This is a genomic window from Sabulicella glaciei, assembly GCF_026183895.1.
In the GTDB taxonomy this organism is placed as follows: domain Bacteria; phylum Pseudomonadota; class Alphaproteobacteria; order Acetobacterales; family Acetobacteraceae; genus Roseococcus; species Roseococcus glaciei.
Window position 1 is genome coordinate 1 of sequence record NZ_JAPFQI010000003.1, and the last position, 54588, is coordinate 54588.

The following is a 54588-nucleotide window of genomic DNA, read 5'->3' on the forward strand; positions in this document are numbered from 1 at the left end:
CGAGCAGGGCAGCGAGCCGGTCGGCAGCACACCGGAGGAGTTCTCCCGCTTCATCGCGGCCGAATTGCCGAAATGGGCCGAGATGGTGCGGATCTCCGGCGCCAGCGTCGATTGAGGCAGCGGCCGCTTTCCAAGGACCTAGTCCGGCGGCGCCCCCGCCGCGACCCAGGCGACGAGGCGCGCGCGCTCCTCCTCCGTCATCTCCGTCAGGTTGCCAGGCGGCATCGCCTTGCTCGCCACTTGCTCGCGCATCGCCTGCGCCCAGCGGCGCAAATTCGCCGGGCGTTCCAGCGTCACGCCCTTGGGCGGGGTGGCGATGCCCTCGAAGGTGGGGCGCGCGGCGTGGCAGGCGGCGCAGCGCGTGGCAGTGATGGCCTGCACCTCGGCAAAGGACGGCGCCTCCACCCCCACGAAGCGCGCATCGTGGCGCGGCGCGACGACAAAGGCGGTCGCGGCCAGGGCGGCGGCCCCGCCCAGCACCATCGTGGCGCTGGTGCGGCCGGCATGGCGCAGCACGAAGAACTGTCGGATCAGCGCGCCTGCCACCACCAGCAACAGCAGCGCCACCCAGCTCCAGCGCCCATGCGTGAGCATCGGGTAGTGCGGTGACAGCATCATCACCAGCACCGGCAGCGTCAGGTAGGTGTTGTGGACGCTGCGCTGCTTGCCGCGTGCGCCATGCACCGGGTCGGGCTCCTGCCCCGCGGCGATGGCGGCGACGGTCTTGCGCTGCCCCGGGATGATGATGTGCGCCACGTTGGCGACCATGATCGTCCCGAGCGCCACTCCGACCACCAGAAAGGCGCCGCGCCCGGAAAACAGATGCGTCGCGGCCAGCGCCAGCGCCGCGAGCAGCAGGAACCCCGCGCCGAGCAGCACCGCCTCGCGCCCCTCCAGGGCCCGGCAAAGCCCCTCATAGGCGATCTGCGCGCCGACGATCAGCGCGAGCGAGAGGAGGATGGCGCCCCAGACGGGCAGGTCCGCCACCTGCGGGTCGATGAGGAAGGTGCTGGCTTGGCCCCAGTAGATCAGCGCGAAGAGGGCGAAGCCACTGATCCAGGTCCAGTAGGCTTCCCACTTGAACCAGTGCAGCCGCTCCGGTAGGGCGGGCGGCGCGCCCTTGTACTTGCGCTTGTAGTAGAAGCCGCCGCCATGCACCGACCATTGCTCGCCCGCGACCCGCGCGTCGCCGTCCTTTGGCGCCTCCAGCGAGTTGTCGAGGGCGATGAAGTAGAAGCTCGCGCCGATCCAGGCGATGGCGGTAATGACGTGCAGCCAGCGCAGGCCGAGATTGGCCCACTCCCACAGGAAGGCAGCGTCCACGCGCTCAGCTTCCCCGGTAGGTGGTGTAGCCGAAGGGCGAGACGAGCAGCGGCACGTGGCAATGGCGGTCCTCGCCCAGGCCGAAGCTCAGCGTCACCTCGTCCAGGAAAGGCGGATCCGGCAGGGCAACGCCCTGGGCGCGGAAATAGGCGGCGACCTGAAAAACAAGCTGGTAGCGGCCGGCCTGGAAGCCGTCGCCTTCCAGCAGCGGCCCGGGCGCGCGGCCATCCTCGTTCGTCTCGCCTTCCGCCAGCTTCACGCGGGCATCGCCCGCCAGCCGGAACAGGGTGAAGCGCATCCCGGCGCCCGGCCGGCCATGCGTGGTGTCGAGCACGTGCGTGGAAAGGCGGCCCATCGGAGTCCCCTGCTTCGCCACAACCCTGCCGCGCCGCAGCGCGCGGTGACAAGGCCGGCCCGGCATCCCCCGATGGGAGCCATGCCGGGCATGGCCTTGATCGCCGCCCCCCCTCCCCGTAATCCCCAGAGGGAGGAGAGCCTCCATGCCCGAGACCGCTGCCCCGAACCTCGTCGCTGCCGTCAGCGAGGCGCGCCACTGGGACCAGGTGATGGCGATGGCGCGGATCGGCGCCTTCACCGACGCGGATGGGAACGAGGGCGTGAACCGCCCCTGCCTGTCCGCGCTGGACCGCGAGGCACGGCGCGTGCTGATTCGGGAAGCGCAGGGCATCGGCCTCGGCGTTTCCGTGGATTCCTGGGGCAACCTGTTCCTGCGTCACGAGGGTACGGATGCGACGCTCGCCCCGGTGCTGACCGGCAGCCACATGGACAGCCAGCCCAATGGCGGCCGCTTCGACGGCATCTGGGGCGTCATGGCGGGGCTGGAAGCGGTGCGCGCCATCCGCGAGGCCGGCATCGCCACGCGCCGCCCGATCGAGGTCGTTGCCTGGACCAACGAGGAAGGCGGCCGGTTCGCCCCCGGCTGCATGGGCTCCATGGCCTTCACCGGCTTCGCCCGCCCCGACACCTGGGATGCGGTCGCAGACAAGGACGGCATCACGGTGAAGGACGCCCTGGCCGAGCATCTGGCGGCGGAGGCCGACCTCCCGCGCCGCCCCCTCGGCACCGTCGAGGGACCCGCCCCGCACGCCTATGTGGAGGCGCATATCGAACAGGGCCCGATGCTGGAGCGCGAGGGGCAGGATGTCGGCATCGTTTCCGGCATCCAGGGCAGCCGGTGGTTCCTGGTGGAGATCCAGGGCCGCACTGACCATGCCGGCACCTCCCCCGTTTCGCTGCGGCAGGACGCGGTACAGGACGCGGTGCGCGCCATCACGGCGCTGAACGCGCTGATGCACGACCCCACGGACGTGCTGCGCTTCACCGTGGCGTCCATCGAGGTGTCGCCCAACACCTCCAACACCGTGGCGGACCGGGTGCGCTTCACCATCGACTTCCGCCATCCGGACAACGTGGTGCTGCAGGCGCGCGGCAACGCCATCGAAGGCGTCATCCAGTCGGCGCTGCGCCATTGCCGCTTTTCCCTGACCGAGCGCTTCCACGCCGCCCCGGTGGAGTTCCAGCCCCCCGTGCCGGACGCGCTGGAGCGGGCGGCCCGCGCCCAGGGGCTGAAGGCGAAGCGCATGCCCTCCGGCGCGTTCCACGACGCGCAATTCCTGGTCCCGCATTGCCCGACCGGGATGCTGTTCATCCCCTGCCGCAACGGCGTGTCCCACCACCCCGCCGAGTACGCGTCGCCCGAGGCGCTGGCCGCCGGCACCCGCGTCCTCGCCCAAGCCCTCCTTGAACTGGCGAACGACTGATGTCCCTCTCCGAAATGCCCGAGCGCCTGTCCCTCGCCAAGGGACGCATCCGCGCCCTCCTGCTCGAGAACATCTCCCTCACCGCCTCCGCCCTGCTGGCGGAGGAGGGCTACACCAACGTCCAGCATGAAAAGAAGGCGCTGGAGGGGGCGGTGCTGGCCGATGCGCTGCGCGGGGTGCACATGCTGGGCATCCGCTCCCGCACCACTATCACGGAGGAGGCGCTGCGCTCGGCCGACCGGCTGATGTCCATCGGCTGCTTCTGCATCGGCACCAACCAGGTGGATCTGGAGGCGGCGCGGCAGCGCGGCATCCCGGTCTTCAACGCGCCCTTCAGCAATACCCGCTCCGTCGCCGAGCTGACGCTGGGCGAGATCGTGATGCTGCTGCGCGGCATCTTCCCCAAATCCGTCGCCGCCCATGCCGGCGACTGGGACAAGTCGGCCGATGGCTCCCGGGAGGTGCGCGGCCGGACGCTGGGCATCGTCGGCTACGGCAATATCGGCTCCCAGCTTTCCGTGCTGGCCGAGGCCTTCGGCATGCGGGTGATCTACTACGACCGCACGGCCAAGCTGCCCCTGGGCAACGCCTCGCGCTGCGCCTCCCTGGCCGAGCTTCTGCACTGGTCGGACATCGTCACCCTGCACGTTCCCGAGACGGCGGACACGATGGGCATGATCGGCGCCGAGCAGATCGCCGCCATGAAGCCGGGCGCAGTACTGGTCAACAACGCCCGCGGCACGCTGGTGGACCTCGACGCGCTGGCAAGGGCGCTGCGCTCCGGACACCTCGCGGGCGCGGCGCTGGACGTGTTCCCGGAGGAGCCGAAGCGCAACGGCGACCCCTTCATCTCGCCCGTCCAGGGCCTGCCCAACGTCATCCTGACCCCGCATATCGGCGGCTCGACGGAGGAGGCCCAGTCCCGCATCGGCGAGGAGGTGGCGCGCAAGCTGGCCGACTACTCCGACACGGGCAGCACGGTGGGCGCCGTGAACTTCCCGCAGGTGGCCCTCCCTGCCCGGCCCACCGGCACGCGCTTCATGCACGTCCACCGCAACGCCCCGGGCGTGCTGGGCAACGTCAACCAGGTCTTCGCCAAGCGGGGCGTGAACATCGCCGGCCAGTACCTGCAGACGGATGGGGAGATCGGCTACGTGGTGGTGGATGCCGGCGCCACGCGCGACGGCGAGGCCATCCTGGAGGAGCTGCGCGCCCTGCCCCACACCATCCGCGCCCGCCTGCTCTACGAGCGCGAGTAGCTTCCCCTACCGGCGCACCCGGCGTCCGCGCCGGTGGCGCCACCAATCCTGCGCCGGGCCCAGCAGGGGCAGCGGCGCGGCCAGCAGCGTCAGCAGCCCCAGCACCGCCGCCGCGCCCTGCGCGCCGGAGGCGAAGGCGGCCACCGCCGCGCCACCCAGCGCGGCCACCAGTGCCGCGCCCACGAAGGTGATGGCCAGCACGAGGCGATGGCGCGGCGAGAGCCAGGGCGCCGGGCCCTCGTCGCCTTCCCGCGCATGGCCGCCCCGTCCGATGTCGAAGGTGCGGCCGCGCTCGAGGCCGAACGGCAGCCGTTCCGTCAGCGGCGCACCACGAAGACGCGCATCCCCTGCGGCTCGATCCCCATGCGGCGCAGCCGGCGACGGCGCCACCAGATCATCAGCGTGGCGAAGAGCGCCGCGCCGATCACCACGGGCAGGAGCAGCGCGGCGAAGAACAGCGCCGCGGCGGCCAGGACGAGGCCGCCCGCCACCACCGTGACCAGCACGGCGATGCCGCCGGCGCGCGCCAGGAACCGGTCCAGCCCGGACGGGCGCGGCGGTTCGCGGAACTCTCCTTCCGGCGTCATGTCCAGGACGGGCGGGTGGCGGTGGTCGCTCATGCCGGGCATGTTGCCCGGCCTGCCCCGCGCTTCAAGGGAGAAAAGCGGACATGCCCCTGCTCGGCTGCATCGCCGATGATTTCACCGGCGCCACCGACCTTGCCTCGATGCTGGTCCGCAACGGGATGACCGCCGTCCAGGCCATCGGCGTACCCGAAGGGCCATTGCCCGAGGCCGACGCGGTGGTGGTGGCGCTGAAGTCGCGCACCATCCCGGCGGAGGAGGCGGTGGCCCAGTCCCTCGCCGCCTGCGACGCGCTGCTGGCGGCCGGGGCGAAGCAGATCCTGTTCAAGTATTGCTCCACCTTCGACAGCACGGATGCGGGCAATATCGGCCCGGTGGCGGAGGCGCTGCTGCGCCGCCTCCAATCCGGCTTCGCCATCGCCTGCCCCGCCTTCCCGGCCAATGGGCGCAGCGTCTTCCAGGGGCACCTCTTCGTCGGCGCGGCGCTGCTGAGCGAGAGCGGGATGCAGGACCACCCGCTGACGCCCATGACCGACCCCAACCTGGTGCGCGTGCTGGCGCGGCAGTGCCAGGGCGCGGTGGGGCTGATCCCCTTCGCCGTCGTGGAGGCGGGCGAGGCCGCCATCCGGCGCGAGGCGACGCGGCTGTCGGAATCCGGCCGGCGCCTCGCTATCGCCGACGCGGTGACGGACGGGCACCTCATGGCGCTCGGCGCCGCCTGCGCGGGGCACGCGCTGATCACGGGCGGCAGCGGCATCGCCATGGGCCTGCCGGAGAATTTCCGCCGCGCTGGCCTGCTGCCGGAGCGCGAGGATGCGGGCGCGCTGCCGGATGTCGCAGGCGCCTGCGCGGTGGTGGCGGGGTCCTGCTCGCGCGCCACGCTGGGGCAGATCGGGCTCGCGCGCGACCACGCGCCCACGCTGGAGCTGGACGCGCTCGCGACGCCCGATGCCGACGCCCTTGCCGCGCAGGCGGAGGCCTGGATGGAGGGCAAGCTATCCGCGGATCGCCCGGTGGTGATCGCCGCCTCCGCGCCGCCGGAGCGCGTGGCGGCGCTGCAGGCACGGCTGGGACGTGACGCGGCGGGCGCGCTGGTGGAGGAGACGCTGGCGCGGGTAGCAGCGGCGCTGGTGGAGCGCGGGGTGCGGCGCGTCGTCGTCGCCGGGGGCGAGACCTCGGGCGCGGTGGTGCAGCGCCTCGGCGTGCGGTCGCTGCGCATCGGCGGGGAGATCGATCCGGGCGTGCCCTGGTGCTGGACGGAGGCGGCGGGCGGCATGCGCCTCGCGCTCAAGAGCGGCAATTTCGGTGCGCGCGACTTCTTCCTGAAGGCCTTCGCGCATGGATGAGTCGGCGCTGCGCGACCTGTTGGTGGAGATGGGCGCCAGCCTGTTCCGGCGCGGCTTCAGCGTCGGCAGCGCGGGCAACATCTCCGTGCGCCTGCCGGACGGCTACCTGATGACGCCCACCAACTCCTCGCTCGGGCGGCTGGAGGCGGCGCGCATCAGCCGCCTGGACGCCGGCTGGAACCACGTGGGCGGCGACCGGCCGAGCAAGGAGGTGTTCCTGCACCGCGCGGTGCTGGAGGCACGTCCGGAGGTGGGCGCGGTGGTGCACCTGCACTCCACGGCGGCCACCGCCATCTCCTGCCTCGCTGCGCCGGGCGACGAGGCGCCCATCCCGCCGCTGACCCCTTACTTCGTGATGCGCGTCGGCCGGCGCCTGCCGGTCATTCCCTATTACCGCCCCGGTGACCCGGCGATGGAGCCGGCCATCCACGCGGCGGCGAAGGGGGCGAAGGCGCTGCTGCTGGCCAATCACGGTCCGGTCGCGACGGGCGCGACGCTCGCCGACGCGGTCTATGCGGCAGAGGAGCTGGAGGAGGCGGCGAAGCTGGCGCTGATGCTGCGCGGCGCGTCGCCCCGCCTGCTGACACCGGCCCAGGTGGACGACCTGCTCGGCACCTTCGGATAAGGAAAGGGCGCCGCCCCCCTCGCGGGGAGCGGCGCCCGGCTGGGCGCTCGGCGCGCCCAGGACTCAGGAGGCGGAGGTCTCGCCGCCCGCCGACGCGGTCGAGGACTGACCGGAATTGGCGGCCGCGGCCTTCTTGGCGGCGCGCGTCGCGGCAGCCTTCTTCGCCCGCTCGACCAGCGCCGGGTTCTTCTTCGGCGCGGCGGCCTTGCGGGTGGTGGTCGCCTTCTTCGCAGTCGCGGCCTTCTTCGGGGCAGCGGCCTTGCGCGTGGTCGCGGCCTTCTTGGCAGCGGTCGCGCGCTTCGGCGCGGCAGCGGCCTTGCGCGTCGTCGCAGCCTTCTTGGCGGCAGTCGCGCGCTTCGGCGCGGCAGCAGCCTTGCCGCGCGTGCTGGCGGTGGTCCTCTTCGCCGCAGTCGCCTTCTTCGGGGCAGCGGCCTTGCGCGTGGTCGCGGCCTTCTTGGCAGCGGTCGCGCGCTTCGGCGCGGCAGCGGCCTTGCGCGTGGTCGCGGCCTTCTTGGCGGGGGCGGCCTTCTTCGCCGTGCCAGCCTTCTTCGCGGGCGCCGCCTTCTTGGTGGCGACGCGGCCGCGCGCAGTCGCGGGCTTCTTCGCCGTGCGGCGGGTCGTGCTCGCCATCGCCATGGCCTGGGCCCGCGGGGCGGTCTCGTTGGTGTCGGTCACTGTGCGGTCTCCTTCTCGCGCCTTAAACGCGCGGCTTGTTCGCCCCTTGCGGGGCTGGCCGCGACGCAGGCGCGCCGCAGCCCGGTTGGGGAAAGATGGCGCAGGCCATCGGACGTCGAAGGCGGAGCGTGTAGTCGCTTCGCATGGTCCGTCGCGATGTCTGATCCGGTCCGAGAGGCAAGGATCGTCCTTCCTGCAGCGCGTTCGCATCGCTCGCTTCGCCTCGGGCCGCCTCTGCTCCGCGCGTTGCGCGCGCCGCTTCGGCGTGAACGAATCGACGTGCGATGCGTACACGCGCAACGCTATCGGAATCAGCGAGTTGCGTGTCAAACACATTCTGCGCGCGAACGCGCATTTTCCTCGCAAGTGAGTCGTCCGAGCAGCAGAAGGGCCGCGTGACTCGCGTCACGCGGCCCTTCGTGAATCAAACGTGAGCGGTCAGCGCTGGTCGATCGGCACCACGTTGCGCTGCTCCGGCCCGGTGTAGAGCGAGAGCGGGCGGATGAGCCGGTTGTCCGCGCCCTGCTCGATCACGTGAGCCGCCCAGCCGGTGATGCGCGAGCAGACGAAGATCGGCGTGAAGAGCGGGATGTCGAAGCCCATCAGGTAGTAGGCGGGCCCGGCCGGGAAATCGAGGTTCGGGTGGATGTTCTTCTGCCTGAGCATGATGTCGGCCAGCACGGCGGAGGTGATCATCCACCGCTTGTCGCCCACCACCTCGGCCATCAGCTCGGCGTATTTCTTCATGGTCGGCACGCGGCTGTCGCCGTTCTTGTAGACGCGGTGGCCGAAGCCCATGACCAGCGCCTTGTGCTCGAACTTGTCCTTGATCCATTCCCCCGCAGCCTCGGGCGAGGGAATCTCCTTCAGCATGTGCATCACCGCCTCATTGGCGCCACCGTGCAGCGGGCCCTTCAGCGCGGCGATGCCGCCCGTGATGGCCCCGTGCATGTCCGCCATGGTCGAGGTGATGGTCCGGGCGGTGAAGGTGGAGGCGTTGAAGGTGTGCTCGGCGTAGAGGATCATGCTCACGTCGAAGGCGCGGATGACCTCCTTCTGCGGCACCTTGCCGAAGACCATGTGGAAGAAGTTCTCGCAGAAGGGCAGGCTCGCGTCGGGGGCGATGGGCTCCTCCCCCTTGCTCAGCCGGTGCGCCGCAGCAACCGCGACGGGGATCTTGGCCAGGAGGCGCATCGCCTTGCGCCGCTGCGCCGGCTCGGACACGTCCGCCGTGTCCGGGTCCTCCATGCCCATGAAGCTCACCGCCGTGCGGATCGCGTCCATCGGATGTGCGTCCTGGGGGAAGTCGCGCAGCACCCGCAGCAGCGCGGGGGAGAGCGCGCGGTTCGCCTTCTCCTCGGCCTGGAAGGCGGAAAGCTGGCTGCGGTTCGGCAGCTCCCCGTTCCAGAGCAGATAGGCCGTCTCGTCGAAGGAGGCCTCCTCGCACAGATCCTGCACCGCGTAGCCGCGATAGGTCAGGGAGTTGGTCTCCGGCATCACCTTGGAGATGGACGACTCGTCGGCATAGACGCCGACCAGGCCCTTCCGGACCTCGATCTTCTCGCTCATGACTTTCCTCACGCGATTGGCCTGGCGCGAGCGTAGAGCGGCGGTGCGGCCTGTCCACTCTCCGAGCGGCACGGACGATGCGTCCCATCGGGCGTGGCGACCGGGCGCGGGATGGCGTCGTCAGGCTGCACGCCAACCGATGGAGGAGAGGCCGATGACGTTCCGCACGACCGCGCTGCGGGTCGCCGCCCTGATCTGCAATGCGGCCCCGGTCGCCCGGGCGCAGGCGGATTGCGCCGCCTCCGGGCTTGCAGCGGTGCCGTCCTTCACCTCGGCGCCGGTCCGTTCAGCCGCAGCTATTCCGTGCTGGCGCGCGTCTCGGCGCGCGTGTCCTCCGTCGCCCCGTCCTTCGCCCATCGGCGCGGCGCAGCAGAGGATCGGCGCCTGAGTCGTGCTCGCGCCGCAGGGGCCGGGGACGCTGCCGGGCGTGGTGGAGATGATGCTGCCCCTCGGTGCGGGGTGGGGCGACCCGGTGCCGGAGGCGGAGTTGCGCGGCGCGAGGAAGGGCGCCGCGCCCGGGTGGGAGGGGGCGCGCCCCCTCCCCGTCTCGCCGACGGAGCGGCGGTCAGAAGATGCCCGGCTTGCTTTCCAGCAGCTCGCCCCGCGGCAGGGCAACATTGAGCAGGTGAAGCTCGCCGGCCGCCAAGCGCGGCAGGTCCTGCACCACCTCAAGGAAGCGGTTCTGCTCCCGCGCGGTGATGATGCCCTCGGTCAGGGTCAGGAACTTGCCGATATACTGCTCCCGACCGAACGGCCGGGCGCCGCGCGGATGGGCGTTGGCGACGCCCAGCTCGTCCACGAGGGTCGTGCCGTCCTTGAAGCGGATCTCGACGCGCCCGCCGAAGGCCAGGGTGTCGGGATCGCGGGAGTGGTAGCGCTCGGTCCACTCCGGGGCCTCGCGCGTCTCGATCTTGTGCCAGAGCGCCACCGTGTCCGGCCGCGCCGCCCGCTTGGGCGCGTAGCTGTCCACGTGGTGCCAGCGCCCGTCCTGCAGCGCGACGGCGAAGATGTACATGATGGAGTGGTCCAGCGTTTCGCGGCTGGCCTTGGGGTCCATCTTCTGCGGGTCGTTGGCGCCCGTCCCGATCACGTAGTGGGTGTGGTGGGAGGTGTGGATGGTGATCTTCTCGATCGCGTCGAAGTCCGAGATCTGCTCGCGCATGCGGAAGGCGAGGTCGATCAGCGCCTGGGACTGGTACTCGGCCGAATGCTCCTTGGTGTAGCTGTCCAGGATGGCGCGCTTGCCCTCGCCCGGCGCCGGCAGGGGCACCTGGTAGTAGGTGGGGTCGTAGACCGTGTTGCGCCCCTGCGAGTCGGCCTGGGTGCGGCCGGACAGGACCCACGCGATCACGCTGTCCTCGCCCTCGTAGATCGGGCTCGGCGCGCCCTCGCCGCGCATGCAGCGGTCTACCGCCTCGATGGCCAGCTTGCCGGCATGCGCCGGGGCATAGGCCTTCCAGGAGGAGATCTCGCCCTTGCGGCTCTGCCGGAAGGAGATGGAGGTGTGCAGCGCCTGCTGGATGGACTGGAAGATCACCTCCTGCTTGAGGCCGAGCAGCGTGCCGATGCCGGCGGCGCTGGCGGGGCAGAGATGGGCGATGTGGTCCACCTTGTGCTCGTGCAGGCAGATGGCGCGCACGAGGTCGATGTGCAGCTCGTATCCGGTGGCGAGGCCGCGGATCAGATCCCGGCCTGACCGCCCCATCGCCTGCGCGACGGCGAGGATGGGGGGTATGTTGTCGCCGGGGTGCGAGTAGTCGGCGGCGAGGAAGGTGTCGTGCATGTCCAGCTCGCGCACCGCCGTCCCGTTGGCCCAGGCGGCCCATTCGGGGGAGACGGTCGTGCCGGCCGGCACGCCGAACACCGTGGCGCCGCCCTCCTTCTTCCTGTGCCCCAGCGCCATGCCACGGGCCGAGACGACCGGGCGGCGGTTGATAGCGGCGATGGCGACGGAGGCGTTGTCGATGATCCGGTTGATGATCATCTCCGCCGTGTCCTTGGGGACGGCCACCTTGTCCGCCGCGACGGCGGACATCTTCCAGGCCAGCTGGTCTTCGCGCTTCAGAAGCGCCTTGGACGGGTGGACCTTCACGTCATGAAGCTGCATGCGCGCCTCTCCTCTGGGTCGGATGGCGCCTTCTTTGCCCCGGATGCGCCCCCCGTCCAATCCGTTCAGGCCGGGTTTTCGATACGGTTTTCGTATTACATGATAGAGCATGGTTGATTTCCGTTCCCTGCGCCGCATGGGCCATTTCCTGGCCGTTGCGGAAGAAGGGCATTTCGGCCGGGCGGCTGCCCGGCTCGGCCTGTCCCAACCCCCGCTGACGGCGCAGATCCAGGCGCTGGAGGCGGAGCTCGGCGTGCGCCTGCTGGAACGCGGGCGCCGCGGCACCCGCCCCACGCGCGAGGGCGAGGCGCTGATCCCCATCCTGCGCCGCATCGCCGAGGACGCGAAACGCGCCGAGGCCCTGGCGCGCGAACTGCGGGACGGGCGCCACGCGCCCATGGCCATGGCATGCGTCACCTCTGCCCTGTTCGACTTCCTGCCCCCCTTCAGCCAGGCGCTGCGCAAGATGCAGCCCGAGCTGGCCCTGGCGGTGCAGGAGATGGACACGACCGACGCGCTGGAGGCGCTGCGGCGCGGCGACGTGGACTTCGCCCTGGTGCGGCTGGACGAGCCGCACGCGCCCTTCGGTCTGCAGCTCCTCGGCCGCGACCGGCTCCTCGCCGCCCTGCCGGAGGCGCACCCGCTGGCGAAGGGCGACCTGCCCATCCGCCTCGCCCGGCTGGCGAGCGAGCCACTTGTGCTGCTGCCCCGCTCCATCTCCGCCGCCTATTTCGACCGGCAGGTGGCGGCGTGCCGGGAAGCGGGTTTCGAGCCGCGCGCGATCCGCGAGGCCGGCTCTGCCATGGCGCAGCTGGCCTTCGTCGCCTCCGGCTTCGGCGCGGCGCTGGTGTCCTCCGGCATTGCCGGGCTGCGCCCGCCCGGCGTGGTGTTCCGCGAGCTGGCGGGCGGCGTGCCCTCCGTCGGCGTTTCCCTCGCCTGGAACCAGGAGCGCGACACGGACACGGTGAAGCTGGCGCGCGAGGCGGCTTGGCAAGCCTTCGGGGAAGGGTAGCCTCGCCCCGCGACAGCGGAGAGCGACCCATGACCGAATCCCCCCCCTTCGACCGCGTGATCCTCGGCGACCTCGTCCTGCCGGACGGGGTGCTGGAGGGCGGCTGGGTCGGGGTGCGCGGCGAGGCGGTCGCGGCGATCGGCTCCGGCGAGGCCCCCGCCGCGCGCGACACGGCGGACCATCGCGGCATGCTGGTGCTGCCGGGCCTCGTGGACGGGCACATGCACACCAGCAGCAGCACCGGCTGGTCCGGCATCGAGGGCGCGACGATGTCGGCCGCGGCCGGCGGGGTCACGACCTGCGTCGACATGCCCTACGACGTGCCGGTGCCCGTCACCGACACCGGCATCCTCCACGACAAGCTGGAACAGGTTTCGCGCCTCGCCCATGTGGACATGGCGCTCTACGGGACCATCCGGAAGGACGGGAACGTGGAGGACATCGCCGGGCTGATCGAGGCCGGAATCTGCTCCTTCAAGCTCTCCACCTATGAATATGACGCGGTGCGTTTCCCGCGCATCGACCACCCCACCATGCTTCGCGCCTTCCGCGAGATCGCGAAGAGCAACCTCATGGTCGCGATCCACAACGAGGATCAGGAACTGGTCGAGCGCCTAACCGAGCAGGCGAAGGCGGCGGGCGAGACGCACCCGATCATGCATTGCCGGACGCGGCCGCCCATCACCGAATCCATGGCTGACCTCGAGATCTTCGAGATGGCGCTGGAAACCGGCTGCCACGTCCACATCGCCCATTCCTCCCTCGCGCGCGGCTTCGACCTGGCCGGGATGTTCCGCGACCAGGGCGCCCGCACCTCCGGCGAGGCGTGCATCCAGTATCTCTGCATGACGGAGGAGGACCTCGTCCGGCTGGAAGGCTTCGGCAAGTGCAACCCGCCCTTCCGCGCGAAGGAGGAGGTGGAGCGCATGTGGGAGGCGGTGAGGGCCGGCAAGGTCGGTTACGTTTCCACCGACCACGCTCCCTGGCCGCGCGAGCGCAAGCAGTACAAGGGCGACATCTTCGCCGTCGGCGCCGGGCTGACGGGAATGCAGAGCTTCGCGCCCCTCATGCTCACCCTGCTGGAGCAGCGCGGCCTGCCGGTGACGATGCTCGCCTCGCTCTGCGCCGAGCGGCCGGCGCGGTTCCATGGGCTGTTTCCCCGGAAAGGCGCCATTCGCGTCGGGGCGGATGCCGATCTGTGCGTCCTGGAACGCGGCCGCTTCCGCTTCGACGCGAAGGAGATCCGCGACCGCGAGGATGCGCGCTGGTCGCCCTATGACGGCATGGAGATGCGGGGCCGCGTCGCCGCGACCTATCTGCGCGGCGCTCCGATATGGAACGGGAAGGAGGTGCTGGCGAAGCCCGGCGCCGGACGCTTCGTGCCGCGCCAGCACGGGGATCGCTTCCTGGGCTGAGGCCGCGTCAGGCGGCCGCCAAGGCTTCCTCGCGCGACGGCGCCTCTGCCGCCGGGTGGGGCAGGTTGCGCGTCCAGAATCCGTTGCGGCGCGGACGCGGCGCGAAGGTGCTGTGCAGGATGCGCGCATCCTCGATGCGGGACACGTCGAACATCCGCCAGCCCTCGCCCGGGCTGTCGGGGCCGCGCGCCAGCCCGGCGGTCTGCCAGGTCAGCAGGCCGACATTGCCGGTGGACAGGCGACCCACGGCGTGCGGATGCACGACGCGCCACGCGCCGCCGTACAGCAGCTCGACCACGCGGCGATCGCGCACGGCATCGGCCAGGACGCCGATGCGGCGCTCCATAACTTCGGGGGGAATGGGGGGCCGTCCGACGCGACCCCGTTGGGTGCGGTTCATGGAGAACATATAGGAAACGAAACAGGTTTTTCCAGGGTTTCCGCCGGGGGCTTCGCGCGGAACCGGCCCTGGCGCATCCTGCCCTCATGCCTCGCATCCTGACGCTCGCCGGCGCGCAGACCGGCCCCATCCAGCGCGCCGACAGCCGCGCCCGGACCCTCGACCGGCTGATCGCCCTTCTGGAGCGAGCGGCGAAGGACGGCGCGCAATGTGTCGTCTTTCCCGAACTGGCGCTGACCACTTTCTTCCCGCGCTGGCTCCTCTCCGAGGCGGAACTCGACGCCTGTTTCGAGACCTCCATGCCCAACCCCGACTGCCAGGCCCTGTTCGACCGGGCCCGGGAGCTTCGCGTTGGCTTCTATCTGGGCTTCGCGGAGCGGACGGAAGCGGGCAAGCGCTTCAACACCGCCATCACGGTCGGGCCGGACGGCGCCATCCTCGGCAAGTACCGCAAGGTCCACCTGCCCGGCTCGGTCGAGCCGCGCGAGGGCGACCGGTTCCAGCAGTTGGAGAAACGCTACTTCGAGTATGGCGACCTGGGCTTCCCCGCCTTTCGCGGTCCCGCGGAGTGGAACCGCCCCGTGATGGGGATGCTGGTCTGCAACGACCGCCGCTGGCCGGAGGCGTGGCGCTGCTACGGCCTCCAGGGCGTCGAGGTCATGCTGATGGGCTACAACTCCGCCGCCTACGACCCCAATGGCGGCACGACCGAAGGGGCGGAACTTCGCACCTTCCACTCCACCCTGGCCGCACAGTCCAACGCCTACATGAACGCGACCTGGGCGGTGAGCGTGGCCAAGGCCGGGGTCGAGGACGGGTCGGGGCTGATCGGCGGCTCGGTCATCGTGAGCCCGGATGGCATCGTCGTGGCGCAGGCGAGGACGCTGGAGGACGAGGTGATCCTGGCGGAATGCGACCTGGATGCCTGCCGCCAGGGCAAGGAAAAGATGTTCAATTTCGCGGCCCATCGCCGCCCCGAGCACTACCGGCGCATCGTCGAGCAGGTGGGAGCCACCCCACCCGCGGATTGATCCATTCCGGCGAAAGGGCAACCAGACAGGGAGTGTGAGGGTTAAGGGCGCGCATCCCTGAATCCGAAGGAGGAACTGATGCTCTTCTCTCAGCTGACCCGTAAGGCCGCCGTGCTTGCCCTGGCGGGTGGTTCCGCCCTCGCGCTCTCCGCCTGCGCCTATGTGGAGCGCGACCGTCCTTCCGCGCCGAACCCGCAGGCCACCGTGGTCGTTCCGCAGACGCCGAGCGCGGCGGTCGTGACGCCGGTGCCGTCCTCGCCCACCATCATGGTGCGCTGAAGACTGGGCGCTTGACCCCATTCGCCCCGCAAGGGGCGGGGACCGGGCCAGGAGCTTGATTCGCCAGACGGGACGACGCCTCCCGTCCGGGTCACGCTCCGGCCCGTTTTCGCTTACGCGGCGTCAGTCGCGCGCCGGGCCGAACTCCGCGTCGCGATGCACCCAGGCGGAGATCAGCAGGCCGAACCCCGCCATCACCGTCAGCATGGCCGAGCCGCCATGCGAGATCAGCGGCAGCGGCACGCCGCCGACCGGGATCGAGCCGGTGACCATGGCCACGTTCACGAAGACGTACAGGAAGTAGTTTGTGCCCAGCCCGATGGCGAGCAGCCGCCCGAACTGGTGCCGGCAGCGCATCGCCACGAAGAGGCAGAAGGCGACCACCAGCATCAGCATCGCCAGCGTGCCCATCGCCCCCACCAGCCCGAACTCCTCGGCGATCATGGTGAAGATGAAGTCGGTCTGCTTCTCAGGCAGGAAGTTCAGGTGGCCCTGCGTTCCCTGCATGAAGCCCTTGCCCCACATCCCGCCCGAGCCCAGGGCGATCTTGCTCTGGATGATGTTGTAGCCGGCGCCCAGGGGGTCGCTCTCCGGGTCGAGGAAGGTCGTGATGCGGGCGCGCTGGTAGTCCTTGAGGTGCCCATAGGCGAGCGGTGCCGCGAGGGCCGCACCGCCCAGCACGACCGCGAATTTCCACCACCGCACCCCGGCCGCCCAGAACATCGCGCCCCCCAGCATCACCGTGATCAGCGCGGTGCCGAGATTGGGCTGCTTGAAGATCAGCCCCGCCGGAATCAGCACCAGGACCAGGGGCGGCAGGAGAAAGACCGGATTGCCCACGCGCTCCCAACTCGCCCGCTGGAACCAGGCGGCAAGTGCGAGAACGAGGATGATCTTCATCGCCTCGGAGGGCTGAAGCTGCAGCGGGCCCAGATTGATCCAGCGCTGCGCGCCCTTGCCCACCTCGCCATGCAGGGCGACGAGCACCAGCAGCGCCACCCCGCCCAGATAGGCGAGCGGCGCAAGGCGGGCATAGACGCGGATATCCACCATGCCCATGCACAGCATCATCACCACGCAGAAGCCGAAGCGCAGCGCGTGCTTGGAGGCATAGGCCTCCGGCCCGCCCCCGGCGGAATACAGCGCCACGTAGCCCACCGCCGCCACCGCCGAGAGCAGCATCACGAAGGGCCAGGGAACCTGCCAGAATTTCTGAAGCAGCCCCGCGCCGCGATCGCGGGCAAGGAGCCGCCGCTCGAACACCGCCGACATCAGCCCCTCCCCTCCGCGACGCGCTGGCCCGGCGCGGGGCCGGGCTGGGTGCGGAAGCGGTTGAACACCTCGACCAGCACGTCGCGCGCCAGCGGCGCAGCGGCGCCCGAGCCGCTGGTGCCATGCTCCACCACCACGCTCACCGCGTAGAGCGGGTTGTCATAGGGCGCATAGGCGACGAAGAGCGCGTGCGGCCGCCATTCGCGCGGCAGGGATTCGACGCGGAAGCCCCGCTCGCGCTGTTCGCGGGACACGCGTCGCACCTGGGTGGTGCCGGTCTTGCCCGCCATCTGCACGCCCAGCGCCCCCGGCAGGCGGGAGGAGAGCGCAGTTCCGCCCGGCTCGTTCACCACGGCCCACATGGCCTCGCGCACCAGCCGCAGGTCGCGATCGTTGAGCCCCAGGCTGGGCCAGTCCTCCGCCCGGCCACCCGGCACCGGGCGTCCGCCGACCGAGCGTGTCAGGTGCGGCTGCACGGCCCGCCCGGTGGCGAGCCGCGCCGACATGGTGGCGAGGGAAAGCGGCGTCAGCTGGTAGAAGCCCTGGCCGATCCCGTGCACCACCGTGTCGCCCAGCGCCCAGCTTCGCCCCTGGCGTTCGCGCCATTCGCGCGTGGGGACATGGCCCGGCCGCGTGCCCGGCAGCTCGATGTCGAGCGGCACGCCGAGACCCAGGCGCCGCGCCATGGCGGCGATGCGATTGATGCCGAGGCGCCGCGCCATCTCGTAGTAGTAGACGTCGCAGCTGACCTTCAGCGATTGCCGCAGGTCCACGGAGCCGTGGCCCCCCTTGTTCCAGCAATGGAACCGCGTGTCGCCCAGGTCGAAATGGCCGGGGCAGTAGATCCGCTCGCCCGGCGTCGTCACCCGCGCCTCCAGCGCCGCCAGCGCCACGACCATCTTGAAGGTCGAGCCGGGGGCGTAGAGCCCGTTGGTGGGCTTGTTGATCAGGGGCGTCGAGCGCTGGCTGGTCCACTGCCGCCACTGCGCCGCCGAGACGCCGGCATTGAACACGTTGGGATCGAAGGAGGGCTGCGAGGCCATGGCCAGCACCTCCCCGTTGCGGGCATTCAGCACGACGACCGAAATCCCCTCCCCGATCTTGCCGCGCACGGCGCGCTGCAGCTCCGCGTCGAGGCTGATCTCCACGTCCTGGCCGGCGACGCCCTCGCGCCGGTCCAGCTCCCGGATCACGCGGCCCACCGCGTTCACCTCCAGCTGCACCGCCCCGGCGCGGCCGCGCAGCGTGGTCTCGTGGAAGCGCTCGACCCCCGCGCGCCCCACCCGCACCCCGGGAAGCTGGAGCAGCGGGTCACCATCCATGTCGCTTTCGGCCGGCGGCGCCACGTAGCCGACGACATGGGCCAGATGCTCCGCCTCCGGGTAGATGCGTGTGGTGCCTACGTCGATCAGGATGCCCGGCAGGTCGGGCGCGTTGACCTCGATCCGTGCCATCTCCTCCCAGGACAGGAACTCGCGCAGCGTCACGGGCACGAAGCGGCGGCGGCGCCGCAGCTCGCGCTCCACGCGCGTGCGCTCATTGTCCTGGAGGGGAACGATGCGGTGGAAGGTGTCGAGCGTCGCGCCGATATCCTGGGTCTGCTCCGCGACGAGCAGGGCGCGCCAGTTCAACCGGTTCGCCGCGACCACCGTGCCGTTGCGGTCCAGCACCCGCCCGCGCGGCGGGGAAAGCAGCCGCGCAGAGACGCGGTTCTCCTCGGCCAGGGTGGCGTAGCGCTCGCCCTGCTCGACCTGGAGCGTGTGCAGACGGTGGCCCAGGAAGCCGAACAGCCCGGCCTGGCCGCCGGCCAGGAGCAGGGCGCGGCGAGTGAAGACGGAGCGGCGTCGCTCCTCCTCCCGCTTCACGCCGCGCATGGTGAAGTTCTCGACGCCGCTCTTGGCGCGGCGCAGCCGCGGCCACTTCATGGCCCTTCCTCCGCGCGCGTCATGACCATGTGGATGCGGCCCAGCGTCCAGCCCAGCGCCGGGTAGGCGCCGGCCGCGAGCCCCGCCTGCAGCAGCGCCGGCACCCGGGAGGGCATGTGCCAGTCCAGCAAGCCGGTGAGCACGAAACCGACCGCGGAGGCTCCCACCGCCACGGCGCAGAAGCACAGCCACACCACGGGAAAGCCCTGCCGCACCAGCCAGGGCCGCATCCGCAGCGCCGCGCCATGCACCAGCAACAGGGTCAGGATGCCGACGCCCAGCGGCGCGAAGGACAGCAGGTCCTGCAGCAGGCCGAGGCCGAAGACCACTGGCGGCGACATGGCGGCGGGACGGAACACGCTCCAGAAGAAGACCGGCGGCAGGGCCAAGGCTGCGACGAGGCCGGGCACGCCCACCGGCACCGCCGCGAGCACCAGCAGCAGTGCGGTGCCCAAGGCGGGAAAGGCAGCGCGCGCCCCGGCATCCAGCCGGCGCAGCGTACCCATTGGCGGCTGGGGGCGCCCCTTGCGGGCCATGGTCAGCGCCGGGCCCGCGGCTCCGGCCGCGCCACGGCCTCCGGCGGCAGGATGCCGGACAGGCCGAAATCGAACAGGCGCAGCACGTCGAGGCGGTCCAGCTGCGCGAAGAGTTCCACCTCCACCCCGCCGCCCTCGCTGACGCGCACCGTGCCGACGGGAAGCCCGGCCGGGAAGGCTCCGGCCTCTGCGCTGGTGACGACGCGGTCGCCGTCGCGCGGCGGCGTTCCTTCCGGCCAGTGCTGCAGGCGCGGGCGGCTGCCATTGGTGCCCGTCATCATCGCCCGCGCGCGCGAGGCTTCGGTCACGACGGGGATGCGGCTGTTGATGTCTGTCGCGAGCAGGACGCGCGCCGAGCGGCTGCCTACCTCCGTCACGCGGCCCACGAAGCCGCGCTCGTCCAGCGCGACCTGGCCCTTGCGGACAGCGTGGTTCGGCCCCGCCCCGAGCAGCACGGCGCGGGCATAGGTGCCGCCCGCATCGGCGACGACGCGCGCGGTGCGGAAGGCGGGGGACGGATCGGGCACCCAGGAAAGCTGGCGGCGCAGCAGCGCGTTCTCGGCCTCCAGCGCCAGGGCCGCCGCCTGCCAGCGGCGCAGGCGCTCATTGTCGTCGCGCAGCCGGGCATTCTCGGCGCGGAGGTTCCACAGCGCGTCGGCCTCGCGCAGCCCGCCGCGCACCGCCTGCACCGGCTCCTGCACCGCCGCCCAGATCGGCGAAAGGGCGTCGGCCAGCGTCATGCGCGCGCGCTCCACCAGCAGCGCGTCGGCCTTGCCGAGCAGCATGGTCCCGAAGGCGGCGGCGATCAGCACGGGCAAGGACAGCCGCGCGAGCGCCTGGCGCGAGGGGATGGAAAGTCGGATCAAGGCTCCCCCGAATTCAGCCTGGGCCGCAGCCTGGCCGAGCCTGCCTTAATACATCGAGGACAGGACCTGGCGAAGCTTCTTGATCTCCTCCAGGGCGCGGCCCGTTCCCAGGGCGACGCAGTTCAGCGGCGCCTCGGCGACCACCACGGGAAGGCCGGTGGCGTCGCGCAGGACCTCGTCCAGGCGGTAGAGCTGGGCGCCGCCGCCGGTCAGCACGATGCCCTTGTCCACGATGTCGGCGGCCAGTTCGGGCGGAGTGTTCTCCAGCGCCACCTTCACCCCGTCCACGATCTGGCTGACCGGCTCGCTCAGCGCGTAGGCGATCTCGCGCTGGCTCACCACCACCTCGCGCGGGACGCCGTTCATCAGGTCTCGGCCCTTCACCTCGGTCAGCGGGCCGTCGTCGCCTTCCGGCGGCTGGGCGGCGGCGCCGATCTCCATCTTGATCCGCTCGGCCGAGCTTTCGCCGATCAGCAGGTTGTGGGTGCGGCGGATGTAGGAGATCACCGCCTCGTCCATCTTGTCGCCACCGACGCGGACGGAGCGGGCATAGACGATGCCGCCCAGCGAGATCACCGCCACCTCGGTCGTGCCGCCGCCGATGTCCACCACCATGGAGCCGGAGGGCTCCGTCACGGGAAGCCCGGCGCCGATCGCCGCAGCCATCGGCTCCTCGATCAGCAGGACCTTGCGGGCACCCGCGCTCTCCGCGCTTTCCTGGATGGCGCGCCGCTCCACCGCCGTGCTGCCGGAGGGCACGCAGACGATGATCATCGGCGAGGCGAAGGAGCGGCGGTTGTGCACCTTGCGGATGAAGTGCTTGATCATCTCCTCCGCCACCTCGAAATCGGCGATCACGCCGTCGCGCAGCGGACGGATCGCGGCGATGTTCCCGGGCGTGCGGCCCAGCATCTGCTTCGCCTCCTCGCCCACAGCCAGCACCTGCTTGCGGCCGCGATGATCGGCGATCGCCACGACCGACGGCTCGTTCAGCACGATGCCCCGCCCCTTCACGTAGACCAGCGTGTTGGCCGTGCCGAGGTCGATGGCCATGTCGGCGGAGAGGAAGCCGAACAGGCGAGAGAACATGCGCGAGGAACCTTCCGGGCGGGAGGGAGGGAGGGGATGCGCGGCTGCCTATACCCTCGCGCCCCGACCGGCAAGGCGGTGGAATCCGAGGGTTGCGGTCAGACCGAGGAAAGGATGGCCGGCTCCAGCCCCGGCGACTTCGCGGACGGATGGGACGGGTTGCGGAAGCGCAACTCCCCTTCCGGCGCGGCGCCGGGCAGGCCCAGCATCTCGTGCCGCGTCGCGCAGGTCACGGCGACGACGCGCTTCGCCTCCTCCGTGGTGAGGAAGCGGCGGCACTCGCCTTCCAGCTCCAGCGAGACGCAAAGGTCGCGCCACTCGGCGCCGTCCAGGTCATCCAGGAACAGGGACAGGATGCCGGGCTGGCGGCCGGTGAGTCGGGTCCAGGCGGCATCGCGCAGGTGGCGCGCGGCGGCGGCGGCGACCTCGTTCCCCTGACCGGCCCGCGCGGCCATCACCAGCACGCTGCCCGATTGCGCGTCGCCGGTGACGGCAAGATGCGCCTCGGCGCCGAATTGCTGCCGCAGCCGCTCGGGCAGGGCGCCGGCCGCCTGGGCGCCGGCCAGCACCAGCGGGTCCAGCTTCAGCAGAACGTCCGCCTCGGAGTGATGGCGCTTCTCGGTGGCCAGCATGGCGGCAATGCGCTCATGCAGCGCGGCGATGCCGCCTGGCTCCGCCAGGCCCTCGGGCAGGGTCATCTTCAGCACGTAGCGGCCCGGATGGGCGGCGAGCCAAGTCTGGAGTTCCGGGTTCACCCGGTCCACCAGCGCGGCGAAGACGCCCTTGTGCACGGGGCGCCCTGCCTCGGCGGAGAGCGTCTCGCAGGCCACCTCGGCCACCGCATGCTCCCGCCGCACCAGCAGGTCGTAGGAAGCGCCGAAGAGCAGCCCGTCATGCCGCACCTCGAAGCCGCGCGCGCGAAAGGTGGCGGCAGTGCGGAGAAGGTGCAGCAGGGGCACCAGCGTCCCCGCCCCTTCCAGCCCGCCCTGGATCATCGCACGCAGGCGGCGGCGCGGCTCCTCCTCCAGCGCCGCGTCCAGCGCAACCGCCTCACCCGCCAGCGCGGCGAGGCGCTGCTCGGCGGGGGTGGCGGGACGGCGGGCGGAAAGCCGGGCAAGGGTCAGTTCCAGCGCGTGACGCCGCTGCGCCGCCCGCGCCGCGAGCGTCCCGGAGCGCATGCGTGCCGCCAGTTCCGCCATCCGGGCGCGCCAGCGTTCGCTTCCCGCCAGAGGGAGGAACGCATCCAGCGAAGCGCCTTCGGAAGCCGCGTCGGCGAGGGGCATGGGGCTCTCGTTCAGAAATTTCGGCAGGTGCCGCGCAGCGGCTCCTTTCGGAAGCATACAATCCCTTCCGCCCCCGATTCAATCCCGAGTTTTCTAGTCAGGCATTTTCGCGGGGCAGGCGCGGCTGGCCCGGCGCGTCCGGGTTCTGGGCACGGTGGCGCAGGAGGTGGTCGGCCAGGACGCAGGCCAGCATCGCCTCGCCCACCGGCACGGCGCGGATGCCGACGCAGGGGTCATGCCTTCCCACCGTCCGAAGCTCGGTCTCCTCACCCTCGACCGTCACGGCCCGGCGCGGCGTGAGGATGGAGGAGGTCGGCTTCACCGCGAAGCGCGCCACGATGGGCTGGCCGGTGGAGATCCCGCCCAGCACCCCGCCCGCGTGATTGGCCAGGAACTCCACCGTGCCGTCCTGGCGCATCCGCATCTCGTCCGCATTTTCCTCGCCCGCGAGCGATGCCGCCGCGAAGCCGTCGCCAATCTCGACGCCCTTCACCGCGTTGATGCCCATCAGCGCGGCCGCGATCTCCGCATCCAGCTTGCCGTAGAGCGGCGCGCCGAGCCCAGGGGGCACGCCTTCGGCCACCAACTCGATCACGGCGCCCAGGCTGCTGCCGGCCTTACGCGTGGCGTTCAGCAGGTCCTCCCAGCGCGCGGCGGTCGCGGCATCGGGGCACCAGAAGGGGTTGCGGCGGGTTTCCTCCCAATCCCAGCGCGCACGGTCCACGCGATCAGCGCCGATCTGGACCAGGGCACCACGGATGGTGACGCCGGGGCCGATCACGCGCCGCGCGATGGCGCCGGCTGCGACGCGCATCGCCGTCTCCCGCGCGCTGGACCGCCCGCCGCCGCGATAGTCGCGCACCCCGTATTTCAGGTGATAGGCGATGTCGGCATGGCCCGGCCGGAAGCTGCGCGCGATCTCCCCGTAATCCTTGGAGCGCTGGTCCTTGTTCCCGATCTCCAGCGCGATGGGGGTGCCGGTGGTCCGCCCCTCGAACACGCCGGACAGGATGCGGACGGCATCCAGCTCGCGGCGCTGGGTGACGTGGCGGGAGGTGCCGGGGCGGCGCGCGTCCAGGAAAGGCTGGATGTCGGCCTCCGCGAGCGGCAAGCCCGGCGGGCAGCCATCCACCACGCAGCCAATGGCCGGGCCGTGGCTCTCGCCCCAGGTGGTGACGCGGAACAAATGGCCGAAGCTGTTGTGCGACATGGCCCGCCGGGCTTACCCGCTCCGGCAAAGCTCCGCCAGACGGGCGGCGAGCGCCGCCGCCTCGCCCGCGATGGCGACGCGCTTGATGCGCGCCGTGTCGCCGGCGAGGAGGGTGACCGCGGAGGGACGCACCCCCAGAGCCTTCGCGAGGAGGCGCATCACCGCCTCGTTGGCCGCGCCCTCAACGGGCGGGGCGGCGACGCGCAGTCGCAGCAGTGGCGCTCCGTCCGGCCCTGCCGCGACGCCTTCCACCGCGTCGCGCCGCGCGCCAGGAGTGACCCGCAGCGCGACGACGATGCCCTCGGGCGTTTCCCGCCAGGGCGGCGTCACAGATCCCAGGGTGCGCGTCGCGCCTCGATGCGCGCGTCCAGCCGCGTGACGCCGATGTCGCGCAGGATGTGGTCGTCCAGCTCGTCCAGCGTCTGGCGCGTGCGAAACGCGCGCAGCATCAGCATCAGCGCCTGGCCCCAGGGGCGCGCCGGCCGGCGCATTGGCCGGAACAAGGCGGCGGGGTGCAGATGGGCGCTCATGACGGGACTCCTTTTCGTTTTCCGTGCGACACAGAAAGTCCCTTATTGGCACCCATCAGTCCAACGACTAATAATGAATGCCATCATCAGCCAGGTTGATGGGCCATGCTCCCTTCCGGTCTCGATCCCGACCTCCTTCGCTCCTTCGTGCTGATCGCGCAGGGCGAGAGCGTCACTGCCACCGCGCGCAAGGTGGGGCGCACGCAATCCGCCGTTTCCATGCAGATGCGGCGACTGGAGGACATCCTCGGCGAGGCCCTGCTGAGGCGCGACGCGCGCGGCCTGCACCCCACCGACAAGGGACTGTGGCTGCTGGAACGGGCGCGCACCCTGCTGGCGTTGAATGAGGAGATCATCACCGAGTTCCGCGCCGCGCCCATCACCGGGCAGGTCTGCCTCGGCTCGCCTGATGACTACACGGTGCAGTGGCTGCCGGGCATCCTCGCCACCTTCGCCCGCACCCATCCGGGCATCGAAGTGGACGTGCTGTGCATGTCGAGCGAGGAACTGGCGCAGCGCCTGGCCGGGGAGCGGCTGGACCTTGCACTGCTGACCGAAGGCCATGGGCGCGAGGGCGAGGAAATCTGGCGCGGGCCGTTGCGCTGGGTCGGCCCGGCCGGCGCGCAGCTTCATCGGCGCGACCCCGTGCCGCTGGCCCTCGCACGGCCAGGCTGCACCTGGCGTTCCGCCGCCGTCTCGGCGCTGGGACAGGCGGGGCGGCGGGTGCGCGTCACCTACAACAGCACGACGCAGTCAGGCTGCTTCGCCGTGGCCTTGGCCGGCCTGGCGCTGACCGTCTCCACCCCCACGCGCCTGCCGCCCGGCCTGTGCTGGATGGGCGAGGTGGAGGATCTGCCGCCTCTTCCCGAGATGGGCATCCAGCTGGCCCTTTCCGACCGGCTTCGCGCCCGGCCGCGCCTGCCGGAGGGCGTCGCCGCCCTGGCCCAGGCGATCCGCGAAGGTTTCGCGCCCAGTTGATCCACCACAGCGGAGGATTATTCGCCGCCCTCCTCAACCTTAGCCTTCCCAAAACGTCTTGCCTTCAAAGCGTTACCAGAATGGAGACACGCGCATATCGGGAAGCATCATCCAGGGCACCAACTTGCCGGATACTATCCGCCCCGGCTTCGTTTCGGGCGGGGTCACTGGCGGGCAGCCTGGTGATGGCAACGACACCATCTTCGGCAGGGGCGGCTTCGACGCCATTTCGGGCGGCGGCGGCAACGACCTGATCTCCGGCGGCGACGGCGACGACAGCCTGGATGGCGGACCCGGCGACGACCGCGTCCAGGGCGATGCGGGCAGCGACATCCTGCGCAGCGGACGCGGCAACGACACGCTGGACGGCGGCGAAGGCTTCGACACCGCGGACTACACCAGCGACGAGGACCCGACGCAGGCCGGCTTCCGCGGGGTGATCGTCAACCTCTCCGCCTCCTCCGTCATCTGGAACGGCGAAACCGTCGCCAGCAAGTGCGCCCTGGACAATTGGGGCAACACGGACGTGCTGATCGGGGTGGAGGCCGCGCGTGGCACGGTGCGCGCGGACTACCTGGTCGGCAGCACGAGCGACAACTTCCTTGATGGCTGGGGCGGCAACGACACGCTGATCGGCGGCAGCGGCGATGACGCGCTGCGCGGCGGCAGCGGCAACGACACGCTGGATGGCGGCGAAGGGACGGACCTCGCCGACTACACGATTATCTACGACTCCAGCGGCTTCGGCACGGCAGGCGCGATCGTGAACCTTTCTGCCGCGTCCGTGTCGGTGCGCGGCCAGACCGTCGCGGCGCGCAGCGCAATCGACAATTGGGGCGGGCGCGACACGCTGATCTCGATCGAGAACGTGACCGGCACCCAGTTCGGCGATGTCCTGATCGGCGATGAGGGCGCGAACGTCATCATCGGCAATGGCGGCAACGACACCGTCTACGGCAATGGCGGCAACGACATCCTCGTCGGCGGGACGGGCGCCAACACGCTGGTGGGCGGCTCTGGCGACGACGTGTACTTCGTTTCCAGCCTCTCCGCCCTCGTGGTCGAGGAGGCGGGCGCCGGCACCAACTTCCTGTGGTCGCTGGTCGATGGCTTCGTGGTGCCGCTGCATGTCGAGGTCGCGGCGCTGGGCGGCACGGCCCGGCTGATCACCGCCTCCAACGGCGGCATGCAGCTTTTTGCCAATGCGAGCTTCGCCTCCACCCTGATCGGCGCAAACGGCAACGACACGCTCAACGGTTCCGCCTTCGACGACACGCTTTCGGGCGGTGGCGGCAACGACGTGATCTACGGCAATGGCGGCGCCGACATGATGATCGGCGGTGCGGGCGATGACATCTTCGTGGTTTCCGATCCCGCTGCCCGCATCACGGAACTTGCCGGTCAGGGCGTCGACATCGCCGTGCTGGACGGCAACTTCGCCTTCGCCCTCGACGCGCATGTCGAGTTCGGCCTGCTGATCAACGACGCGCATATCCTGTCCGCCTCCGACACCGGCTCCACGCTGGTGAATTTCGGCAACCTCGCGGCCACGCTCACGGGCGGGGCCGGCAACGATACGCTGTTCGGCAGCGCGATCGGTGGCGAGACCCTTGTCGGCGGGGCGGGCAACGACACGCTCGTCGGTGGCGGAGGGGCGGATACCCTGATCGGCGGCACGGGCGACGATACCTACACCATTCAGGATGCGGGCGACGTCGTGATCGAGCAGCCCGGCGAGGGCAACGACATTGCCTTCGTCCACGTCAATGGCTGGACCGTGCCCCTGGGTCTGGAAGTTGCCCAGCTGGTGGGCCTCGCCACCCAGCTGTCGGGCGGCGCGGGCAGCCAGGCGCTGGTGGGCAACGTGGACTTCGCCTCCACCCTGGATGGCGGGGCGGGCGACGACACGCTGATCGGCACCAGCCTCGCCGACCGGCTGCGCGGCGGTACGGGCAACGACGTCATCGTCTCGGGCGGGGGCGCGGACCAGCTGATCTTCGACACGCCGAACTGGGGCGCGGACAACGTCTTCGGCCTCGTCGCCGGCTCCGGCTTCGGGGTGGATCTGCGCGGCTCGGGCGTTTCCAGCCTCGCTGCTGTCAGCATCACTGCCTTTGACGGAGGCGCACTGCTTAACTCGGCCCAGGGCTCCATCGGCTTCTTCGGCCTCACCACCCAGCAGGTGCAGGACGCGCTGATCCTCTGATCAGACCAAAGGGGGACGCACCACAAGGCGCGTCCCCTCGACCGAGGTCACCACAACCGCCTCACCCACCACGGGTGGGGCGAGGCCGGGTTCCGGCATCGCCTCCCATTCGCTGTCGCCGAGCCGCACGCGCATCCCGGCCGAGGCGGATGCGGCGACGGTGCCGACACGCCCCACCAGCCCGTCGCCGGGCCGGTTCACAGCGGGCGGCGGGGCCTCGCGCTGGATCCACAACCCCGCCCCCACCGACAGGCCGAGAAACGCCACGAAGGTCCCGGCCAGCTCGATCCAATCCATCGGGTTCAGGTGCACGACCAGCGCCGTCGCCAGGGTGGCGAGGCCGATCCACAGCAGCAGCACGCCGGGCACCAGCAACTCCGCGCCCAGCAGGATGAGCCCGAGTGTGCCGAGAAGGGCGGAAGTCCCCATCGCGTTCAGCCCTTGCGCGCGGCGTCGACGAGTTGCATCGCCTGCGCGATGCCGCCCGCGAGCGAGGCGCTTTCCATCGGCACGAGGATCAGCTTGCTGGTCGGGTTGCCCACCACTTGGCCGAAGGCCTCCACGTATTTCTGTGCGACGAAGTAGTTCAGGGCCTGCGCGCCGGCTCCTTGCGCGGCCTGCGCCACCATCGCGGTCGCCTTCGCCTCCGCTTCCGCCAAGCGCTCGCGTGCCTCCGCATCCAGCCGCGCGGCCTGAAGCCGGCCCTCGGCGGCCAGGATCTCCGCCTGCTTCTCGCCCTCGGCGCGCTGGATCTCCGCCTGCCGCTCGCCTTCGGCGCGGGCGACGGTGGCGCGGCGCTCACGCTCGGCGGTCATCTGCAGGTTCATTGCGCGCACGAGGTTCTCCGGCGGCTCCACCTTGCGCAGCTCCACGCGGCTCACCTTCACGCCCCACGGGTCCGTCGCGCCGTCCAGGATGTTGAGGAGCGAGGTGTTGATGCGCTCGCGCCCCGACAGCGTGCCATCCAATGCCATCTCGCCGATCACGGAGCGGATGTTGGTCATGGCGAGCGCCGTCAGCGCGCCTTCGAGGTTCTGCACCGCATAGGCCGCCTTCTCCGGCACCATGACGCGGTAATAGACAATGCCGTCCACCCCCACCGTCGCGTTGTCGGCGGTGATCACCGACTGTTCGGGAATGTCGAGCACCGTCTCCATCACGTTCAGCTTGCGCCCGACCTGATCGATGTAGGGGACGAGGAAGTTCAGCCCCGGGCTGAGCGAGCGGGTGAAGCGCCCGAAGCGCTCTACCGTCCAGATCTGGCCCTGGGGGACGGTGCGCACCCCCATGGCGACGGTGAGCACGGCCAGTACCACCAAGGCCACAAGGAACAGGTCGAGCAACGACATCTGCGCTTTCCTCCAGATTTCTCTCCTTGTATGGTAGCGTGGCGCAGCAGTGGAAAGCACGTGACGACTGCGGAGTCGTGAACGCATCCACGTGGGCAGGCTCCGCGTTGGTTCCACATGCGGATCGCCCCAGCCCTCCTCCTCATCCTGGCCGCACTCCCCTCCTGCCGTGAGGAGGAGCGCTCGCCGACCAGCGCCGAGGCGCCGCAGGCGCGCGTCGTTGCGGCCACGCAGGCGGTCGAGGCGCCGCTGCGCGCCCGGCTGCGCGCGGAGGCGGAGCCGCAGCAGCGCGGCGTGCAGGTCTTCGCGCAGGCCGCGCCGGCGACCTATGCGGTGTGCGGCCGCGCCAGCGCCTCCCAGGCTTCCGCCGATCCGTTGATTCCCTATGTGGGCGTCGTGACCTTCGAGGGAGCGGAGGCGCGCCTCGCGAGCCTCGCCGTCGGGACGAGCGGCGCCGAGGCCACGCGCGTCTTCCTGGAGATGGTGGATCGCTGCTTCGAAGGCGGCGGCCCTGCCCCGGGTCCGACCCGCATGACGATGCGCGCCATTCCGCCCGTCCCGAACGGCGTCATGCCGGCTGAGCGGCCCACGGGCAACGCGACCCTGGTTTCGACCGCCAGTGCCGCCACCGATCCGGCGCCGCGCCAGCGCCTGACCGTCGTCACCTCCTCGCGCACCGGGGCCAATCTGCGCCACACGCCGCGCGGCGAGGTGCTGCGGACCGTGCCGCGTTCCTCCACGCTGGAAGTGCTGGGCGAGGCACCGGGCGGTTGGTACCAGGTCGGCGAGAATGGCGAGGCCTTCGGCTGGGTGCACGCCTCCGTCCTCGAATCCGGCCCGCGCTGAGCGGCGCCGGCTCAGCCCGGAATCGCTTCCTTCGTCGCATCCTCGCCGGCCGTGGCGAGGACCCGGGAAAGCGGCACGGTGACCACGCATTCCAGCCCACCGGGATCCCAGCGGCGCTCGACCCGCCCTTCCAGCTGGCCCTCCGCCATCGCCTCGATCACCCGTGAGCCGAAGCCCCGGTGCGCGGGCGACGCGGCGACGGCGGGGCCGCCGCTTTCGGTCCAGCGCAGCCGCAGCATCCCCTCGCCCTCTCCCTCGTCCACCTGCCATTGCACCTGCACCAGCCCGCCCCGGTGCGACAGGGCGCCGTACTTGGTGGCGTTGGTCGCAAGCTCATGCAGGATGAGCGAGAAGCCCTGCGCCGCCTCCGCCGCCACCAGCAGCTTCGCTCCCGACAATTCGGCGCGCGGCGACGCGTCGGGGCCGGTCGCCTCCGCTCCGATGAAAGGCTCCAGCTCCCCCTCGGCAAGGGTGCGGAGATCGGCGCCTGCCCAGCGCGCATCCGCCAGCAGCGTGTGGGTGCGCGACATGCTGCTCACCCGCCCCTCGATGGCGCGCGCATAGGTCGTGACGTCATCGCGCGGCGTCAGCCGCACCGCCGCCAGCACCACGGCCAGGGCGTTCTTGGCGCGGTGGTCCACCTCGCGAGCGAGGAGGCGCTGCCGTTCCTCGGCCAGCTTGCGCTCGTTCACGTCCTCCGCCACGCCGCGGACGGACAGGGCCGCGCCGCGCCGCACGTCGCGGCTGAGCACCGCACCATGGACCGAGACCCAGCGCCAGGACAGGTCGGCGGCGCGGACGCGGTGCTCGGTCCGGATCTCGCCGCCTTCGCCGGAGCGAAGCGCGCGGGTGAAGGCGTCGCGCGCGGCGGGCGCGTCGTCGGGATGGATGCGCGCGAGCCACGCCTCCAGCGTCATCCCGGCACGCGGCCGCGCCGCCTCGCCCATGATCTCGGCCATGCGCGCGGACCAGGTGCAGAGCCCCGAAGGCGCGTCCAGTTCCCAGGCGCCCAACCGCGCCCCCTCGATGGCGAGGCGCGCGCTTTCCTCGCTGGCGCGAAGCTCCACCTCCATGGCGCGGTGCGCGGACACGTCGGTCAGCGCCTCCACCACGGCGACGGGTTGGCCGTCCGGCCCGCGCCGCAGCGCCTTGTGGGCATTGACCACCAGCGCCCTTCCGTCGCGGCGGCGCTGCCGCAGGTCCCCCTGCCACACTCCATCGCGCAGCAGCGCCGCCTCGATCTCCGCCCGAGGCTGCGGGAAGCTCGTGCCCAGCAGCGTGTGGGTGTCGCGGCCCCGCGCCTCCCCCGCGCTCCAGCCATAAAGGCGGTGGCAGCCCTCCGACCAGGACAGGATGCGCCCCTCCATGTCGCGCGTGAGGAAAGAGGCGAGGTCCAGCGTGGCAACGAGTTCCTGCAGACGCTCCTCGCCCTTGCGCAGGGCCGCGGTGCGCCGCTCCACCCGCATTTCCAGTTCTGCGTTCGCGGCAACCAGGGCGCGCTGCTTGCGCCCCACCAGCAGTGCCATCCAGGCGAGTCCGAAGGTCGCGGGCAGCGCCGCGGCGAGCAGGGGCAGCACCCCGCTGAACCAGCGGCGCACGACGGAGGCGCGCGGCCGCGCGGCGGTGGCATAGACCGGGTATCCGTCCACCCGATGGAAGGCGGCGATGCGTGTCACCCCATCCAGAGTGGATGCGGCGGTCACGGCCAGGTGCTCCTCGCCCTGCGCCATGCGCGGGAGGGCCGGATGGCTGGACTGGATGCGCGCGCCGGGCGCGACGGGGGCGGAGCGCGCCAGCACCAACCCGTCGGCGCGGACCAATGCGATCACGTCCTCCGCATGATTCGAGGCGAGGCGCCGCAATCGCGCATCGAGTTCCTCGACATAGACCGAGGCATTGATCACCCCATCATATTCTTCGGGCGGCAGGCCATTTCCCGTGCCGACGCGCCGCTTGGTCAGCGCGAAATAGGGGCGGCGCGTGCTGAGCCCGAAATGGACCTGGCTGACATGGATGCGCGGCGCGTCCGGGCCGCGCAGCGCCGAGTTGAAATCGCGATTCGGCAGCGCTCGCCCCACAAAGGCCGGAAGCACGGCACTCGAAACCAGCGGCACGGCGCCGCGGTCATGCACGAAGATGTAGGCTTCCTGTTCCGTCGCGTCGCCAGGCTGCATGGAGGCGGGGCTGCGCAGCCGGCCGTGCAGCTCGGCCTCGCGGCGGCGAATCTCCTCGTCCGGAAGGCCGGCCAGGATCTCGTTCGCCCGATGGATCCGCAGCACCAAACCGTCGAACAGGCGCTGCACGTACTCCGCCGACACCTCCGCGGCATGGGCCACCTCGCGCTCCGCCTCGCGCCGAGCCTGGATCCAGGAAATCCAGGCTCCGCCGGCCGTGAGGAGCATCGGCAGCAGGAGCGCCGCCCAGAAAAGCGCCCGCGCATGGCCCGCCAGGGCGGCCGACGCTGGACTGTCAGGCTGATTCATGCGTCCCTCGCGGCGTGCCTGACCATGCCGAAATCCTACGGCAGATGCGACCCATTTGCCACGCCGCAAGGCTGACGCCATGAAACGCCCAACGGTGCTGCGACCTTCAACCTTTCGTGGCGTTGGAAGCTCGTGAGCACCGCCACCCTCCCCATGCCGCCCATCCCCGTCCGCGCGACCTGGACCGCCTCGCTGCTTGTCCTGCTGCCAGCCCTGGCCGTGATGCTCCTCCTGTTCCGGGAGGAAGCGGTGACTGCCGTGCGGATCTGGACCAGTTCCACCGCCTACAACCACGGCTACGTGGTGCTGCCCATCGCGGCCTGGATGGCCTGGGAAAGGCGGGAAAGGCTGCGGATCCACGCGCCCCGCCCCGCGCCTGCCTTCGGGCTGCTCGCTATCCCGCTGGTCCTGGCATGGCTGGTCGCGGAGAGGTTGGGCATCATGGAAGGGCGGCAACTCACGGCGCTCGCGCTGTGCCTGCTCCTGGTGCCGGTGGTGCTGGGCTGGCGCCTCGCCCTCGCCTTCGCGGGACCCCTCGCCTTTCTTGTGTTCCTGGTGCCCTTCGGCGAATGGGCCGTCCCGGCGCTGCAGGCGATGGCCGCGTGGCTGGTGGATATCGGCCTCGATCTCGCCCGCATCCCGCATCACGTGGACGCGCTGATGATCGAGACCCCCTCGGGATCCTTCTATGTCGCCGAGGCGTGCGCCGGGCTGCGCTTCATGGTGGCGACCCTGGCCTTCGGCGCGGTCTATGCGCTGACCATGTTCCGCTCCCCAGGGCGGCGGATCGTCGTGCTGGCCCTGTCGCTCATCATCCCGGTGCTGGCCAATGCCGTGCGCATCGTCGGGCTGATCGTGCTGGCCGAGTTGCAGGGCTCCGCGGCCTCGGTCGCCGCGGACCACATCCTCTATGGCTGGTTCTTCTTCCTGGTGGTGATCGTGCTGGTGCTGCTGGTCGGCCTGCCCTTCCGCGAGGCGCCGGCGCGCCATGCCATCCCGGCCACGCCGCCGGTGGCGCAGCCGCGCCCGCTGGCGCTGGCTCTGGGCACCGTCCTGGTGGTCGCGCCGGTTTTGGTGGCCACCGCCGCCGCCGCCCGCCTCGAAGGACTGGGCGCCGGCGCGCCTTCGACGCAGTCCCTGCCCCTGCAGGCGATGCCCGGATGCGAGCTGGATGGCGAGGCCTTGCGCTGCCCGGGCGGCGTGATGTCGGCGCGGATGCTGGTCTTCCCGCCCACGGCGGAATGGGATGGCGTGGCGCGCGAACGCCGCACGGCCCTGGGCGCAGTGGAGGACCAGGACCTCACCTTCGACATCGCGACCGGATCGGTGCGCTGGCGTGCCCGCCAGCCGCATGATTCCGCCGACGTGCTGGTGGCGGTGGCCTTCCTGGACGGGCGCCCGGCTGGCGATGGCATCCGCAGCCGCGCCCGCCAGGCGCTGCGCGCCCTGCGCGACACAGGCGACGGCCGACCGGTGATTGCGGTGGTGCATTGGCGCGGGGAGCCGGGCAGCGACCCCTCGCGCGGCCGCGCCTGGCTGCGTGAGGTGATGGAGACCCAGGGCGAGGCGCTGGCCGCCCGGCCCATCGCCCTGTCGCGCGGGGAGTAGCCCTCCCCGCCGTCGCGAGCGGCGTCACGGCTCCGCGTCTGCGTCCTTCAGCGATCCGTAAAGCGGGGTGCGTCACGGCGTGGGTCTGCTTTCGCGCAGGCAGGCTTTCGCTGACCGATGATCCGGGCTGCCGGACGCGCTCCAAGCCATCGCGCGACGCGGATCACCAAGACAGCACGGCCAACGATCAAAGGTGCCAGTCGCTCCCCGGGTGGTGGGAGGGGTGCGAGGCGTCGAAGCCCATCTCGGCGGTGGCGAAGGGCGGCCCATGATGGGGCTTGCCGGCCGGGTGCGGCTCACTTGCGAGCATATCGAGAGCCTGCTCCCCCGAGTTCGGTCCATGCAGCGCCGCCTGCGACTTGGACCCCCCGCCCGCCAGGACGATGCCGAGATCAGCCTGCTTATCCGCCTTGCCCTTGCTCCCCAGATCGACATTCGTCGCGGCGCCGCCGGGAATCTCGGGCAGCACGAGCGTGAGCATGGGCTCGGAATCCTTCGCCTGCGGCTTGCCATGCGCCTGGCCCGGCCCATCGTCCGCTGCCTGCGGAAGCGAGGCGGGAGGCGCGTCGTCCTTCGCGGCCTGTCCCTTTCCCTTGCCCGTCTCGGCCGGCCCAGGCTTGAGGTGGATCGTATGCGGTGACACGCCCGGGAGATCCGCGCCCTTCTCCCCCGACACCTCTTGCGGCTTGCCCGATGGTGCGGCCTCGCCCGGGTGAGGGGTCTCCGTCGGCTTGCCATGCGCCTTGCCCGGCCGTGCGGCCTCCAGCGCGGCGGGGGTGTGCGCCGGCGCCTTCTCGGATTGCTGCCCGATCCCCTTTCCCGCCGGGCCGCTCCCTGCGACCTCCGGAAGGAGCGGGTCGAGCGTGGCAGCGAGGGGGAGCGCCTTCTCCGCCTGCTTGTCGTGCTTGTCTTGCCCTTTGCCCGGCAGGTCTTCCACCGCCAAGGGCGTGGCGAGCGCGGCCGGGAAAGCAAGCACTTTCTCTACCACTGGCTTGTCGTGCGGCTTGCCCGGCCCGTCTTCCGCCAGTCCCGGCGGCTGCTTGGCCTCGAGGACCAGGGGACCACCACCCTTCGACGGCTCGGGCCTGTCGTGCTTTGCGTGGCCAGGCGGTACAAACAACCCGACTTCGAGACCCGGCAGCGAGACGCTGATCGGGGTCTGGTCCGCAGCCTCCTTTGCCATCTGATTCTCGTGCGCCCGGCCGGGCCGGACCTCCGCCCGATCGGCCGCCGCTTCGGCCCGGTGGCCGGCCCCCTTGTGCGGCGGGGACACCGCGTCGGGCAGGACGATCGCTACGATCGGAAGCATTGGGATGGGATCGGCGCCCTTCCCGTTGCCAGCACCAAGCGCCTTGCCTGGCGGAGTGGCCGCCTGAACCGTCGGCTCCAGCCATGGAAGCGGGGCGGCCATCGGACGCGCCGGACCGGCATCGCCCTGTCCGGGGTGTGAAACAGAAGGGACGGGAACAGGCAGGGCGATGGAAGGCGGGGCGGCGTCACGCGGGTGCCCGCCGCTCGTGGGCTCCGGCGAGGGTCCTGGCCTCGGCAAGATTTCCGGCAAGCCGCCGGCCGGCTCGACTGCCGAGCCGCGGGGCTGCTCGAAGGCCTCGGCCTGGAGGTGCGGACGCCAGTCCGTCCCCTCGGGCTCCGGGGCTGGACGGGGCTGGGCTTTCGGCGCGGCGCCTGGGGCCTCGACGTGCGGGAGGACGGGGGCGTGGGGTCCGGCCGTGTTGCGATCGACCTGCAGCGCCACCTGGCCGGAGACACCGTCGAACGCCGACTGCGCCGACAGCGGAAAATTCACGTGGAACTCCATCGCGTCCGGCCCCGGCCCACCGCTGCCAAGCGGGGCGCGCCGTGCGGCGCCGTTCAACGCATCGGCACTCCAGGAGGCGCCCTGGCCGCCCATCCACTCCTGGTCCGGCGCCAGTGCGGCCATGTCCTGGGCCGTCGCCATCATGGGAGCGAGCAGCGAAACGGCGCCCATGCCCTGGCCCGCCCGAAAGGAGGCCGCCTGGCCCGCACCGGCCTCCGGCAGGAGCGAGGACGCGACGCGCAGGTATTCCGGGCCGCCCACGCCGGCCAAGGCGCCCTCGATGGAATTCGGGCGTGGCCGGGTCGAGCCGGCGGCCTTCTTTCTCTGGTTGTCTTCCGTCTTGCCTGATGCCGCCTGCTTCTCCGCGTCCGGGTCTTCCTCGAGGAACGGCTCGTCGAGCTCCGTCAGCCGCGCTTCTTCGTCCAGCAGGATGGGTGCGACGGGTTCGGCGCGGGGTGCCGGGCCAGGAGCGGGGAGACCGAACGGCATGGCCTGCGCAGGGCGGTCCGAAAGGGTCACGTGGAGGTCGGGAAGCGGGTCGAGGCCCAGCGGCTCGGGCATATCCAGGCCCTTGGCGCGCAATGCAGCAGGAGACATGGCACTCCCTTCGCTGGGGCCGTCCCGCGCCCCCCTGCCATGGAACAGTGCCAGGGCATGGAGGTTTCGCCAACATTGCATGCGTACGGAATTATTCCTGGTCGGTGCGCAGCAGGCCCATCAGCGCCTCCGGCCTGCGCACCGCCCCCGAGCCTTGCCCCTTAGCGATCCGACCCGGCGGTCAGTCGCCTTCGAGCCGCGCGATGTCCTCGTCCGAAAGCCCGAAATGGTGGCCGATCTCGTGGATCAGCACGTTGCGGACGAGGCGGAACAGATCCTCCCCCGTCTCGATCCATTCAAGGAGGATGGGCTCGCGGTAGAGATGGATCGTGTCCGGCTCAGAGGGCGCGTCCAGGCTGGATTTCGCGGTCAGCGGAACGCCGCGATAGAGGCCCGTCAGCTCCCAGGGGCTGTCGAGGCCCATCGCCTCCACCACATCCTCCTCGGCCACGTCCTCGACGATGATCGCGGCACCCTGCACCATGCGGCGCAGTTCCTCCGGAATGGCGGCAAGGGCGTCCTCGGCCATTTCCAGGATGTCCTCGACGGAAGGGGGCGTGGTGGGGCGCATGCCCCTTTAAGGCACGGAGACGCGCGATGGTCGAGAAGCTGGACGAGGCGGCGCGGGCTGCCCTGCCGGGCACCCTGCCGGAGTGGGACATGGTGGAAGGCCGCGACGCCATCCGCCGCCGCTTCCGCTTCCGCGACTTTTCCGAGGCTTGGGGCTTCATGGCGCGCGTTGCCCTGCTGGCCGAGGCGCAGGACCACCATCCGGAATGGTCCAATGTCTGGAACAAGGTCGAGATCGTGCTGACCACCCATGATGCGGACGGGCTGTCAGAACGCGACCTTCGCCTGGCGCGCAGCATCGACGAGCTGCTGCAGGGGGCAGCGCCGCAAGGCTGACCGCGCGCCCACGGCGCGGAATGGGGCGGGCTACACGATGCATTAATCAGCGCGTCGGCAGCTTGCGTCATCGCTCTTGGAAGATCCCGACCATGCTCGATCTCACACGTCGCGCGGCGCGCGTGCCGATCTCGGCGCGCATCCACTTCACCACCCTCGCCGCCGTGATCGGCCTGATGGCGCTCGTCGCCGTCGAGGTCACGGGCTGCATGCGCGACCTCGAGGAGGGTCGCGTCACGCTGCTGCGGGGGGGTCGTGACGGCGGCGAACAGCATCGCCGCCCGCTACCATGCCGAGGAACGTGCGGGGCGGTTGCCGGCGGCCGAGGCGCAGCGCCTCGCGCTCGATGCCATCCGGAGCCTCCGCTACGGCAGCGATGACTACGTCTGGGTGAACGACATGGCCTCCCGCATGGTCATGCTCCCTTTCCGGCCGGACCTCGATGGCCAGGACCTTTCGGAGTTCAAGGATCCGACCGGGCTTCGCCTCTTTGCCGCCTTCACGGACACGGTGCGGAGCCAGGGCGCCGGCGTCGTCGGCTATCGCTGGCCGCGCCCGGGGTCGGACCAGTCCGTCGCCGCGCCGGTCGAGAAGCTGTCCTTCGTACAGGGCTTCGCACCCTGGGGCTGGGTGCTCGGCCCCGGCGCCTATGTGGACGACCTTCGCGCCGAGCAATGGCGCGTGGCGCGGGAGGGCGCCGGTGTGACGCTCCTCGCCGCCCTCGTCGTCGGTCTGCTCGCCTGGCTCGTGGCGCGCGGCATCACCCGGCCGCTTGCGGCAACGACGCGCGCCACCGCCGCCATCGCCGCTGGCGCCCTCCATTCCCCGGTGCCGGGCGCCGAGCGCGGCGACGAACTCGGCGTGCTCGCGCGCGACCGAGGCACTGCGCGCCCAGGCCCTGGAGAAAGGGCGGCTGGAAGCGGCAGCGGGCGTCGAGCGCACGGCACGGGACCGACGGGCGGCGACGCTGGACCACCACACCCAGGATTTCGGCACTTCGATCTCGGGGGTGATAACGTCGCTCTCCGGCTCCGCCGAGGCGATGCGTCATGCGGCCATCGCCATGGCGGAGGTGGCCGAGCGCACCCACGGCCGCACGGCGCGCACGGTGGCGGGGGCCGAGGAATCCTCGCGCAACCTCGCCACCGTGGCCGCAGCGATGGAGGAGCTGAGCGCCAGCGTGGGCGAGGTGTCCCACCAGGTCGCCAAGGCGGCCTGCGCGGCCCGCGATGCCGTCGCCCGCGCGCAGGCCACCGACGCCACGGTGAGCGGCTTGTCCGAGGCGGCGGCCCGGATCGGCGAAGTGGTGCGCATGATCGGCGACATCGCGGGCCAGACCAACCTGCTGGCCCTGAACGCCACCATCGAGGCGGCACGGGCCGGTGAAGCAGGCAAGGGCTTCGCCGTGGTGGCGAGCGAGGTGAAGACGCTGGCTGCGCAGACCGCGAAGGCCATGGAGGAGATCTCCGCGCAGATCGCTGCGGTGCGCGGCGCGACGGAGGAGGCGGTGGGCGCGGTGCGCGAGGTGACCGCCGCGATCGGCCGGGTGGACGAGACGGCTGCCGCCATCGCCGCCGCGGTGGAGCAGCAGGGGGCCGCGACGCGCGCGATCGCGGCCAGCGTGCAGACCGTGGCGCGCACCACCGAGGAGGCGACCCACGCCATGCGGGAAGTGGCGGAAGTGGCCGAGGGCGCCGGCGCGTCGGGACGCAGCGTGCTGTCGGCCGCCGAGGACGTGGCCCGGATCTCCGGCACCTTGTGGGAGGAGGTGGACCGGTTCCTTTCGGCGGTCCGGTCGGACGGCGGCCAGTCCCACGCCGCCTAGCGCCGTAGGCGGTTGCGCCCGGGACGGGAACGGAACAAATAGCGGACATGGACGATGTTCTCTCCATTCCCGCCCGCACCGCCGCAGTCACCCGTGCGGCGCTGCGCCTGTGCCTCGCGCGCGCCTGGGCGCCGGTGCTGGAAGTGCCACTGCCCAATGGCCGCCGCGCCGACATCCTGGCGCTGCGCCCCGATGGCGGCTTCGCCATCATCGAGGTGAAATCCTGCGCCCGCGACTTCCTGAGCGACGGGAAATGGCCGGAGTACCGCGAGTTCTGCGACGAGATGCATTTCGCCGTGGACCTGGACTTCCCGCAGGAATTGCTGCCGGAGGATTGCGGGCTGTGGGTGAGCGACGGCTACGAGGCGACCTCCATCCGCGATTCCTTCCAGCACAAGATGGCCCCGGCGCGGCGCAAGGCCCTGACCCACCGCTTCGCCTGCGTCGCCGCCACGCGCCTCGCCGCCGAGGTGGACCCGGTGGGGGCCATGGAGCGCCGCGCGGCGCTGCTTTCCGACTGAGCGGGCGGCGGTGATCCTGTTCTTCTCCGCCGGCAGCCCCTACGCTTGGATCATCCGCATCCTGGCGCGGGAACGGGGCCTCGGGCTGGAGGAGCGGGAAGTGCCGCTGCGCGACCCGCAATCGCCGCTGCTGCCGCTGCACCCGGCCGGGCGCGTCCCGGCGCTGCTGGATGGCGAGGCGCTGATCGCGGAAACGCCGCTCATCCTCGCCCATCTCGGCTGGCTGCCGGCCGATGCGGCGGGGCGGGCCCGCCTGGGCCGGGCGCTGTCCCTTCTTGACGGCATTGCCGTGTGGAACCGCGAGCTGCGGCGCCCGCCGGAACTCCGCTCCCCCGCCGTGCTCGCGCTGGAGGAGGGGCGCGCCGCCCGCATCCTCGATGCGCTGGACCCAGCCGAGTTCGACCCGGCCTCCCCGGAGGGGACCGCCCTGCTCTGCACCCTCGGCTATGGAGAGCGGCGCCACCGCGTCTGGCGCTGGCGCGAAGGCCGGGGCAGATTGGCGGCGTGGTTCGATGACGCGGCGCGGCGCCCCGCCTTTGCGGAGACGCTTCCGCCCCTTTCCGGGATCTGAGCGAATGAGCAGCAACAGCGAGGCCATCTGGCGCCATGTCGAAGCGAAGCAGGAGGAGGCCATCGCCCTCTCCGATCGGGTCTGGGGCATGCCGGAGCTGGCCTATGCCGAGAGCCGCTCCGCCGCAGAGCACACCGCCTACCTGAAGGCCGAGGGCTTCCGCGTCACCGAGAACCTCGCCGAGATCCCGACCGCCATGATGGGCGAGGCGGGCGAGGAAGGCCCGGTCATCGCCATCCTGGGCGAGTTCGACGCCCTGCCCGGCCTGTCCAACGAGGCCGACGTGACCGAGCACCGCCCCATTCCGGGCGACGGCAACGGCCATGGCTGCGGCCACAACCTGCTGGGCGCCGCCTCGCTGCTAGCCGCCACGGCGGTGAAGGACTGGCTGGCCGCCAACGGCATCAAGGGCCGCGTGCGCTACTATGGCTGCCCGGCCGAGGAAGGCGGCGCCGCCAAGGGCTTCATGGCCCGCGCCGGGCTGTTCGACGACGTGGACATCGCCATCTCCTGGCACCCCTCCTCCTTTGCCGGGGTGAACGAGCCGCTGTCGCTCGCCAACACGCGCATCGACTTCACCTTCCACGGCCGCGCCAGCCACGCAGCCGCCTCGCCGCATCTGGGCCGCTCGGCGCTCGACGCGGTGGAGCTGATGAGCGTCGGCGTGAACTACCTGCGCGAGCACATCCCGCAGGAAAGCCGCATCCACTACGCCTATCTCGACGCAGGCGGCGTGGCGCCGAACGTGGTCCAAGCGCGCGCAAAGGTGCGCTACCTGATCCGCGCCGCCGACGTCGCCTCGCTGAACAAGCTGGTGGAGCGCGTCCGCAAGATCGGCGACGGCGCGGCACTGATGACCGAGACGCGCGTGGAGACGACCGTGATCTCCGCCGTGTCCAACCTGCTCGGCAACGACCCGCTGGAGCGGCTGATGCAGGACAATCTCGACCGCCTCGGCCCGCCGCCCTTCGATGCGGAGGACCGCAGGCGCGCCGCCGAGTTCCAGGCGACGCTGAGCGAGGAGGACATCGCCTCCGCCTTCCGCAAGGTGGGGCTGCCGCGCACGGATGCGCCGCTGACCGACCGCATCGTGCCGCTGGACAGCAAGCGCGCGCCGATGATCGGCTCGACCGACGTGGGCGACGTGTCCTGGGTGGTGCCGACCGTCCAGGCGCGCGGCGCGACGCACGCCATCGGCACGCCACTGCACTCCTGGCAGGCCACGGCGCAGGGCAAGCTGCCCCACGCACACAAGGGCCTGGTCCATGTCGCCAAGGTGATGGCCGGCACGGCGGTGGACCTGATCCAGCGCCCCGACGCGATCGCCGCGGCCAAGGCAGACCACAAGGAGCGTTCGAGCGGCGCCTATGTCAGCCCGCTGCCGGCGGACGCCAAGCCCGCCATCGGAATGTCGCTCGCGGTCTGATGATCGTCGCACGGGACGCCGCCTCCCTCCGGGGGGCGGTGGGCGGCTGGAAGGCCGCCGGGCAGCGCGTCGCGCTGGTGCCCACCATGGGCTATCTGCACGAGGGGCACTTGGCCCTCGTGCATCGCGCGCGGCAGCTCGCGCCGCGCGTCGTCGCCACGATCTTCGTGAACCCGACGCAGTTCGCGCCGCACGAGGATCTGGGCCGCTACCCGCGTGACGAGGCAGGCGATGCCGCGAAGCTGGAGGCGGCGGGGTGCGACCTGCTCTTCGCCCCGCCGGTGGAGGCGGTCTATCCGCCCGGCTTCAGCACCGCCATCACCATGCGCGGCCCGGCTGAAGACCTGGAGGGCGTCCACCGCCCGCAGATGTTCGGCGGCGTCGCCCTGGTCTGCACGCGCCTGTTCGGGCTGACCGGGGCCGATGTCGCCGTGTTCGGCGAGAAGGACTGGCAGCAGGTGATGGTGGTGCGGCAGGCCGTGTCCGACCTCGCCCTGCCCATCTCCATAGAAACCGTGCCGACGGTGCGGGCGGAGGACGGGCTCGCCCTTTCCTCCCGCAACGCCTACCTCAAGCCGGAGGAGCGGCGCGTGGCGCTTGCCCTCCATGCCGCGCTGGCGCGGGCGGCGGAACGGCTGCGCGGTGGCGCCACCGCCGCGGAGGCGACGGCGCAGGCCGAGCGCGAGTTGCTGGAGGCCGGGTTCCGGCAGGTGGACTACGTGGCCCTGCGCCGCGAATCCGACTTCGCGCCGATGGAGCGCGCCGGGGAGCCGGGTCGCCTCCTGGCTGCCGCCTGGCTCGGCCAGGTCCGCCTGATCGACAACCTGCCGCTCTGAACGAAGACGGGCCGGGCTTCGCAGCCCGGCCCGTTCCAAGAAAGGCGAAGAAAGGCGCGGCGCCTCCCCGGAAGGGAGAAGCGCCGCGCGGTGGTCAAGCGCCCGCGACCGGCGTGGAGGGCGCCGGGGCGCGGCGGACCATGCCGCGCACCAGCCCGAAGGCCACCCAGAGCAGCAGGATCGCCGCCACCGCGAGGAAGGAGGCGCTGATCGGCCGCTCCATGAATACCGTCGGGTCGCCGCGCGACAGCAGCATGGCGCGCCGCAGGTGTTCTTCCATCAACGGACCCAGGATGAAGCCGAGCAGCAGCGGCGCCGGCTCGAACTTCAGCAGCATCAGCAGGTAACCCAGCATGCCGAAGAACAGCACCAGATAGATGTCGAACACGTTGTTGTTCACGCTGAACACGCCGATGCAGATGAACAAGAGGATCGCCGGGTAGAGGATGCGATACGGGATCTGCAGCATCTTCACCCAGATGCCGATCAGCGGGATGTTTAGCACCAGCAGCAGCACATTGCCGATCCAGAACGAGGCGACGAGGCCCCAGAAGATCTCCGGATGCTCGGCCACGAGGCGCGGGCCAGGCTGCACGCCGGCGATGATCATCGCGCCCAGCATCAGCGCCATCACCGCGTCACCCGGGATGCCCAGGGTGAGGGTCGGGATGAAGGCGGTCTGCGCCGCCGCGTTGTTGGCGGATTCCGGCGCCGTCACGCCTTCCACCGCACCCTTGCCGAAGCGCGACGGCTCGCGCGCCACCTTCTTCTCGACCGCATAGGCCATGAAGGAGGCGATGGTGCCGCCCGTGCCCGGCAGCGCGCCGAAAAAGGCGCCGATGCCGGTGCCGCGGGCCATGGGCAGGGCGGAACGGCGCCAGTCCTCGCCGCTGGGCACCATGGAGCGGAAGGTGATCTTGGGCGCATCCTCCGCCGAGCGCTTGTCCTTGATGCGGTTGATGCTGCCGATCACCTCGGCCACGCCGAACAGGCCCATGGCGAGGGCGACGAGGCTGAACCCGTCGGACAATTCGGGGATGCCGAAGGTGAAGCGTTGCTGGCCGGTCTGCACGTCCGTGCCGACCATGCCGAGGCACAGCCCCACCAGCACCATGACGATGCCCTTGACCGGCGAGCCCGACGTGAGCGTCGCCGCGGCGATGAGGCCGAGCAGCATCATGGCGAAGTAGTCCGCCGGGCCGAACATCAGCCCGACCTCCGCCAGCTTGGGCGAGAAGAGCGTAAGGATGATGATGCCAAGCGACCCGCCGACAAAGGAGGCGATGGTGGTCATGAACAGCGCCACCCCCGCCCGGCCCTTCTTCGCCATCGGGTAACCGTCGAGGCAGGCGACGGCGGCTGAGGGGGTGCCCGGCAAGTTCAGCAGGATGGCCGCGGTGGAACCGCCATAGGAGGCGCCATAGTAGATGCCCGCCAGCATCACCAGCGCCGTCGTGGGCGGAACGTGGAAGGTCAGCGGCAGCAGCATGGAGATGGTGGCCAGGGAGCCGATGCCGGGCAGGACGCCGACAAACGTGCCGAGGAACACGCCGATGAAGCAGTAGAGCAGGTTCGTCGGCGAGAAGGCGGTCTCGAAGCCGAGCGCCAGGTTGGCGAGGAGTTCCATCAGAAATTCCACCGGAAGGGATGCAGGGGGATGCCGAGGCCCCAGGAGAAGACCAGCACGGCGATGGCGGCGAGGCAGACGGCCATGATGGCGATCTCGACCGGGCGGATGGCGACGCGCCCCATGGCCGTGATGCCGACCAGCACGGCAGTGGCGGCGACCAGGCCGAAAGGCTCGACCACGAAGGCAAAGGCGAGGATGCCGGCCACGATGGCGAGGAAGGGCCGCGTGTCGAACTGCACCCGCGTCCCGGCGCGGAACAGGGCGGGCAGGAAGATCAGCGCGCCGAAGCCCGCGACCAGGCCGCCCAGCACGGCCGGGAAGAAGCCGGGCCCCATGCGGCGCAGCTCGCCGATATTGTACTCCCCGAAGGCGTGGAGCATGAACCACAGGCCGAAGACGGTCAGCACCGCTCCCCCCAGCATGTCCATGTAGTCGCGCGAAGTCGTCATGGGTGGCGGCGTCTCCTTGCGGGGCGCCGTGCCCCGCCTCGGAGGCGAAGGCGGAAGCCAAGCCTGGGGGCATCACCCACCTGGCTCGTTCCCTGACGGGCGCGTCCGCCCGCTTCCCGGCACCGGGATTTATGACTTGGGCGTCATATGAACCGAGGTTATCCTGTTTGCAATACAGAGTTCAGCTAATTTTCAGCATCCATGCCATCCGCCGCCTTCAACTGGCGCGAATTCAATAATTCCATGGAGTTGACCCGGAGCCTCCAGCACTAGTGCACCGCCTTCCGGAAAGGCGCGTCCGCCCACCCGGCCGTCGCCCAGCACCATGATGGCCGGGGTCCGGTGCCCCACCAGGACCCGCACCGCGCCGGGCGGAACCGGGGCGAAGAACAGGCGGCGATGCTCCGCCAGTACCCAGTCGAGGCGTCCGGCCGCATAGTCATCGGCCAGCAGCGAGTCCGTGACGCGCACCCGCGCCGCGCCTACCATCTCCTCCGCCGTGTCGCGCGCCCGGAAGACCGGCCCGGCGAGCACCGGTTCCTCCACCCTCACGCCCAGTTCTGCGAGGCGCTGCCCGATCTCGCGCGACTGGGCGCGGCCGCGCGGGGCGATGTTGCGCTGCCCGGCGCGGTCCCCCACGCGGAAGGAACGATCGCAAGGCTCGCCCTGCGTGTCAGCATGGCGGAAGAACAGGGTCACCCCGCCCGCGCGGATGCGCGCGAGAAGCGGCGCGGCCTCCGGCGCGTCCCAGCGCAGCGGGACCAAGCGCCCATCCTGCGCCGAGGCGCGCGGGATGCCCGGCAGGGTGAGGAAGGCCATGACGGAGCGTCGGTACAGCCGCAATCGTTCCTCCACCATCAGGCCCCTCTCCATCAGGGGGCGCGGCGACGCGTCGTCAACCGCAACGTCTATGTTGCGAGTAACTCGCAATTGCACTATCCCGGATCGGCAGCAAGGAGACTCCCCCATGGCGACTCGCGGCCTTCCTTCCTGGCCCTGGCTCGATGCCGAAGTCGCCGACCTGCCGGAGGCCGAGGCCCTGGCGCTGGACGCCATGCGTGCGTGGGCGGAGGACGGCCCGGGTGGACCGATCGCGCAGGCGGCGTTGGTCCTGGCTTCGGCCGGGGCCGAGGGCGCGGCCCTGCCCCTCAACGCCGCCCTTCGTGCCCTGCCCGGCCTGGTCCCGGCCTGCCGCGTCTGCCCGGGCGTCTCACGGTGCGAAGCGGATTTCCTGCTGGCGCTGACGGCGGCGCAGGCCGGGCGGCGATCGCTGGCGCTCGCCATGCTGCACCGGGTCGCGCCGCCGCTCGCCGCGTATCAGGCCATGCCGGGCGTCATCAGCCTCGCCTGCGCGCTTCGGCGGTCGGGTCTTGTGTTCTCGGCGCCTTTCTAGGCGCAGGCCGGCGTCTGGGCAGGGGGACAGCGAGCGCGTGCGACGCTTCCAGCGCGGCGACCAGCGACGTCTCCTCGACGGCATCCAGGTTGCAGCGGGTGATGCCCATGCGTCCCCACCCGCCCGCCAGCGGTGCGAAGACGTGAGGCTCCCGCTCGCAGAAGAAATCGCGCAGGTCCTGGCTGAACATCAGGTTGATGTCGCGTGCCGCCTCATCGAGCGTGGCGAAGGTCTTGCGCGGGGTGCGGAAGGCGATGCGGTGCCAGTGCGGCGCCTCGCTGGCCCCCGGCAGGGCCAGGGCGAGTTGCCGTGCGCGTGTCACCGAGACCGCCATCCGCTCAGGCCGGCGCTGCGCCGACCGGCGGCTGCGCCGGGCGCCACACGCCGGGCCGCACCGCCGAGGCCGTGAACAGCCCGTAAACGGTGATGCCCAGCGCGACGGCGAAGAACTGCCCCTCCATGCCGAAGCCCAGCACGTCGGCGAAGAGCCAGCCGCCCCCCACCGCGATGCCAAGACGCGACAGGCCCGCCGCAACCGGCCAGCCCATGCGCCCCGCCCCCATGGCGCCGAAATACATCGCCATGCCTAGGCCGAACCCGCCAAAGGCCGGGCCGATCAGCACCAGCGCGGTGGCGGCGATCTGCGCCACCTCCTCGTCCGACGCGAAGAGGCGGGCGAAGCCCAGCGGAAAGAACGCCACGGCCAGCCCCACCACCGAGCAGACGACGAAGGCCATGGCCCCGCCCACCCAGGCGGTGCGGCGCGCCATCTCCCAATCCCCCTGCCCCACGGCGCGCCCGACCAGGGCGGTCAGCGCCGACCCGACACCGAAGGCCAGCGGGACCATCATGAATTCCAGCCGCGCGGAGACGCCATAGGCCGCCACCACCGCCGGCCCATGCTGGGCGAGGCGCGCGGTGACGAGGATGGTGGCGAGGTTGGAAACGGCGGCCAGCGCGCAGGCAACCGCCCCCACCGCGAGGATGCGGCGGAACAGCCCCCATTCCAGCCGGGCGCGCAGGTCGGGCCGGAACCCGGCCGCGCCGCTCAGCACCACCGCCAGCATCGCCGCCGCCCCCGCCCAGAAGCACAGGGCAAAGCCAAGCCCGAGGCCGGACAGCCCCATCCCCAGCGGCTCGGCCAGCACCCAGCCCACCGCCGGATAGGCCAGCCAGCAAAGGTTCAGCACCCGCGCCGCCAGCCCGTGGCGCCCACCGCCGCGCAGGACGGAAGCGAGGGTGTTGGCGAGCCAGGCCGGCACCGCCCCGGCGCCGAACAGCCAAGCGGCATAGGGCACGCCGGCCGCGGCCGCTTCCGGCCCACCGATCAGCGTCAGCACCGGCCGCCCGAACACGGCGAGCGGGATGATGAACCCCACGGCGAAAAGCAGCGCGATCAGGATGGCATGGAGGGCGAGGCGCGACGCCTCCTCCGGCTTGCCGCCGCCCAGGGCGCGGGCGATGGCGCTGACCACGCCGCCGCCCATGGCCCCCGCGCTCATCTGGCCCAGCAGCAGGGCGAAGGGCAGCACCACCGCCCAGCCCGCCAGCGCGGCGCGGCCCTGGCGCGCGGCCAACCAAGTCTCGATCAGCAGCGCCACCACCTGCAGGGCCGAAAGCAGGGTGGTGGGCGCGGCGAGCGCGAGGATGCGCCGCGCCAGTTCCCGGGCCGGGGGGCGCCCCGCCGCCGCGCTCACGCGAAGCGCTCCAGCGCGAAGGCGGACAGGTCGGTGTTGGCGGGCGGGCCCAGCATGGCGCGAGCGAGCATCGCCCCGGCGGGGGCGGAGGCGGTGAGCCCCAGATGCCCATGGCCGAAGCAGCACCACAGCCCGGGCCGCGCCGCGACCGGCCCCATCACCGGCAGCGTGTCCGGCAGGCAGGGGCGATGCCCCATCCAGAAGGGCTTCGCGCCTTCGGCGCGGGCGCCGGGCAGCAGCTTGCGCAGGTCGTCCAGCAGCAGGGCGGCGCGCCTCGGGCTGGGCGGGGCGTCGTTCGCCCCGAACTCGACGGTTCCGGCCACGCGCAGCCCTTCCTCCATCGGCGTCACGAAGGCCTTGCGGTCGGCGGGCACCAGCGGCCGCCGCGGCATCAGTCCGGGATCGGGAATCATCACGTGGTAGCCGCGCTGGGCGATCAGCGGCACGTCGAGGCCGATGCGGCGCAGGAGGTCGCGCGACCACGTCCCCGCCGCCAGCACCACGTGCTCCGCTAGCAGCGTCTCGCCTCCGGCGCGAATGCCGGTGACGCGCCCGTTCTCGGTGACGAGGTCCGTCACCTCGGCGCGGCGGATCTCGCCGCCCAGCCGCTCCACGCCACGCGCAACCACGCGGGCATGGCGCAGCGGGTTTAGGATGTGGCCCTGCTCCGGCAGGAAGACGCCGACCGTGTAGTCGGGGCTGATGCCGTTCTCCAGCGCCTCGATCCCGGCGCGGTCCAGGATCTCGGTCCGCTGGCCGTATTCGCGGCGCAGCGCCCAGGCGGACTCGTCCTTCGCGAGGTGCGCCGCGTCCCGGTAGAGGTAGAGCTGTCCCTCGTCGCGCAGCAGTTCCTCCGCACCTTCCTCGCGCAGGATCTCGCGGTGTCGCGTTTCAGCGCCGGCAAGGAGCTGGGACATGCCCTCGGCGATGTCCTGCACGCGCTCGGGCCGCGCGGCCAGCACGAAGCGCCACAGCCAGGGCAGAGCCGCCGGCCAGGCGCGAGGCGGGATGTGCAGCGCCCCCTTCGGATCCAGCAGCATCCCAGGCACGGATTTCAGCACGCCCGGCATGGCCAGCGGCGCGACCGAGCCCTGCGAGATGGCGCCCGCATTGCCGGAGGAAGTGCCCTCCCCCGGCCCGGCGCGGTCCACCACTGTCACCTGCGCCCCGGCGCGCTGTAGGTGCCAGGCGGCGCAGAGGCCGACGATGCCGGCCCCCACCACCAGGATGCGCGGCCGACTCACCGCGTTTCGGTGCGGAAGGACTTCGCGACGATGCGCCATCCCTCGCCGGTCTTCAGCAGGAGGAGGTAGTCGGTGAAGAATCGCGGCGGGATGCAGCAATTCACCTTCACGCAGGCCGCTTCCTCGCCCGCCATGTCCATGGCGAGGATGCGATCCTCGCGCTGCAGCCCCTGCTCGGCGGGCTTGGGGCGGGAGGCCATGCGCTCCAGCCATTCGGCGCGGGGCAGGTCGGTGAGGCTGCCGCCCTCATCCACGGAATACAGGTGGGCGCAGGGGTGGAAGGCGGCGGCGATCTTCGTGCCGTCGCCCTCGTAGAGCCCATCCAGGTAGAGGCGCACGACCTTCTCGATCTCGGCCAGGGCGCCCGGCATCACGGTTCCATCCATCACCCGTTCCTCCAGATTCCGCGCGTGTCGAGCACGACGCGTCCTTCAAGCCGCGCGGGCGGCACGGCGCGGAAGGCAGCGTGGTCCACCAGCAGCAGCAGCGCCGCATCTCCTGCCAGCGCCTCCTCGAGCGTGGCTGGACGCAGCCCGGCAGGCAAATGTTTCAGATGCGGCTCCACCACGCGCACCCGGCATGGGTGGCGGCGGGTCAGCGCCTCCGCGATGGCGAGGGCCGGGCTTTCCCGGAGATCGGCCACATCCGCCTTGTAGGCGAGGCCGAGGCAGATCACCTCCTGCCCCGCCGCGCACAGCGCCGAGGCGCGCTCCAGCCATTCCTCGCGCACCGAAGCGTCCACCGCCCGCACCGCCGGGATCAGCCGCGCCTGGTCCGGCGCGCCCTCGGCAAGGAACCACGGGTCCACCGCGATGCAATGCCCGCCCACGCCGGGGCCGGGCCGCAGCACGTTGACGCGCGGATGGCGGTTCGCGAGCTCGATCACCGCGAAGGGGTCCAGCCCGTGATGGCGCGCGATGGCGGCGACCTCGTTGGCGAAGGCGATGTTCACGTCCCGGAAGCTGTTCTCCACCAGCTTCGCCATCTCGGCGGAGGCGGCGTCGGTGCCCGTCACCTCGCCCTCAACGAAGCCGCGGTAGAAGGCGACGGCGCGTTGCGTCGCCTCCGCATTCGTTCCGCCCGCGAGGCGTGGATTGCGGCGAAGCTCCGTCAGCAGGACGCGCTCCGGCCCATAGGCGACGTGCAGCGCGCGGAGGTCGGGCCGCGCCGCGCGCAGCCGCTGCTCCAGGGCCAGCGTGGTGCCGACCGGCGAGGTGCTTTCCAGCAGCACCAGCGCCTCCTCGCCCAGCAGGGGCGCGATCGAATCCGCCGCCGCCCAGACATGGTCGAGCACTGCGCGCCTGCCGGGGCCGAGCGGCGTCGGCACCGCGAGGACGAAGATTCCGGCTGCGACCGGCGCCGCGTGCAGCGTCAGCGTGCCGTCGCGCAGCGCATCGCGCAGCAGTGGGCGCAATGCCTCCTCCTCGGCGAAGAAGCGCCCTTCGGCGATGGCCTCGCGCCGCGCCGCGTCCGGCTCGACGCCGCCCACCTGGTGCCCCGTCGCCGCCAGCAGGGCGGCGGTGGGTAGTCCGACATATCCGAGGACCAGGACGGAAACGCGCATCCCCGCCAGCTTGGCACCGCCAGGGGCTTCCGCGAAGCGCCCGCCGGGGCGAAGCTGCGCGCCGAGGAGACATGCCCATGACGTCACGCCGCGCGCTGCTGGCCGCCCCGCTGATGCTGCCTGCCCTGGCGCGGGCGCAATCCTCGCGCCCCACCCGCATCATCGTCCCCTACGCGGCGGGGGGCGGCACCGACATCCTGGCCCGCGCCCTGGCGGAGGCGATGCGTCCCTCGCTTCCTGGCCCCATCGTGGTGGAGAACCGCGCCGGCGCGGCGGGCGTCATCGGCTCGGAGGCGGTGGCACGGGCGGAGCCGGACGGGCACACGCTCTGCGCCGTCGTCTCGACGCATGTGATGAACAAGCACGTCATGGCGCAGATGCCCTTCGACCCGCTGCGCGACTTCGCGCCGGTGGCGATGCTGTCGCGCTCCACCTTCGTGCTGGCCGCCATGTCCGCCCTGCCCTTCAACGACATTCCCGGGCTGCGCGCGCATGCCGAGGCCAACCCGCGCAGCCTGTCCACCGGCAGCACCGAGGCGCTGTCCTCCTTCATCGGGCAGGAGTTGGCGCGGCGCCTCGGCATCGAGACGCCGGACGTGGCTTATCGCGCGGGCTCGCAGCTGATGACGGACATCGTCGCGGGCCACCTGCCGCTGGGCTGGACCACCACGGCCAGCGCCACGCCGCACATGGCGACGGGGCGCGCCAAGGTGATCGCGGTGTCCACCGCCACCCGCACTCCCTTCTTCCCCGACGTGCCCACGGCGCAGGAACAGGGCGTCGCGGATTTCGACCTGTCGGGCTGGGTCGCGCTGCTCGGCCCCGCACGGCTGCCCGACGCCGTGGCCGCCCGCCTCTTCTCCGCGGTCGAGGCGGCCTATGCCGACGGAGCCTTCCGCCAGCGCCTCGCCACGCTGAGCATCGAGGCCGACCTGCGCCCGCCCGCCGTGGCGGCCGAGGCGCTGCGCCGCGAGGACCGCATCTGGACCGCCGCCCGCGCCGCCGGCCACATCCAACCGCAGTAAGGACCCCGCATGGCCCACCCCTCGCTCAAGGCCGCCTTCGACGCGAAGAAGTTCATCGTCGCGCCGGGCATCTTCGACATGATCTCGACCAAGGTCGCGGACGGCATGGGATTCCCCTGCCTCTACGTCACCGGCTTCGGCACCGTCGCCTCGCATCTCGGCGTCGCCGATGCGGGCATCGCGACCTATTCCGACATGGTGGGCCGCGCCGGCGCATTCGCCCGCACGGCGCGGACGCCTGTGATCGCCGATGCCGACACGGGCTATGGCGGGTTGCTCAACGTGCGCCACACCGTCCTGGGCTACGAGGCGGCGGGCATCACCGGCATCCAGATGGAGGACCAGGAGGTGCCGAAGAAATGCGGCCACACCCCCGGCCGCCGCGTCATCCCGGCCGAGGACATGGTCTTGAAGATCAAGGTCGCTGCTGAGGCGCGGCGCGACCCCAACTTCCTCATCGTCGCGCGCACCGATGCCCGCACCTCCTTGGGGCTGGAGGAAGCGATCCGCCGCGGCCACATGTATGGCGAGGCTGGGGCAGACATCGTCTTCGTCGAAAGCCCGGAAAGCGAGGAGGAAATGGCCGAGATCTGCCGCTCGATCGACAAGCCCTTGCTGGCGAACATGGTGGAGGGCGGGCGCACCCCCGTCCTGCCCGTGGAGCGGCTGAAGGCGCTCGGCTACGCCATCGCCATCTACCCCGCCGTCGGCTTCCTCGCCGCCGCCAAGGCGCTGGAATCCGCCTACGCCACGTTGCGCGACACGGGCGAACCGCCGGCGGAATCCTACGGCTTCGGCCGCATCTGCGAGCTGATGGGCTTCCCCGAAGTCTGGGAGTTCGAGAAGAAGTGGGCGCGCGAGCCATGAAGGCCCCCATGAAAGCCCTCGTCTTCGACGTCTTCGGGACGGTGGTGGATTGGCGCTCCGGCGTCGCGCGCGAGCTGGCGGGCTACCTTTCCGCGATCGGCCGCACGGACCTCGATCCCTTCGCCCTGGCCGATGCCTGGCGCCGCCGCTACCAGCCCGCCATGGAGGAGTGCCGCTCCGGCCGCCGTCCCTGGACGCGGCTGGACGTGCTCCACCGGGAGAATCTGGAAACGATGCTGGCGGATCACGGCATCACCGGCGCCGACCCGCAGGACCTGGACGCGCTGAACCTCGCCTGGCACCGGCTGGACCCCTGGCCGGACGTGCTGCTGGGGCTGCACCGGCTGAGGCGCCGCTTCTTCCTGGCGCCGCTTTCCAACGGCAACATCGCGCTGCTGGCCAACATGGCGAAGCGCGCGCGCATCCCCTGGGACGCCGTGCTCGGTGCGGAGCCGGTGCAGGCGTACAAGCCGCAGCCCGAAGCCTATCTCCGCACCGCCGGCCTGCTGGCGATGCGACCCGACGAGGTGTGCCTCGTCGCCGCCCATAACGGCGACCTGCGCGCGGCGCGGAAGGCCGGGTTGAAGACCGCCTTCGTTGCCCGCCCGACCGAGCATGGCGAGGACCAAGCCATCGACCTCGCGCCCGAGGAGGATTGGGACGTGGTGGCGAAGGATTTCGTGGAACTCGCGGCGAAGCTGGAGGCCTGACCCCTCAATCGGGGAAGGCGACGCGGATCTCGCCCGGGGACTGCCCGATCCGGGCGGCCTGCCGCGTCGCCAGCCAGAGTGCGAAGGCGGCCTGGGCTTCCTCGCTGCCTTCAAGGTCGGCGATGTCGGGGCGCGCCGCCGGCTTGGGCAGGGGCGCGCCGGAGTGCGACACCGTGACGGTCACGCTGCCCTCCATGCCCCGCGCCGTCACCTGCGCCTCCGCCACCCCGCGCGAGGCCAGCAACTCGCCCAGCTCGACCAGGAAATCCTGCACGCGGACCATGGTGTCGCGTCGCGCGCCCCATGCGCCGCCCAGCGCCGTCGCGCGGTCCTCCGCCTCGCGATGCAGCCCCTCCCCCAGCTTCAGGGTGAAGCGCGCCTCCCGCGCCACGAGCGGCAGGGTGGCCAAGTGCAGCACGAAGGCCGCCAGCGCCCCGAGCGTCAGCGCCGAGGCGAGGGCCGGCAGGTATTCCCGGAAGGTTGCGGGCGCAATCAGCACGGCAAACCCCATCACCAGCCCCAGACCCACCACCAGGGAGCGGCGGATATCGAGCATCCGCACGGTGATGAGCTGGCAACCCGTCGCGATCATGAAGCAGGCGACGTAGAGCAGCATGGCCGCCTTCACCGGCGGCGGGATCAGGATGAACAGCGCCACCAGCTTGGGCGACAAGGCGAGCAGCAGAAGCAGCGCCGCCCCCACCCAGACGATCCGCAGGGACAGGGTGCGGTTGGCGATGGACAATCCGACGCAGGCCGAGGACGGGCCGGGTGCCATGGCCCCCATCGCCCCCGAGGCCGCCAGGGCGACGCCATGCGCCAGGAGGCCGCGCCGCAGCGGTGGGCCATCCGGCCTTTCCCAGGCTCCGTCGGAGGCGCGCTGGAAGGCGACCAGATTGCCGAGGATCGTCGCCTTCGCCGGAAACACCGCGAAGACGAAGGCGAGGACGAGGCCGAGCGACAACCCGTCGAAGCGGGGTGCGACCGGCTCCGGCCAGGCGAACCACGGATTGACGGAGAGCGTGGAGGTGCCGTCCGGCTCCAGTTGCCCGCCGAGCGCCGACATGCCGATGCCGACCGCCGCGCCGATCAGCATCCCGTAGGGCGCCAGGGCCCGGCCGCGCAATGCCACCGCCCCCATCACCGCGAAGGACAGGAAGGTGATCAGGATGTCCCAGGGGATCTCCGTCTCGAAGGGGCGGCCGACCACCTTCAGCACGTCCAGCATCACCGGCAGCAGCGACGCGCCGAGCAGGAAGACCACCACCCCCGCGATCTCGGTCGGGACCAAGGCCTGCGGGCGCGGGATCAGGAAGGTCGCCGCGATGGCGAAGCCGCCCGCGACCAGTAGCAGCGCTCCCGCCTGCGCGGGGCCGAGCCCGGCTCCGGCGGCGAGCAGTACCGCCCCCAGCATCACCGGCGTCGGGATGGAGGGCATCTGGTAGCCCGCGCCGAGAGGCCCGCGCGTCAGCGCCTGCAAGACCTGCAGGATGACGCAGCCAAGCAGGGCGAGGCTGATAAAATTCGCCGCGCCGCGTGCGTCCAGCCCGAAGGCCGAGGCCGCGACCACCGGCAGGACCAGGTAGATCGCCTGCACCGCGATGTGCTGCGTGGCCAGGCCGAGCGAGGCGCCCGCAGGCGCCGCCTCGTCCAGCGCGAAGACCACGCCCTCCGGCCGGGTCCGGCGCTTGTCCCTGGCCCGCTCGAAGCTCACGCCAGCGCCAGGGCCTCGCGCGCTGCATCCCAGGACGCGCGGTCCGGGGCGCAGATCAGCCCGCCCGTGTGGCGGCGCGGCGTGTAGGGCGTGCCGTCGAATTGCGCCGCGAAGCCTCCCGCCTCGGCATGCAGCAGCGCGCCCGGCGCGTGGTCCCAGGGCATCAGCCGATTGTAGACCAGGAGATGCGCGCCACCCGTTGCCGCCAGC

General features: G+C 71.4%; 56 protein-coding genes and 1 pseudogene (1 of these 57 only partly in view). 25 read left to right on the forward strand and 32 right to left on the reverse strand.

The window, feature by feature from the left end:
• Positions 1-138: 138 nt before the first annotated feature.
• A complete protein-coding gene (locus OF850_RS06775; RefSeq protein ID WP_301589199.1) occupies positions 139-1323 on the reverse strand; it encodes a urate hydroxylase PuuD in 1185 nt (394 codons plus the stop codon).
• Positions 1324-1327: 4 nt separating this feature from the next.
• Positions 1328-1678: a hydroxyisourate hydrolase gene (uraH, locus tag OF850_RS06780; protein ID WP_301589200.1), complete on the reverse strand. Its 351-nt coding sequence runs from the start codon at positions 1676-1678 to the stop codon at positions 1328-1330.
• A gap of 145 nt (positions 1679-1823) precedes the next feature.
• Here uraH and OF850_RS06785 point away from each other — a divergent pair, with 145 nt between their 5' ends.
• On the forward strand, positions 1824-3104 hold the full coding sequence (locus tag OF850_RS06785) for a M20 family metallo-hydrolase (RefSeq protein WP_301589201.1): 1281 nt from the start codon (positions 1824-1826) through the stop codon (positions 3102-3104).
• Between the two features lie 14 nt (positions 3105-3118).
• The gene (serA, locus tag OF850_RS06790) at positions 3119-4363 is read left to right on the forward strand and encodes a phosphoglycerate dehydrogenase (RefSeq protein WP_301589435.1); all 1245 of its coding nucleotides are present in this window, start codon (positions 3119-3121) and stop codon (positions 4361-4363) included.
• A gap of 6 nt (positions 4364-4369) precedes the next feature.
• On the opposite strand, the gene OF850_RS06795 is transcribed toward serA, so the two are convergent.
• Both OF850_RS06795 and OF850_RS06800 read right to left on the reverse strand, forming a co-directional pair.
• Positions 4370-4753, reverse strand: coding sequence for a hypothetical protein (locus OF850_RS06795; protein ID WP_301589202.1), 384 nt, complete (start codon positions 4751-4753; stop codon positions 4370-4372).
• On the reverse strand, positions 4681-4983 hold the full coding sequence (locus OF850_RS06800; protein ID WP_301589203.1) for a hypothetical protein: 303 nt from the start codon (positions 4981-4983) through the stop codon (positions 4681-4683). The genes OF850_RS06795 and OF850_RS06800 overlap by 73 nt, the downstream gene beginning before the upstream one ends.
• A 50-nt stretch (positions 4984-5033) precedes the next feature.
• Between OF850_RS06800 and otnK the strand changes: the two genes are divergently transcribed.
• Positions 5034-6293 carry a 3-oxo-tetronate kinase gene (gene otnK, locus OF850_RS06805; RefSeq protein WP_301589205.1) on the forward strand — a complete coding sequence of 420 codons (1260 nt, stop codon included), beginning with the start codon at positions 5034-5036 and terminating at the stop codon, positions 6291-6293.
• Positions 6286-6918: a 3-oxo-tetronate 4-phosphate decarboxylase gene (gene otnC / locus OF850_RS06810; RefSeq protein ID WP_301589206.1), complete on the forward strand. Its 633-nt coding sequence runs from the start codon at positions 6286-6288 to the stop codon at positions 6916-6918. Before otnK ends, otnC begins: the two co-directional genes overlap by 8 nt.
• 63 nt (positions 6919-6981) lie before the next feature.
• Here otnC and OF850_RS06815 read toward each other — a convergent pair whose 3' ends face one another.
• Together OF850_RS06815 and OF850_RS06820 are read right to left on the reverse strand one after the other, a co-directional pair.
• The gene (locus OF850_RS06815) at positions 6982-7593 is read right to left on the reverse strand and encodes a hypothetical protein (protein ID WP_301589207.1); all 612 of its coding nucleotides are present in this window, start codon (positions 7591-7593) and stop codon (positions 6982-6984) included.
• Between the two features lie 438 nt (positions 7594-8031).
• Positions 8032-9162, reverse strand: a complete 1131-nt coding sequence (locus OF850_RS06820; protein ID WP_301589208.1) for a bifunctional 2-methylcitrate synthase/citrate synthase — start codon at positions 9160-9162, stop codon at positions 8032-8034.
• Positions 9163-9316: 154 nt separating this feature from the next.
• On the opposite strand from OF850_RS06820, the gene OF850_RS06825 reads away from it, so the two are divergent.
• Entirely contained in the window at positions 9317-9550 is a 234-nt protein-coding gene (locus OF850_RS06825) for a hypothetical protein (protein WP_301589209.1), read from the forward strand.
• A 177-nt stretch (positions 9551-9727) separates the two neighbouring features.
• Here OF850_RS06825 and OF850_RS06830 read toward each other — a convergent pair whose 3' ends face one another.
• On the reverse strand, positions 9728-11269 hold the full coding sequence (locus OF850_RS06830) for an MmgE/PrpD family protein (protein WP_301589210.1): 1542 nt from the start codon (positions 11267-11269) through the stop codon (positions 9728-9730).
• Positions 11270-11378: 109 nt separating this feature from the next.
• On the opposite strand from OF850_RS06830, the gene OF850_RS06835 reads away from it, so the two are divergent.
• The gene (locus tag OF850_RS06835) at positions 11379-12281 is read left to right on the forward strand and encodes a LysR family transcriptional regulator (protein ID WP_301589212.1); all 903 of its coding nucleotides are present in this window, start codon (positions 11379-11381) and stop codon (positions 12279-12281) included.
• Positions 12282-12310: 29 nt separating this feature from the next.
• A complete protein-coding gene (locus OF850_RS06840) occupies positions 12311-13696 on the forward strand; it encodes a dihydroorotase (RefSeq protein WP_301589214.1) in 1386 nt (461 codons plus the stop codon).
• A gap of 7 nt (positions 13697-13703) precedes the next feature.
• On the opposite strand, the gene OF850_RS06845 is transcribed toward OF850_RS06840, so the two are convergent.
• Positions 13704-14096, reverse strand: coding sequence for a WYL domain-containing protein (locus OF850_RS06845; protein WP_301589215.1), 393 nt, complete (start codon positions 14094-14096; stop codon positions 13704-13706).
• Between the two features lie 86 nt (positions 14097-14182).
• Here OF850_RS06845 and OF850_RS06850 point away from each other — a divergent pair, with 86 nt between their 5' ends.
• Together OF850_RS06850 and OF850_RS06855 are read left to right on the forward strand one after the other, a co-directional pair.
• Positions 14183-15127: an N-carbamoyl-D-amino-acid hydrolase gene (locus OF850_RS06850; RefSeq protein WP_301589216.1), complete on the forward strand. Its 945-nt coding sequence runs from the start codon at positions 14183-14185 to the stop codon at positions 15125-15127.
• Positions 15128-15205: 78 nt separating this feature from the next.
• Complete coding sequence (locus tag OF850_RS06855; protein WP_301589217.1) at positions 15206-15406, forward strand: hypothetical protein; 201 nt, start codon at positions 15206-15208, stop codon at positions 15404-15406.
• 123 nt (positions 15407-15529) lie between these two features.
• Here OF850_RS06855 and rodA read toward each other — a convergent pair whose 3' ends face one another.
• From rodA to OF850_RS06900, 9 genes are all read right to left on the reverse strand, one after another.
• Complete coding sequence (gene rodA, locus OF850_RS06860; RefSeq protein ID WP_301589218.1) at positions 15530-16678, reverse strand: rod shape-determining protein RodA; 1149 nt, start codon at positions 16676-16678, stop codon at positions 15530-15532.
• On the reverse strand, positions 16678-18603 hold the full coding sequence (gene mrdA, locus OF850_RS06865; RefSeq protein WP_301589219.1) for a penicillin-binding protein 2: 1926 nt from the start codon (positions 18601-18603) through the stop codon (positions 16678-16680). Before mrdA ends, rodA begins: the two co-directional genes overlap by 1 nt.
• The gene (locus OF850_RS06870; RefSeq protein ID WP_301589220.1) at positions 18600-19139 is read right to left on the reverse strand and encodes a rod shape-determining protein MreD; all 540 of its coding nucleotides are present in this window, start codon (positions 19137-19139) and stop codon (positions 18600-18602) included. The genes mrdA and OF850_RS06870 overlap by 4 nt, the downstream gene beginning before the upstream one ends.
• A gap of 2 nt (positions 19140-19141) precedes the next feature.
• The gene (gene mreC, locus OF850_RS06875) at positions 19142-20005 is read right to left on the reverse strand and encodes a rod shape-determining protein MreC (RefSeq protein ID WP_301589221.1); all 864 of its coding nucleotides are present in this window, start codon (positions 20003-20005) and stop codon (positions 19142-19144) included.
• A gap of 45 nt (positions 20006-20050) precedes the next feature.
• Positions 20051-21094, reverse strand: a complete 1044-nt coding sequence (locus OF850_RS06880) for a rod shape-determining protein (RefSeq protein ID WP_301589223.1) — start codon at positions 21092-21094, stop codon at positions 20051-20053.
• Positions 21095-21192: 98 nt separating this feature from the next.
• The gene (locus tag OF850_RS06885) at positions 21193-22377 is read right to left on the reverse strand and encodes a hypothetical protein (RefSeq protein ID WP_301589225.1); all 1185 of its coding nucleotides are present in this window, start codon (positions 22375-22377) and stop codon (positions 21193-21195) included.
• Positions 22378-22474: 97 nt separating this feature from the next.
• Entirely contained in the window at positions 22475-23587 is a 1113-nt protein-coding gene (aroC, locus tag OF850_RS06890; RefSeq protein WP_301589227.1) for a chorismate synthase, read from the reverse strand.
• 12 nt (positions 23588-23599) lie between these two features.
• Positions 23600-23917 carry a DUF167 domain-containing protein gene (locus OF850_RS06895; protein WP_301589229.1) on the reverse strand — a complete coding sequence of 106 codons (318 nt, stop codon included), beginning with the start codon at positions 23915-23917 and terminating at the stop codon, positions 23600-23602.
• Entirely contained in the window at positions 23914-24117 is a 204-nt protein-coding gene (locus tag OF850_RS06900; protein ID WP_301589230.1) for a DUF1127 domain-containing protein, read from the reverse strand. The genes OF850_RS06895 and OF850_RS06900 overlap by 4 nt, the downstream gene beginning before the upstream one ends.
• Before the next feature lie 105 nt (positions 24118-24222).
• Here OF850_RS06900 and OF850_RS06905 point away from each other — a divergent pair, with 105 nt between their 5' ends.
• Both OF850_RS06905 and OF850_RS06910 read left to right on the forward strand, forming a co-directional pair.
• Positions 24223-25095, forward strand: a complete 873-nt coding sequence (locus OF850_RS06905; protein WP_301589232.1) for a LysR substrate-binding domain-containing protein — start codon at positions 24223-24225, stop codon at positions 25093-25095.
• A gap of 124 nt (positions 25096-25219) precedes the next feature.
• Positions 25220-27301 (forward strand): beta strand repeat-containing protein, encoded by a 2082-nt coding sequence (locus OF850_RS06910; RefSeq protein ID WP_301589233.1) that lies wholly within the window; start codon positions 25220-25222, stop codon positions 27299-27301.
• Here OF850_RS06910 and OF850_RS06915 read toward each other — a convergent pair whose 3' ends face one another.
• On the reverse strand, positions 27302-27730 hold the full coding sequence (locus OF850_RS06915; RefSeq protein WP_301589234.1) for an NfeD family protein: 429 nt from the start codon (positions 27728-27730) through the stop codon (positions 27302-27304).
• 5 nt (positions 27731-27735) lie between these two features.
• A complete protein-coding gene (locus OF850_RS06920; RefSeq protein WP_301589236.1) occupies positions 27736-28650 on the reverse strand; it encodes an SPFH domain-containing protein in 915 nt (304 codons plus the stop codon).
• A 117-nt stretch (positions 28651-28767) separates the two neighbouring features.
• On the opposite strand from OF850_RS06920, the gene OF850_RS06925 reads away from it, so the two are divergent.
• Positions 28768-29496 carry an SH3 domain-containing protein gene (locus OF850_RS06925; protein ID WP_301589237.1) on the forward strand — a complete coding sequence of 243 codons (729 nt, stop codon included), beginning with the start codon at positions 28768-28770 and terminating at the stop codon, positions 29494-29496.
• An 11-nt stretch (positions 29497-29507) separates the two neighbouring features.
• Here OF850_RS06925 and OF850_RS06930 read toward each other — a convergent pair whose 3' ends face one another.
• On the reverse strand, positions 29508-31979 hold the full coding sequence (locus OF850_RS06930) for a PAS domain-containing protein (RefSeq protein WP_301589238.1): 2472 nt from the start codon (positions 31977-31979) through the stop codon (positions 29508-29510).
• Positions 31980-32111: 132 nt separating this feature from the next.
• Between OF850_RS06930 and xrtA the strand changes: the two genes are divergently transcribed.
• Positions 32112-33587, forward strand: coding sequence for an exosortase A (xrtA, locus tag OF850_RS06935; protein ID WP_301589239.1), 1476 nt, complete (start codon positions 32112-32114; stop codon positions 33585-33587).
• Between the two features lie 187 nt (positions 33588-33774).
• Here xrtA and OF850_RS06940 read toward each other — a convergent pair whose 3' ends face one another.
• On the reverse strand, positions 33775-36000 hold the full coding sequence (locus OF850_RS06940) for a hypothetical protein (RefSeq protein WP_301589240.1): 2226 nt from the start codon (positions 35998-36000) through the stop codon (positions 33775-33777).
• 181 nt (positions 36001-36181) lie between these two features.
• Positions 36182-36571 (reverse strand): metallopeptidase family protein, encoded by a 390-nt coding sequence (locus OF850_RS06945; RefSeq protein ID WP_301589241.1) that lies wholly within the window; start codon positions 36569-36571, stop codon positions 36182-36184.
• A gap of 26 nt (positions 36572-36597) precedes the next feature.
• On the opposite strand from OF850_RS06945, the gene OF850_RS06950 reads away from it, so the two are divergent.
• From OF850_RS06950 to panC, 8 genes and pseudogenes are all read left to right on the forward strand, one after another.
• A complete protein-coding gene (locus tag OF850_RS06950; protein ID WP_301589243.1) occupies positions 36598-36906 on the forward strand; it encodes a 4a-hydroxytetrahydrobiopterin dehydratase in 309 nt (102 codons plus the stop codon).
• A gap of 92 nt (positions 36907-36998) precedes the next feature.
• Positions 36999-37286 carry a hypothetical protein gene (locus tag OF850_RS06955; RefSeq protein ID WP_301589245.1) on the forward strand — a complete coding sequence of 96 codons (288 nt, stop codon included), beginning with the start codon at positions 36999-37001 and terminating at the stop codon, positions 37284-37286.
• Positions 37219-37719: pseudogene (locus OF850_RS23640) on the forward strand (cache domain-containing protein); the annotation flags it as partial. The gene OF850_RS06955 and the pseudogene OF850_RS23640, both read left to right, overlap by 68 nt.
• A 346-nt stretch (positions 37720-38065) precedes the next feature.
• Complete coding sequence (locus OF850_RS23645) at positions 38066-38731, forward strand: methyl-accepting chemotaxis protein (protein WP_368044677.1); 666 nt, start codon at positions 38066-38068, stop codon at positions 38729-38731.
• Between the two features lie 47 nt (positions 38732-38778).
• A complete protein-coding gene (locus OF850_RS06965) occupies positions 38779-39252 on the forward strand; it encodes an MmcB family DNA repair protein (protein ID WP_301589247.1) in 474 nt (157 codons plus the stop codon).
• Between the two features lie 10 nt (positions 39253-39262).
• Positions 39263-39823 (forward strand): glutathione S-transferase family protein, encoded by a 561-nt coding sequence (locus tag OF850_RS06970; protein ID WP_301589249.1) that lies wholly within the window; start codon positions 39263-39265, stop codon positions 39821-39823.
• 4 nt (positions 39824-39827) lie between these two features.
• Entirely contained in the window at positions 39828-41249 is a 1422-nt protein-coding gene (locus tag OF850_RS06975; RefSeq protein WP_301589251.1) for a M20 family metallopeptidase, read from the forward strand.
• Positions 41249-42085, forward strand: a complete 837-nt coding sequence (panC, locus tag OF850_RS06980) for a pantoate--beta-alanine ligase (RefSeq protein ID WP_301589252.1) — start codon at positions 41249-41251, stop codon at positions 42083-42085. Before OF850_RS06975 ends, panC begins: the two co-directional genes overlap by 1 nt.
• Positions 42086-42179: 94 nt before the next feature.
• Here panC and OF850_RS06985 read toward each other — a convergent pair whose 3' ends face one another.
• From OF850_RS06985 to OF850_RS06995, 3 genes are all read right to left on the reverse strand, one after another.
• Positions 42180-43712, reverse strand: coding sequence for a tripartite tricarboxylate transporter permease (locus tag OF850_RS06985; protein ID WP_301589253.1), 1533 nt, complete (start codon positions 43710-43712; stop codon positions 42180-42182).
• A complete protein-coding gene (locus OF850_RS06990; protein ID WP_301589254.1) occupies positions 43712-44164 on the reverse strand; it encodes a tripartite tricarboxylate transporter TctB family protein in 453 nt (150 codons plus the stop codon). Before OF850_RS06990 ends, OF850_RS06985 begins: the two co-directional genes overlap by 1 nt.
• A 192-nt stretch (positions 44165-44356) precedes the next feature.
• Positions 44357-45022: a histidine phosphatase family protein gene (locus OF850_RS06995; protein ID WP_301589255.1), complete on the reverse strand. Its 666-nt coding sequence runs from the start codon at positions 45020-45022 to the stop codon at positions 44357-44359.
• Between the two features lie 109 nt (positions 45023-45131).
• On the opposite strand from OF850_RS06995, the gene OF850_RS07000 reads away from it, so the two are divergent.
• Positions 45132-45557, forward strand: a complete 426-nt coding sequence (locus tag OF850_RS07000) for a hypothetical protein (protein WP_301589256.1) — start codon at positions 45132-45134, stop codon at positions 45555-45557.
• On the opposite strand, the gene OF850_RS07005 is transcribed toward OF850_RS07000, so the two are convergent.
• From OF850_RS07005 to OF850_RS07025, 5 genes are read right to left on the reverse strand one after another with little or no spacing between them, the layout of a single operon-like run.
• A complete protein-coding gene (locus OF850_RS07005; RefSeq protein ID WP_301589257.1) occupies positions 45502-45879 on the reverse strand; it encodes an MmcQ/YjbR family DNA-binding protein in 378 nt (125 codons plus the stop codon). The two genes, OF850_RS07000 and OF850_RS07005, sit on opposite strands and share 56 nt — an antisense overlap.
• Before the next feature lie 16 nt (positions 45880-45895).
• Positions 45896-47254, reverse strand: coding sequence for an MATE family efflux transporter (locus OF850_RS07010; RefSeq protein ID WP_301589258.1), 1359 nt, complete (start codon positions 47252-47254; stop codon positions 45896-45898).
• Positions 47251-48498, reverse strand: a complete 1248-nt coding sequence (locus tag OF850_RS07015) for an NAD(P)/FAD-dependent oxidoreductase (RefSeq protein ID WP_301589259.1) — start codon at positions 48496-48498, stop codon at positions 47251-47253. Before OF850_RS07015 ends, OF850_RS07010 begins: the two co-directional genes overlap by 4 nt.
• The gene (locus tag OF850_RS07020; protein WP_301589260.1) at positions 48495-48884 is read right to left on the reverse strand and encodes a nuclear transport factor 2 family protein; all 390 of its coding nucleotides are present in this window, start codon (positions 48882-48884) and stop codon (positions 48495-48497) included. The genes OF850_RS07015 and OF850_RS07020 overlap by 4 nt, the downstream gene beginning before the upstream one ends.
• Complete coding sequence (locus tag OF850_RS07025; RefSeq protein ID WP_301589261.1) at positions 48884-50149, reverse strand: nucleotide sugar dehydrogenase; 1266 nt, start codon at positions 50147-50149, stop codon at positions 48884-48886. The genes OF850_RS07020 and OF850_RS07025 overlap by 1 nt, the downstream gene beginning before the upstream one ends.
• Here OF850_RS07025 and OF850_RS07030 point away from each other — a divergent pair.
• The 3 genes from OF850_RS07030 to OF850_RS07040 are packed head-to-tail and all read left to right on the forward strand — an operon-like array spanning position 50140 to position 52664.
• Complete coding sequence (locus OF850_RS07030) at positions 50140-51087, forward strand: Bug family tripartite tricarboxylate transporter substrate binding protein (RefSeq protein ID WP_301589262.1); 948 nt, start codon at positions 50140-50142, stop codon at positions 51085-51087. The genes OF850_RS07025 and OF850_RS07030 overlap by 10 nt on opposite strands.
• A 9-nt stretch (positions 51088-51096) precedes the next feature.
• A complete protein-coding gene (locus OF850_RS07035) occupies positions 51097-51954 on the forward strand; it encodes an isocitrate lyase/PEP mutase family protein (protein ID WP_301589263.1) in 858 nt (285 codons plus the stop codon).
• Between the two features lie 8 nt (positions 51955-51962).
• Positions 51963-52664, forward strand: coding sequence for a haloacid dehalogenase type II (locus OF850_RS07040; RefSeq protein ID WP_301589264.1), 702 nt, complete (start codon positions 51963-51965; stop codon positions 52662-52664).
• 4 nt (positions 52665-52668) lie between these two features.
• On the opposite strand, the gene OF850_RS07045 is transcribed toward OF850_RS07040, so the two are convergent.
• On the reverse strand, positions 52669-54378 hold the full coding sequence (locus OF850_RS07045) for a solute carrier family 23 protein (protein ID WP_301589265.1): 1710 nt from the start codon (positions 54376-54378) through the stop codon (positions 52669-52671).
• Positions 54375-54588, reverse strand: the 3' end of a protein-coding gene (locus OF850_RS07050; protein ID WP_301589266.1) for an inositol monophosphatase family protein. Its footprint extends 611 nt past the window's final position; the window shows 214 of its 825 coding nt (coding positions 612-825); its start codon lies beyond the right edge, outside the window; its stop codon occupies positions 54375-54377. Before OF850_RS07050 ends, OF850_RS07045 begins: the two co-directional genes overlap by 4 nt.

Excerpts from the sequence above, each read along its gene's own strand:
- mrdA (WP_301589219.1), bottom strand. The coding sequence starts at position 18,603 with ATGAAGTGGCCGCGGCTGCGCCGCGCCAAGAGCGGCGTCGAGAACTTC.
- OF850_RS06845 (WP_301589215.1), bottom strand. The coding sequence starts at position 14,096 with ATGAACCGCACCCAACGGGGTCGCGTCGGACGGCCCCCCATTCCCCCC.
- OF850_RS06920 (WP_301589236.1), bottom strand. The coding sequence starts at position 28,650 with ATGTCGTTGCTCGACCTGTTCCTTGTGGCCTTGGTGGTACTGGCCGTG.
- OF850_RS06995 (WP_301589255.1), bottom strand. The coding sequence starts at position 45,022 with ATGGTGGAGGAACGATTGCGGCTGTACCGACGCTCCGTCATGGCCTTC.
- OF850_RS06825 (WP_301589209.1), top strand. The coding sequence starts at position 9,317 with ATGACGTTCCGCACGACCGCGCTGCGGGTCGCCGCCCTGATCTGCAAT.
- OF850_RS06885 (WP_301589225.1), bottom strand. The coding sequence starts at position 22,377 with ATGCCCCTCGCCGACGCGGCTTCCGAAGGCGCTTCGCTGGATGCGTTC.
- OF850_RS06940 (WP_301589240.1), bottom strand. The coding sequence starts at position 36,000 with ATGTCTCCTGCTGCATTGCGCGCCAAGGGCCTGGATATGCCCGAGCCG.
- OF850_RS06840 (WP_301589214.1), top strand. The coding sequence starts at position 12,311 with ATGACCGAATCCCCCCCCTTCGACCGCGTGATCCTCGGCGACCTCGTC.
- OF850_RS06785 (WP_301589201.1), top strand. The coding sequence starts at position 1,824 with ATGCCCGAGACCGCTGCCCCGAACCTCGTCGCTGCCGTCAGCGAGGCG.
- uraH (WP_301589200.1), bottom strand. The coding sequence starts at position 1,678 with ATGGGCCGCCTTTCCACGCACGTGCTCGACACCACGCATGGCCGGCCG.
- OF850_RS06965 (WP_301589247.1), top strand. The coding sequence starts at position 38,779 with ATGGACGATGTTCTCTCCATTCCCGCCCGCACCGCCGCAGTCACCCGT.
- OF850_RS06835 (WP_301589212.1), top strand. The coding sequence starts at position 11,379 with ATGGTTGATTTCCGTTCCCTGCGCCGCATGGGCCATTTCCTGGCCGTT.
- OF850_RS06880 (WP_301589223.1), bottom strand. The coding sequence starts at position 21,094 with ATGTTCTCTCGCCTGTTCGGCTTCCTCTCCGCCGACATGGCCATCGAC.
- OF850_RS07000 (WP_301589256.1), top strand. The coding sequence starts at position 45,132 with ATGGCGACTCGCGGCCTTCCTTCCTGGCCCTGGCTCGATGCCGAAGTC.
- otnK (WP_301589205.1), top strand. The coding sequence starts at position 5,034 with ATGCCCCTGCTCGGCTGCATCGCCGATGATTTCACCGGCGCCACCGAC.
- OF850_RS06985 (WP_301589253.1), bottom strand. The coding sequence starts at position 43,712 with ATGGAACTCCTCGCCAACCTGGCGCTCGGCTTCGAGACCGCCTTCTCG.
- OF850_RS07020 (WP_301589260.1), bottom strand. The coding sequence starts at position 48,884 with ATGGATGGAACCGTGATGCCGGGCGCCCTGGCCGAGATCGAGAAGGTC.
- OF850_RS06870 (WP_301589220.1), bottom strand. The coding sequence starts at position 19,139 with ATGGCCCGCAAGGGGCGCCCCCAGCCGCCAATGGGTACGCTGCGCCGG.
- OF850_RS07035 (WP_301589263.1), top strand. The coding sequence starts at position 51,097 with ATGGCCCACCCCTCGCTCAAGGCCGCCTTCGACGCGAAGAAGTTCATC.
- OF850_RS23645 (WP_368044677.1), top strand. The coding sequence starts at position 38,066 with ATGGAGGAGCTGAGCGCCAGCGTGGGCGAGGTGTCCCACCAGGTCGCC.
- OF850_RS07030 (WP_301589262.1), top strand. The coding sequence starts at position 50,140 with ATGACGTCACGCCGCGCGCTGCTGGCCGCCCCGCTGATGCTGCCTGCC.
- OF850_RS06945 (WP_301589241.1), bottom strand. The coding sequence starts at position 36,571 with ATGCGCCCCACCACGCCCCCTTCCGTCGAGGACATCCTGGAAATGGCC.
- OF850_RS06930 (WP_301589238.1), bottom strand. The coding sequence starts at position 31,979 with ATGAATCAGCCTGACAGTCCAGCGTCGGCCGCCCTGGCGGGCCATGCG.
- otnC (WP_301589206.1), top strand. The coding sequence starts at position 6,286 with ATGGATGAGTCGGCGCTGCGCGACCTGTTGGTGGAGATGGGCGCCAGC.
- OF850_RS06900 (WP_301589230.1), bottom strand. The coding sequence starts at position 24,117 with ATGAGCGCCCATCTGCACCCCGCCGCCTTGTTCCGGCCAATGCGCCGG.
- OF850_RS06820 (WP_301589208.1), bottom strand. The coding sequence starts at position 9,162 with ATGAGCGAGAAGATCGAGGTCCGGAAGGGCCTGGTCGGCGTCTATGCC.
- rodA (WP_301589218.1), bottom strand. The coding sequence starts at position 16,678 with ATGTCGGCGGTGTTCGAGCGGCGGCTCCTTGCCCGCGATCGCGGCGCG.
- OF850_RS06955 (WP_301589245.1), top strand. The coding sequence starts at position 36,999 with ATGCTCGATCTCACACGTCGCGCGGCGCGCGTGCCGATCTCGGCGCGC.
- OF850_RS06855 (WP_301589217.1), top strand. The coding sequence starts at position 15,206 with ATGCTCTTCTCTCAGCTGACCCGTAAGGCCGCCGTGCTTGCCCTGGCG.
- aroC (WP_301589227.1), bottom strand. The coding sequence starts at position 23,587 with ATGTCGCACAACAGCTTCGGCCATTTGTTCCGCGTCACCACCTGGGGC.
- panC (WP_301589252.1), top strand. The coding sequence starts at position 41,249 with ATGATCGTCGCACGGGACGCCGCCTCCCTCCGGGGGGCGGTGGGCGGC.
- OF850_RS06800 (WP_301589203.1), bottom strand. The coding sequence starts at position 4,983 with ATGAGCGACCACCGCCACCCGCCCGTCCTGGACATGACGCCGGAAGGA.
- OF850_RS06950 (WP_301589243.1), top strand. The coding sequence starts at position 36,598 with ATGGTCGAGAAGCTGGACGAGGCGGCGCGGGCTGCCCTGCCGGGCACC.
- OF850_RS06925 (WP_301589237.1), top strand. The coding sequence starts at position 28,768 with ATGCGGATCGCCCCAGCCCTCCTCCTCATCCTGGCCGCACTCCCCTCC.
- OF850_RS06830 (WP_301589210.1), bottom strand. The coding sequence starts at position 11,269 with ATGCAGCTTCATGACGTGAAGGTCCACCCGTCCAAGGCGCTTCTGAAG.
- OF850_RS06915 (WP_301589234.1), bottom strand. The coding sequence starts at position 27,730 with ATGGGGACTTCCGCCCTTCTCGGCACACTCGGGCTCATCCTGCTGGGC.
- OF850_RS06850 (WP_301589216.1), top strand. The coding sequence starts at position 14,183 with ATGCCTCGCATCCTGACGCTCGCCGGCGCGCAGACCGGCCCCATCCAG.
- OF850_RS06905 (WP_301589232.1), top strand. The coding sequence starts at position 24,223 with ATGCTCCCTTCCGGTCTCGATCCCGACCTCCTTCGCTCCTTCGTGCTG.
- serA (WP_301589435.1), top strand. The coding sequence starts at position 3,119 with ATGCCCGAGCGCCTGTCCCTCGCCAAGGGACGCATCCGCGCCCTCCTG.
- OF850_RS06990 (WP_301589254.1), bottom strand. The coding sequence starts at position 44,164 with ATGACGACTTCGCGCGACTACATGGACATGCTGGGGGGAGCGGTGCTG.
- OF850_RS07040 (WP_301589264.1), top strand. The coding sequence starts at position 51,963 with ATGAAAGCCCTCGTCTTCGACGTCTTCGGGACGGTGGTGGATTGGCGC.
- OF850_RS06975 (WP_301589251.1), top strand. The coding sequence starts at position 39,828 with ATGAGCAGCAACAGCGAGGCCATCTGGCGCCATGTCGAAGCGAAGCAG.